Below are 57671 nucleotides of genomic sequence, written 5' to 3'. Positions count from 1 at the left end.
CTCGGAAGCGTTTTGGCGTGCAAGCAATTCGGTATTTTGTTGTCCGGTCACCTTAAATTGAGCCGTCTCGCCCGGTAGCACTTGTGGAACAAAATAAACCCGATTTTTGCCCTGCTTTGATAGCCTAACCACACCGCGTCCCTGATGGTCGAGCGCATCTGCAGTACCTGTTAATACATAATTCGATGTGGATTTTTTGCGGCCTTTGGGCTTAAAAAACTGCGCCATTGTTTAACTACTCGTTTCTAAAATCACTGTCGCGATAGCAAACCCACTATCATCACTAATGCTCAAGTGTGCATGGGCGATGCCGTATTGCTCGCACCATTGCAGAGCTCGCTGATAAAACACCCACTCGGGTCGCCCTAGCGCATCATTGCGGACTTCCATATGTTGAAATGAAAGCCCTTGCGCAATGCCCGTACCAAATGCTTTGGCACACGCCTCCTTTGCTGCAAATCGTTTGGCTAAGTAATCTGCTGGGGCACGGTGTTGCGACCAAATATCTTGTTCATATTCGGTTAATACGCGTTTTACCAGGCCATTGCCGCGCGCCAGCGATGTCTCCACTCGCGCAACAGCAATCATATCAGTGCCCATGCCAAATATCGCCATTAGCGAGCTCGCTCAAGAATTGCTTTCATGTCGCGTACAGCGCGATCTAGACCCACCAATACAGCGCGCGCAATAATTGAGTGGCCAATGTTTAACTCAACTACCTGCGGAATTTGCGCGATTTCAAGTGTATTGTGATAGTGCAGTCCATGACCCACATTGACCTGCAAGCCCTGTTTATCTGCATAAGTTGCGGCTTCTTTTAATAACTGAAACTCGTGTTCACGTTGCGCATGCGTTTCCGCCTCCGCGTATGCACCTGTATGTAGTTCAATAATAGGCGCACCACACGCTTTTGCTGCATCAATTTGCGCATGGTTAGGGTCGATAAATAACGAGACTAAAATGCCGGCATCGGCAAGCTGCTTAACAGCTGCGGCTATACGTTGTTGTTGGCCCACGACATCCAACCCGCCCTCGGTTGTGAGCTCTTCGCGTTTCTCTGGAACTAAACAACTGTAAGTCGGCTGTGTATCAATCGCGATACCGATCATTTCGTCGGTGCACGCCATCTCTAAGTTCATAGGAACATTAAGCGTCTGCCGTAACATGGCTACATCGCGATCGGTGATGTGACGACGATCTTCGCGCAGGTGTATGGTAATTCCGTCAGCCCCCGCTTGCTCGGCAATGGCTGCCGCAGTCACCGGATCGGGGTAACTAACACCACGCGCGTTACGTACGGTGGCGACGTGATCAATATTGACACCTAAACGGATATTTTTCATCGTTTCTCCTAACGTTTGAATAAGGCGCGCGCACGTAACGGTTTATCGCCGATAAATGGCGCTAACGCATGTCGCATAATACGTTTTAAATTGTATCGTTGCGACTCGGTGAGTGGATCATTGAGCCAATCGCTTTGCCCCAATGCAATGGCTTCATCGCGGCTGATAGTGACACAATCGCTATGGTGATAATCCACGCTAAATCCGCTGTAACTACGAAAATAGAGTGTTTCGGGGAGTTCATTACGTTGCTCCAGTTGCGGCCACTCAAATACACTGCCAAGTTCATCCAGCAGCTGCCATTCAAACCAACGTAATGTTGTTTCGATAGGTTGTTTGTCAGCGAGCCGCTGTAATAGTTGGGGGTAGCATTCGAATAGACTCGGTACCGCAACGTGCTGCGGTAGCACGCGCTGTAATAGTTCGTTGATATAAAAACCACTATAGAGAAAGTCACTACGGAGTTCGTAGTTGTGGGACATCGCCTCAGCGTGAGTCAGCGTTTTTAACTCACCGCGCCCACCCCATTGCACGTTAAGGGGAATAAAAGGTTGTAACACACCTTTCCAACTTGAGGTTTTACGCTTAGCACCTTTGGCCAACAAGCGAACACGACCATCCTCCAGACTAAAGCAGTCTACAAGGAGGCTGGTCTCTTGGTAATCCCAGCGATGTAACACAAACGCTGGTTGCATCGTTCGCTAGTCCTCTCGATAACCTAAACTCTTCAGCGCGCGCTCGTCATCTGACCAACCTGACTTCACTTTCACCCAGAGCTTCAATAACACTTTGTTATTCAATAAACGTTCGAGATCTTTACGTGCCTCGGTGCCAATTGTTTTTAACTTTTGGCCCTTCTCACCGATGACCATACGCTTTTGCGCCTCGCGTTCGACCAAGATCAGGGCATGGATATGATGTGTGCCGCGTTCCGACTGCCCGAACTGTTCTATTTCAACGGTCGTTTCGTAAGGCAACTCTTCACCCGTAAACCGCATCAATTTTTCGCGAATAATCTCGGCGGTCATAAAGCGTACAGAACGGTCTGTCACATAGTCTTCTGGATAAAAATGGTAGCCGCTTTGCAAAAAGCCTTTCACGATATCGCGCAAGGGTTCTAGGTTATCGCCGGTTTTTGCTGAGACGGGAATAATCTCTTTTACGCTGAGCTGTTGGCTCAACCATTGTAGGTGCGGTAGTAACTTATTCTTGTCTTTAATTTGATCGACTTTATTAACGACCAGTACAATCGGTGTTTCAGTCTTTTTCAGCTTTTCCAAAACCATGACATCATCGTCATTCCAGCGCGTGTTCTCAACGACAAACAAAATCAAGTCGACGTCTTTGAGCGCCGATGATGCGGTTTGATTCATTACACGGTTAATCGCCCGAGGTTCTTCGAGGTGCATCCCTGGCGTATCAACATAAACCGTTTGATAATCACCCTCGGTATCAACACCTAAAATACGGTGACGCGTTGTCTGTGGTTTGTTCGAGGTAATACTGACCTTTTGACCCAGTATACGGTTCAGCATGGTCGATTTACCGACATTGGGTCGACCAACAATGGCGACAAAGCCGCACTGTTTATTTTCATCAATTTGCCCAGCGCCACCTAAGGCATTGTTGAGCATATCATCTAAATTCATCAAGATACCTGTAACTGTTCTAATGCGGACGTCGCCGCGGCTTGCTCAGCTTTTCTACGGCTGGTTCCCGTGCCTAACAGAGGTTCTGGGAGTCCTTCAATGGTGCAGGTCACGGTAAACTGCTGATTATGCGCCTGACCCTGCGTTGCCACCACATCATACTCAGGCAAAGGACGTTGACGTGCCTGCAACCATTCCTGTAAGCGCGTTTTCGGATCTTTTTGGCTGGCACCTGGCTTGATAGTTTCTAATTGTTCCTCAAACCATCCCAACACCACTTGCTTGACCGTATCCATATCGCTATCAAGAAAAATCGCGCCAATAATGGCTTCCATCGCATCAGCTAAAATCGACTCACGCCGATAGCCACCACTTTTTAACTCGCCTTGACCAAGCGACAAATAGTCGCCTAAGCCCTTTTTCTTACCCAATCGCGCGAGCGACCGCCCACAAACAATAGCGGCACGCATACGACTCAAGTCGCCTTCTGCGACTTTCGGAAACCGACTAAATAACGCCTCGGCGATAACCACGCCAAGGATCGAGTCGCCTAAAAATTCAAGCCGCTCGTTATGATTTGCATGGGCGCTACGGTGTGTTAGCGCCTGCTTTAATAGACTTTGACGCTCAAATCGGTAGCCAATTATTTGTTCTAACTGAGTTAACGGTGGTTTTGGTAAACTCACTCAATACTCCCTAAACGCTCAAACCTTATTCCTGTGGGCACCCATTGCGGCAAAATACTCTCGCTGCTGCGATCCATTTCAAAACTCATCCACATAAATACCGCTTTACCTACTAAGTTCTCTTCGGGCACAAAGCCCCAATAGCGACTGTCCTCAGAGTTATCTCGATTGTCGCCCATAGCAAAGTAATGCCCCTCTGGCACCACGAACTCAGTAGGCTGTGTACCTGCTTGCTTAAAGTAATAAGGCACCCGCGGACTCACGCGTGAATCCAACAAGATCTGGTGCGTCACCGATCCCATATGTGCCTCATACGTTGTTAACGCGCTCCCTCCAGAATAATACACGGGCGCATCATCAACCATAACATTTTCTACACGAATGGCGTTGCAGTTTTCGTCGCCTTTGCACTTCGGCTCAATATAGAGGCTTTTATCACGATAAATAATGCGATCGCCGGGCAGGCCAATAATACGCTTTATATAATCAATACTCGGTTCAAGAGGATATTTGAACACCGCAATATCGCCGCGTTCGGGTTTACCCGTTTCGACGATTTCCTTTTGAAATAAGGGGTCATGCAAGCCATAGGCGTATTTCTCTACCAGAATGAAGTCACCTTTCAACAAGGTGGGCATCATCGAGCCGGAGGGTATTTGGAATGGTTCATACAAAAACGTACGCACCACTAAAATGATCGCGAGAATAGGAAAGACCGACTGGCCAAACTCAGTTACCGAATTCTGCGGCTCCCCTGCCGCCCGCTTCTTCTTCAACACCAGTGCATCAAATAACCACAAAGCACCGGCAATTAACGTCACCACGGTTAGGATAATCGAAAAATAGTTGGCCATCAGCCTGTTTCCCTTTTTGTTTTCTCTTTAGCGCTACTTGCCTACTTTTAAAACGGCTAAAAACGCTTCCTGCGGCACTTCTACGTTGCCGAGGTTCTTCATGCGCTTTTTGCCTTCTTTTTGTTTCTGTAATAATTTTTTCTTACGGCTAATATCACCGCCATAGCATTTTGCAGTTACGTTCTTACGCAACTGTTTAACCGTCGAACGTGCAATAACATGAGTCCCGATCGTAGCTTGGATGGCGATATCAAACTGCTGACGCGGAATCAATTCACGCATTTTATCCACTAGCAAACGGCCCCGTGATTCAGCATGATCACGATGTACTATCAACGCCAACGCATCGACACGGTCACCGTTAATCAGAATATCGACACGCACCATATCCGCTGCTTGGAACTTCTTGAAGTGATAATCCAATGACGCATAACCACGGCTGGTCGACTTGAGGCGATCGAAAAAGTCCATCACCACTTCTGCCATCGGCATTTCGTAGGTCACGGCGACCTGCTTGCCATGATAATTCATCGCCGTTTGCAAACCACGCTTTTCAACGCATAAAGTAATGACGTTACCGACAAACTCCTGCGGCACTAAAATATTGGCTTCGACAATCGGCTCAAAAATCGTCTCGATATCATTAACGGGCGGTAAGTTGACCGGGTTGTCGACTTTTACAATATCACCCGACTTGGTTTCTACTTCGTAAACAACAGTCGGTGCGGTCGTAATCAAATCGATATCGTATTCACGTTCGAGTCGTTCTTGGATAATTTCCATATGCAACATACCCAAGAAACCACAGCGAAAGCCAAATCCTAACGCGGCGGAGTTCTCTGGCTCGTAGAATAACGACGCGTCATTTAACGATAACTTACCCAGTGCATCGCGGAAGGCTTCATAATCATCGGAGCTGATTGGGAACATTCCAGCATAAACCTGTGGTTTCACTTTTTTAAAGCCCGGAACCGGTGATTTAGCTGGGTTACGCGTGGTGGTCAAGGTATCTCCAACAGGCGCGCCCAGAATATCTTTAATACCCGCAATCACGAATCCAACCTCACCGGTATGAAGCACTCCTGTTTCGTGCGGCTTAGGATTAAAAAAGCCAACTTTATCAATCTGATGCGACTGCCCCGTCGACATGACGGTCATCTTATCGCCAGCACGCAGAGTACCGTTTTTAACACGCACCAATGAGACAACGCCTTGATAGTTATCAAACCACGAGTCGATAATCAGAGCCTGTAGCGCTTCATCTTCATTGCCTTGGGGAGGAGGAATTTGTTTAACAATGCGCTCTAGCACTTCTTCAATGCCAATACCGGTTTTGGCCGAACATTGCACCGCATCGACGGCTTCGATGCCCACGATATCCTCAATCTCTTGCGCTACACCCATTGCATCGGCCTGTGGCAAGTCGATTTTGTTGAGTACAGGAACCACTTCGAGGTCCATATCAATAGCGGTATAGCAGTTCGCCAATGTTTGCGCCTCTACACCTTGCGCCGCGTCAACCACCAACAACGCACCCTCACACCCGGCCAACGAACGTGACACTTCATAAGAAAAGTCGACGTGCCCTGGCGTATCAATGAAGTTTAATTGATAGGTCTCACCATCTTTTGCCGTGTAATGCAAAGTAACACTTTGCGCTTTAATCGTAATACCACGCTCACGTTCCAAGTCCATCGAGTCAAGTACTTGTTCCGCCATTTCGCGATCAGTTAGACCACCACAGTGTTGTATGAGTCGATCGGATAATGTCGACTTACCATGGTCAATATGCGCAATAATAGAAAAGTTTCTGATATTACTTTGCTTAAACGCCTTGTCCGGCATTGATACACCTCTACAAAAATCAGCGAGCTACTGTGGCTCGAAGCGAATTCAAAACTCGCCTGATCATACCGATGTTAGCGGCAAGACTAAAGATATTTATCGGTTTTCACAGGCTAGGCTGCGCGGGTGTGCTCACGACGAGCAACTGATTTACGCGCACATCACGAAGGCGGAACCACAAACGTAAAGCTAAAAAGCTCAAAGCAAAACCTGCAAATGAGAGCAGAATCGTGTAGCCCTCAGAGATCGAGGTGAAGGATGTTAACACGCTGGCAAGCAACAATAAGGTGAGAACGGGCAATCCGTAAAGTAACAACGCGAAACGAGTCACTTGTTGTTCAGGAATCGACAACTCGACGTATTCACCTACCGTCACTGGAGACTGAGTTTTTACAACAAATGTTGAGTGTCGATCGGAGAACACTTTACTCAAAATACCTGCACCACACGTTGTATTCTGTTCGCACCCCGAACACGCACTCTTTAGCTGCGTCGAGACTGTTACTTTTTCACCATCAACCGCAACCACTTGCGCCAGTTCTTTCATTACTTATTGCACCTCTGCAACAATGCGTTTTGCTGTTTGAATGGGTATTTGCCCCACGACCGTAATTATCACATCATTGCGTGGCTCAGTATAGAGGTTTTGGCTTCCGACAACGCTCATAGCACCTGTTTGCTCGGCATCGCGAGGCGCAATATAAACCGAATACTCTGTCAGCCCATCGGTGAACAGATAATGATCGACAGGGGTATTATCAACAGCGAGTTGATGATGTTTCTGCTCGACAAGCTTAAATCCCTCTGGGTGCCATAATGGTCGAAGACTGCGCTGCATTTGTTGGCTATTTTTCGTTACTTGAATCAAAGGAGGCATCGACAACCGCTTCAACTCCTCAAGCAGAGGGCTAGGATCCTGTCGTAAAGCTAAGCTTGTCATCTGTACCTGCTCGACGGGAATACCGTCTTCGTTGATCATCATCACTTTAAGCGGCATGCCTGAGTCGCGATCCACCCAGACCGAGAAGCCAAAGCGATTATCATGTTTGCTGATCAGTCGAATGTGTTGCGCTTTTCTGTCGAGTACACGTGCGCCCCCCACAGCAACTACGCGATAATAACTCTGAATTTTTTCAAACTTTTCGCTAAAGGCAGGTGGGATCAGGTGATTAATTGAATTAGCGCGTAATGAGTAATCTCTCGCTGCTGGATGAAAATGAGAAACCTTATCGCCAATACGCAGCGCCCTAAAGCCAGGGCCGTTCATTTGTACGATCAGCTCCAACTGTTCACCATTCGGCTCAACGGCGTGTAGCCAATGATAAGGTTCGATACGCTCGCCTAGCACGTAAACCAAAGAGGCTTCAAAGTTTTGTTCATTAAGCGCTGTCGACATAAAGTCGTACCAACGCTCGCCATCGCTTTGTGCGACTTGTTCTGCCTCTTGTTGTGCAAACGCTGGCGAAGCTGAAAGCAACACCAGCGTCAACGATACAAGCCAAACACCCGGTTTCATATCCATTCCTCAATTACTGCGGAGATTGCGGGTCCTGTTGATTGTTTGTCTCAGTAGTCTCTTCATTGTTAGCCGCTTCACTACTCAACATCATCAACTGTTGTTGATGATCAATCATATAAGATTGCGCTTGCCGACGCATAGACTGTTCGATCGCCTTTTGCGCTGAAGCAGACGGTGCAGCATTTGGACTGAAGCTGACCGGCTCTCGTGCTCCCATCGGATTAGTCAGAATCGATGGTTGTTGACCACCCGACGCATCCATCGGCGCTTGATACGTTTGTACCGTTACTAGCGCGACCGCTGCCACACCCGCGGCTACCGCAACTTTCGCTAACGGATTAAACCAGCGCAATGCAGCTTTGCGCGCTGCCGCCGAACGCGACGAAGTGTGCGCTTGCACCACGTTGTCGGAGTCTACCGCATTATTAGCAGATGGCATTGCATCGACTTCTGCTGCTACGGCAGCACTGATATCCAACGGACCGTTGTGATTAAGCTCGCCTTTCATGGCGCTCCTAATTACACCGTACCGATACCATCTATCGCTTTGCTCTGCATCTTCCAACTGCGCATCAAAGTCAGCTTGATCAAGCACATCAAGCTCGCTATCAAACAATGACGACCATGACTCATGGCGGTCCATTGCTGACTCCGAATTGTCGTTGGACAAATGGGCTTTAGACATAAAGATTCCTCTATCAATTACCGTTCTAGCAACGGTCTTAATTGGCTGTCAATGGCCTCTCGCGCCCTGAAGATACGCGAGCGTACGGTACCTATCGGGCAGTCCATTTCGACAGCGATTTCCTCGTACCCTAAGCCTTCAATCTCTCGTAAAGTGATAGCCCGCTTAAGGTCTTCTGGTAATTCATCTATAGCACGCAACACAACGGTTTGAATTTCATCCGTTAATAACTGATGCTCAGGACTCCCGGCATCCTTTAGTGCTCCGCTTCCTTCATAATACTCAGCATCTTCTGCATCAACATCCGATGCAGGCGGCTTGCGCCCTTGTGAAACCAAATGATTTTTCGCCGTGTTCACCGCGATTCTATAAAGCCACGTGTAAAATGCGCTCTCACCTCTAAATTTAGGTAGTGCACGATAGGCCTTTATAAACGCTTCTTGCGCCACGTCAGCTACATCGCCTTGTTGTTTCACATAACGAGAGATCAAGCTCATGACTTTATGTTGGTATTTTTTTACCAACAAGTCGAATGCGCGGTTATCACCTTTTTGTACACGTTCGACCAGCTGTTGGTCCGTCATTTGTTCGCTCATCCGAGCCTTGTCTCCCTTGCTAATCACTACATAGCACTGGCGGCTCATGTACTCGTTAGGTCTGACCGCCGTGCTCGTAAAAAGTTCGCAAAAATTTTCAGTTTGCGTAAAATCGAGCAAAATCCTTAATGAGTACTTTATGGAACCTGCAGCAAATTATCAATCAGATGTTCTTGTCATTGGTTCAGGCGCCGCCGGTTTAACCACCGCTTTGCAGTTAGCAGACCACCATTCAGTGATTATTGTTAGTAAAGGACCACTGACCGAGGGCTCTACTTACTACGCTCAAGGAGGAATCGCGGCAGTGTTCGATGAATCCGATAGCATCGAAAGCCATGTCGAAGATACCCTCATTGCCGGCGCTGGTTTATGTGAGCGCGAAACCGTTGAGTTTACCACACGTCATGCGCGAGAAGCCTTACAATGGCTGATCGATGAGGGCGTGGGGTTTGATCAGGTCGAATCTAAAGCAGATGCGCCGACCTATCATCTTAACCAAGAGGGTGGTCATAGCCATCGACGTATACTGCATGCCGCCGATGCCACCGGCAAAGCCGTTCAGACAACGTTGCAAGGCAAGGTATTGGCACATCCCAACATCAAGGTATTAGAACGATTTAACGCCGTCGATTTGATAACGGGTCGGCGCTTACAGCGTGAGCTGGGTTGTTATGGGGCTTACTTATGGAATCGTAAGCTTGAGCGTGTTGAGACCGCCGCCGCGCGGTTTGTAGTGCTTGCTACAGGCGGTTCAAGCAAGGTGTATCAATACACCAGTAACCCTGATATCGCCAGTGGTGATGGCATTGCCATGGCATGGCGTGCAGGGTGCAGTGTAACTAACATGGAGTTCAATCAATTCCATCCGACCTGTCTTTATCATCCGAACGCGCAAAGCTTTTTATTAACCGAAGCGTTACGTGGCGAAGGCGCCGTGTTGCGACGCCCTGACGGCAGTCGATTTATGGATAGCTTTCACGAAAGTGCCGAATTAGCACCGCGTGATGTGGTTGCTCGAGCTATCGATTATGAGATGAAACGTTTAGGTGCTGACTGCATGTACCTGGATATCTCGCACAAAAGCGAAGCGTTTTTGCGTCAACATTTTCCAACGATCTTCGACAAGTGTCTTTCTCTTGGCATCGATATGAGTAAGCAGCCCATCCCGGTCGTGCCGGCTGCTCATTACACCTGTGGTGGTATTACGACTAACCTCAATGCGCAAACCGACCTCCCTCGACTGTACGCAGTAGGTGAAGTCGCCTACACAGGACTACATGGCGCAAATCGAATGGCGAGCAACTCACTATTAGAGTGTTTAGTTTTTGCCCGTGCTGCTGCGCGACATATTCTCGAACAAAGTCATGAAGCACCTATCATTGATCGGCTGCCGGCTTGGGACGAGAGTCAAGTCAGTGACTCCGATGAGGAGGTGGTGATACAACACAATTGGCACGAATTACGTTTGTTTATGTGGGACTATGTTGGCATCGTCAGGACCACTAAGCGACTAGAACGCGCCCTGCATCGGATACAGCTGCTACAGCAAGAAATACACGATTATTACAGTAACTTTAAGGTCAGTAATAATCTGTTAGAGTTGCGAAACTTAGTTCAAGTAGCCGAACTCATCGTGCACAGCGCACTTCAACGTAAAGAGAGTCGTGGGCTTCACTATACCTTAGACTACCCCGATCTTGATCCTCACGCTAAGCCAACTCGACTATTACCGCAACACCTATAGCTGGCAATTCAAACAACGCCGGAGCTGACACCACAGCGCCGGCGTTATCCGGCGACGATGGATACAAAAATAAAGACGTCGCCTTTTGCCAACGTTCGTATGAGGACGTAACTGAATAAGTAGCCAGCGATTTAAAACAAACCGCCATCTACATTTGCCCGCCCACAACTGACCATCGACCCACCATTGTAAGCTATCTTCGCTGACCGAAAGCAGCCTGTTTTCAGACTGCAGATGAAGCATAACCGTTAAACTTTTACGCGCGCCAACATCAGGTCGACCATGTGCTGAAGTTCAGCATCAGGACATTTTTTATGACCCATAAACCAAGCGAACAAGTCTGGGTCGTCACACGTTACAAGGCGGCGGAAAATCGCTTTGTCTTCCTCGCTTAAGTGGTCATACGCTTCATCGACAAAGGGTTCAAACAACACATCCAACTCGAGCATTCCGCGACGACAAGCCCATTTAAGCCGTCGTTTGTCTTTTAATGCTTCCTCAGATTGTTTTAGTGTGAACATTTTTACTCCCAACCTTGAATTCAATTTCAATAGCCTCATATTAGCATGACATGGCAATGAAAGGAGCCTTTTAAATGAGCAAAGTCATGTCAGAACTCACTTCTACTGACCAAACGTTACTGTGTCCGTTAGCGAGCTATGGACTCCTTTCGGTAACTGGAGACGATGCGCGCAGCTTTTTGCAGGGACAACTGACGGCTAACGTTAATGCACTCAAACCGGGTGATCTGTGTTATTCGGCCCACTGTGAACCGACCGGCAAAACGTTGAGCGTATTCTGGCTCTACTGCCACAGCGATAATGAGTTTTGGCTGATATTAAAACATTCAGCTATCGCACCCTCATTGGCACAGTTTGAAAAGTATGGCGTGTTTAATAAAGTCACTTTTGAAGATAAATCGTCAGACCTCAATTTGATCGGTTTAGTGGGTTCAAGCGAGACATTTGAACTTCCCAATGAGGCCGATCTTATTGCAAAACTTAAGGTTGGAAGCGAGCCAAATCAGTTCGTGCTAGTATATAAGTCAGAAATCGAATCAAATTCTGACGAAAAGTTATGGGATGCCCTTGAAATAGAGCGAGTGCGTCCTCAACTTATAAGTGAACTTACGCAACAATTCGTACCCCAGATGTTGAATGTACAAGCCTGGGACGGAATTGATTTTAAGAAAGGTTGTTATATCGGCCAAGAGACTGTTGCCCGAATGCGTTACTTGGGTAAACAAAAACGCGCACTATTTCGTGTAAGTGGTACTGCACACGTCCCCTTTGAGGTGGGCGCGCAGGTTGAGCGGAAAGTGGGCGAAAATTGGCGTCGAGGAGGTACGATAATTATGGCAGTGAATCGTACCGACACCCAAGTAGATGGTTTAGTGGTATTACCGATCGATATTGAGATCGATACCCCACTCCGTTTGCAAGGTGACGACGATGGTCTCTTGGAAATACACACACTGCCGTATCAATTAGGTTAACTATTATGAGCGAAGCAATTGCCCCGAATAAAGTGGTCGCCATCCATTACACTGTTAAGACAGCTGAAGGTCAAACATTGGATCAGTCTAAGGAAGGCAATCCACTGAGCTTTATCCATGGCCGAGGCATGCTGATCCCTGGTTTAGAAAATGCATTGGAAGGTAAAGAAGTCGGCGAGAAATTTACCGCCGAAATCGGTCCTGAAGAAGCATACGGCGAACGTCACGAAGGTTTGATCCAAACAGTTCCACGTAACTTGTTTGGCGAAAACGATGTTCAACCCGGTATGCAGTTCCGTGCAAGCACCGACCAAGGCGACCAATCAGTCATCATCGTCGAAGTTAATGACGACGAAGTGACTGTCGATGGTAACCACCCATTAGCAGGTGTAAACTTAAACTTTGACGTTGAAGTTGTCGAAGTACGTGACGCAACTGAGCAAGAGCTTGAACACGGTCACGTTCACGCAGATGGTGAAGACCACTAATCACTCAGTGATTAACGGTTAATGAATTGGGGGGCGACTATTCGCCCCTTAATTTTTGCTCTCGATTAATGAGTGCTCGCTTTCGATGCCCCCCCGCCGAAAAACCTTTTAGTTCACCTTTTATGCCTATCACACGGTGACAGGGAATGACGATAATAAATGGATTTCTCGCAACCGCATTAGCAACAGCGCGTACGCTTTTAGGTCGTCCAATACGCTCAGCAATACACTGATACGATAATGTGTCGCCTGGTTTTATTTGTGTAAGTGTCGAAAGCACTTGCTGTTGAAATTCTGTCGTTTTTACTCGTAAAGGCAGGCTAAATTTCTGACGCGCGCCAGCAAAGTACTCTTCAAGTTGCGCTTGTGTTTGCACCAACACAGGATGCTTATGGTTGACAACCGAATGGCTTAAGTCTGGCACATTTTTTTGATCTTTATAATAAAGACCCGTCAGATGTGCCTCATTCGCCATAGCCACCATGTGCCCAAGCGGTGTGTCAAACTCTAAGTGGTACATTCAATCTCCAAAGCATAATGTTTAATAAAATTGAATAGTAAAGAACGTTTCCTTGTCTCTTTTTTCTAATTTATTAAATGGTAGACCAAAAAAAAGCCACCCGGCAAGGGTGGCTGTTAGATTATTTTGGACTTAATCTGCTTTAGGACGCATATGAGGGAATAAGAGTACGTCTCGGATGGTCGATGAATCTGTCAACAACATCACCAAACGGTCAATACCGATACCCTCACCCGCGGTTGGCGGCATGCCGTGTTCAAGCGCTGTGACATAGTCTTCATCATAGAACATCGCTTCATCATCGCCCGCCTCTTTAGCTTCCACTTGATCGCGGAAGCGTTGCGCTTGGTCTTCTGCATCATTCAGCTCCGAGAAGCCATTGGCCAACTCGCGTCCACCCGCAAAAAACTCAAAGCGATCGGTCACAAATGGATTCTCGTCATTACGACGTGCCAAAGGTGACACCTCTGCTGGATACGCCGTGATGAATGTAGGCTGAATCAAACGATGTTCAGCAACGGTTTCGAAAATCTCAATCTGGATCTTTCCTAGACCCCAAGCCGAATTGACATCCACACCGACTTGCTCTGCGATAGCGGTCGCCTGTTCGCGGTCGTTGAGCTGCTCCTCGGTAACTTCAGGCATATATTTAATAATCGCCTCTAACACCGTCATGCGCTCGAAGCGCTGGCCGAAGTCATAAGTCACGCCACCACTTTCAAATGTGGTTGAACCCAATACATCTTGAGCGATACCCCGTAGCATATCTTCCGTCATATCCATCAAATCGAAATAATCTGCGTAGCCCCAGTAAAACTCCAACATGGTGAACTCAGGGTTGTGACGAGTCGATAATCCCTCATTACGGAAGTTGCGGTTTATTTCAAATACTTTTTCGAAACCACCGACGACGAGACGTTTGAGGTAAAGCTCTGGAGCGATTCTTAGGAATAGCTCCATATCTAACGCGTTATGATGAGTTGAAAATGGACGCGCAGCAGCTCCGCCTGGAATGGTTTGCATCATTGGCGTCTCAACTTCCAGGAATTGATGTTCGTTAAGGTAGCGACGAATGTAATCAATAACGCGCGAACGCACTAAAAACGTGTTACGAGACTCCTCATTGGTAATCAAGTCAAGGTAACGTTGACGATAACGTGTTTCTTGATCCGCCAAACCGTGAAACTTATCTGGCAGAGGACGCAGCGCCTTGGTCAATAAACGCACGTCGTCGACTAACACACTCAGTTCGCCTGTCCCGGTTTTGAACAATACGCCACTGGCGCCAATGATGTCGCCTAAGTCCCACTTTTTGAATTCGCTGTTATAAAAACCCTCTGGCAAGTTATCACGGGCTACGTATAGCTGAATTTTTCCCGACATATCTTGAATCGTCGCAAAACTCGCTTTACCCATGATACGACGGGTCATCATTCGACCCGCGACTTTAACGCGAACGCCCTGTTGCTCAAGCGACTCTTTGTCCGCCTCGTCATACTCAGCGTGAAGATCCTTTGCCAGTGAATCACGGCGAAAGTCATTTGGAAAGGCAACGCCCTTCTCGCGTAACGCCGCTAACTTCGCTTTTCGTTGCGCGATTTGTTCGTTTACATCAACTTCTGGCGTTTGCGACTTATCTGTCATAATCTTGCTTCCTCTTCGAATACGTTTCTATCGCGACTTAACTTGGCTACAGACCGCTTTTTAAGCTGGCCTCGATAAATGGATCGAGCGCACCATCTAACACCGCCTGTGTGTTTCTGTTCTCGATGCCGGTACGCAAATCTTTGATGCGCGCATCATCGAGCACATACGAACGAATTTGACTGCCCCAGCCGATATCCGCTTTTGAATCTTCCAGCGCCTGCTTATCTTCGTTCTGCTTTTGAATCTCTAACTCATACAATTTCGCTTTTAATTGCTTCATCGCAGAGTCTTTATTTTTATGTTGCGAGCGATCGCTTTGACATTGCACCACAATCCCTGTGGGTTCATGGGTTATTCGCACCGCGGAATCCGTCCGGTTAACGTGCTGTCCACCCGCACCAGAAGCGCGGTAGGTATCAATGCGTAAATCTGACGGATTAATTTCTATTTCAATATCATCGTCGACTTCAGGATAAATGAATACCGATGCAAATGATGTGTGGCGTCGGTTGCCGGAATCAAAGGGCGATTTACGCACTAAGCGGTGTACGCCTGTTTCGGTACGCAACCAACCGTAAGCATATTCGCCTGCAATACGCACTGTCGCCGATTTAATACCCGCAACCTCACCTTCAGAAAGCTCGGTAATTTCTGTTTTGAATTCATGCGCTTCAGCCCAGCGCAAATACATGCGTAATAGCATGTTTGCCCAGTCTTGGGCTTCCGTCCCCCCAGAGCCTGACTGAATATCCACGTAGCAATCTGATGAGTCATTGTCGCGTGAAAACATGCGACGAAATTCGAGCGCCTCTAGCTGAGTCAATAACTCTTTTAACTCTTGTTCAGCCTCATCAAAGGTGGTTTCATCCTCTGCTTCCACAGCTAAGTCGACTAAACCCTCGATATCCTCTAACCCTTGTTCTAAGTTATCGAGTGTTTCAATCACTTGCTCAAGTGCAGCGCGCTCTTTACCCAAACTTTGGGCTTTGGGCGGATCATCCCACACTTCAGGTTGTTCAAGTTCTCGGGTAACTTCTTCTAAACGCTCCTTTTTATGAGCGTAGTCAAAGATACCCCCTAAGTGCCTCACTACGTGAGCGCATCTCTTTAATGGCGTTGTAAGTGGCGTTTGTCTCAAACATCACATGACCCTTAGTTGTTTAATTGGCATAAACGGGTATTTTACCGCAAAGCGCGCAGTTGCTCCACCAACAACTGCACTGAAGTACGTCCGCGAAAATGATTCAGTTGTGGTTTATAGACAAGTTCGACCCACTGACACTGATGATTGGGCCACTGCTCAATATCGCAATAAAACGATATGGCATCGAAAATACCGCCTTCGGGGCTTTGAACGACGAGCTTGAGATGCTTTTCCCCCACAATACACTGCTGCAGTATCCGAAACTCGCCATCAAAAATAGGTTCTGGAAACTTTTGTCCCCAAGGTCCAAAACGTTCGAGTTGCTGAATAAATTCAACCGTTAATTGCTCATCGGATAACTGACCATCGGACCAGATAACGGGTTGTACAACCTCATCAGTCAGCCAATCAGCTGCCGCTTGCGACACTGCGCTTTGAAAGGTGTTTAGTTGTGCTTCGGCTAAAGACAGTCCAGCGGCCATCGCATGACCGCCAAAACGTTCAATTACATCGGGATATTGAGTGTCCACACGCTCAAGCAGGTCGCGAATATGTACACCATCAATTGAGCGCGCGGAGCCTTTTAAATGAGTATCACTTTCTTTAGCAAACACGATTACCGGACGATGGGTTCGCTCCTTTACACGCCCTGCGACGATACCAATTACCCCGCTATGCCATTGTTCGTTATAGAGCACAATGACATTCGGCAGCTGACCTTGATTATCGAGCTGAAGCTGACTCACAATGGACTCAGCCTCAGCTTTCATGTCCGCCTCAATTTCCCGTCGCTGTTTATTCAAGTCACATAATGTTTGAGCAAGCTGTTGCGCGCGCTCAGACGACGCCAGCAAACATTCGATACCCAGGCTGATATCATCAAGGCGCCCCGCGGCATTTATACGAGGCCCTATGGCAAATCCCAAGTCACTCGCTTGTAACTTTGCAATATCGCGACCACTTTGCTCAATTAATGCGCGTATGCCGGCGCGACACTGACCTGCTTTAATACGATTGAGGCCTTGCTGAACCAAAATGCGGTTGTTTTTATCGAGCGGCACCACGTCGGCAACGGTACCTAAGGCCACCAAGTCAAGAAAGTCTGCTAAATTGGGTGTCTGCTCACCCGTTTCGCGCAATCGTGCGCGTAATGCCGCCAATAGATAAAATGCAACGCCGACACCGGCTAACGCTTTGCTCGGAAACTCACAGCCGGGTTGATTAGGATTGACTATCGCAGCCGCTGGCGGTAATGACGCAGGGGCTAAATGATGATCGGTAATGACTAACTTGATTCCTAATTCGGCGGCGCGTATTGCCGCATCATGTGCGGCAATACCATTATCGACCGTGAGTATCAGCCCCACCTGTTGCTCCGCTAGCTGCTCAACAATCGCTGCTGAAAGGCCATACCCCTCAGTCATTCGGTTCGGCACGCGATAAGTGACTTTGGTGAAACCTAACTGCGGTAGAGCGGACATCAATAATGCGGTACTGGTTGCACCATCCGCGTCAAAGTCACCACAGATGACAATCGCTTCATTGTGTTCACGTGCCTCGAGCATCGCTTCACATGCCGCATCAATACCTCGCAACTGAGAAAAATGCGCCATACCCTGCAAACGAAGATCGAGTTGTTCGGGTCGAGTAACCCCTCGATGCGCTAAAATTTGTCGAATGGTCGCAGGCCAGTCCGCTGGTAGCTGTTCGGCGAAGTGATCCGGATAACGCTTAACTACTTTGAACGTCATAACTCGTTATCAGCTTTAATTTCATCAATGATTGCATCTGCTGTTCGCATTCCGGGCAACATACGACCGCTCGGTAAAACTACGGCGGGCGTTCCTGTTACACCCAGCATTTGTCCTAGCTGGTAGTGTTCAGCGACGGGATTATCGCATAAGGTAGTGGCGCGGATCGCTTGATCATTGAATAGTGATGACAACGCTTTGGCGCTATCTTTTGCACACCAAGCTTGCTGTAATTCCCGTCCGCCCTTCGAAGCTAGGCCACCCCGCGGAAATGCCAAATACTGAATAGTAATGCCTTTATCAAGATAACTTCCCAAGTTGTGATGCAATTTCCGACAATAGCCACAGGTTGTATCGGTAAAAATAGTAATGGCATACTGTTGCTTAGATGATGGATAAACAATCATTTCATCTTGGTGTTCAGCCACTTTTTCTTTTCGCAATGCCTTTAATGCCTGCTCAGTTTCATTCAAAGGTGCGCCCTCACCCAACTGATACAGGTTACCGACTAGCAAGTGTTCACCATCAGCGGTCATATAAACGATTCCCTGATTAGTGGACAGCTCATACAGACCATCAATGCCCGCTGGCTTTATAGTTGAGATCTCGACACCCAAACGTTCCAATTTACTCACGTCTGGCTGTTGCTCAGCCAGCGCATTGACTGACAAAAACAAGAACGACACCGCAACGGCGCTAAGACTAGGAAACAACTTCATATTGACCTCGATTATCCTCGTGGATGGAACGTTGCATGCATTTGCTGCAAGCGCTCTTTTGCTACTTGTGTATAAATTTGTGTTGTTGACAGATCGCTATGCCCTAGCAACATTTGCAGTACCCTCAAGTCAGCGCCATGATTAAGCAAGTGAGTAGCAAACGCATGACGCAGTGTATGAGGCGACAAATGGCTATTGATCTGGGCCTGTTCGGCATAGGTTCGGATCCGATACCAAAAAGCTTGCCGCGTTAACAACGTCCCTCGCTGAGTAATAAACACCCAACCCGACTGACGCTCGCTGAGGACTGGACGACCCGACTTCATATACCGCGATAGCCATTCGATAGCTTCCTCACCCAACGGCACTAACCGTTCTTTATCACCTTTACCGACAACGCGCACCAAGCCTTGTGCCAATGAGACTTGGTCATATTGTAACCGGACCAATTCCGTTACTCGCAAACCGGTTGCGTACAATACTTCGAGCATCGCTCTATCGCGCAAACCAATGGGCGTATCGACATCAGGTGCATCTAATAGGGACAACACATCGGATTCAGTCAGTGAGTGAGGTACTGCGGGGCTCATTTTAGGACGTTTAAGCTTAGCGATCGGATCGGTGACAAACCAGCCTGACTTTAGGGCGTATGGCGTCAGCTTTTTCATAGCACTCAAAAATCGTGATGTACTCCGCGGTGACAGACCCTGAGAGCGACGCCAAAACAAATAATCTTGCACGACCGTAGATGTTACCTGATGAAGACCCAACCTGTGTTGTGCCAAAAACTCGCAAAACTTCTTTAAGTCACTGCGGTAAGCTGCTTGCGTATTCTCACTCACACCGTGAGCAAGCCATAAATGCTCAACAAATTGCTCAATACGCTCTGCATCTTGTGGATGAATTTTCATGCCCATTCTTGTACTGACAACTGGAAAGATGTCAGCTTACATGAGAGGTTGCTGATCTTCTATACCCATTGACTGCAAAACATCGTACAAACGAGATGGGTTGGAGCGTCGCTGCGGCTGTTGCTTGACGAGCTTGCTACGTTGACGACGCTGTCTCGTTTGCCAATCCAAGTTTGCAATGAGTTCCAATGGCAGACGATTGGGCGACGCGTCTAAGACAAGAGGTTGCGGATTCAAGGCATCAACAAGGCGCTGCTGGGTCAGCTCAGAAGCATCGTTATAAACGCCAGCCGGCAATTTATAATGACCGCCAGCATCCAGTGGGCGTGGTCGTGCAGCACCAATCCTTCGTTGCCAGTTTGGCTCGGGTGGTGTCATCCCTTCAACGGCAGGCCTATCACTCAGCGCCGATACCCAGTAAGCAAAAGTCGCGGCAAAACCGTCATTGATTGCTTCGTTGGCAAACGACTCTGCTGTTTTAACAAAGGAATCCAATTGTGGTTCTCGTACCACTTGCATTGCTAACTCCGCTGACTGACATATCAGTCATATCGGCAAAGTACGAGAAACAATGAGTTTTTTTAGTTTACCCTTTACAACAGAGTTCAGGTTGCTATCATACGCGCTCTTCTGATGGAGGGGTTCCCGAGCGGTCAAAGGGATCAGACTGTAAATCTGACGGCTCAGCCTTCGCAGGTTCGAATCCTGCCCCCTCCACCACTTCTTCTTATTAAGCGTTCATATCCAATACTATTTTTCCAAACGTTCGATTTTCGCGCATGTAGTCCATCGCTTCATTCACATCCGTTGCTGGCACCACTTGATCAATCATTGGCATAACGCGACGCGCATTGAATGCGTCTCCAAATTCCGCCCACAATTCACTCAAAATGGCTCCCTTGCGTTCAGCGGAGAGTGCTCGGAGCGTTGAGCCGATGATACGTTGTCGCTTGATTAGCATTCGTCCAAAGTCGACCTGGCCCTCACGTCCCCCCATTAAACCGATTAGCACGATGCGACCTTCGGTATTTAAAAAGTGTTGGTCTCGGGCAATAGAGTCACCGCCGATGGGATTCAATATCACGTCAACACCTTCTTTCTCTATAGCGTTCCAGTCTCGCTCATGATGTCGATTTATCGACAAACTCGCGCCCAGCTTTTGACAAAAAGTTTGCTTTTCGTCAGTTCCTACCACCGCGACCGTACTAATTCCTTTCTCTTTGCATAATTGAAGCAGGGATGTGCCAACTCCTCCCGCTGCCGCATGCACCAGCACTCGGTCTGACGGTTTAACACGCGCCAATTGAAAGACATTGAGATATGCGGTCGCGAAAGTTTCCAACCAACCTGCTCCTTGCGCTTTCGACCACCCTTGAGGTAGCGGGAGTACTTGTTGTTGATCAACAATGACGTGCTGAGCATAGCCCCCAGCGGCAAGCAAAGCGCAGACATCGTCCCCCACTACAAAAGTATCCACTTGATCGCCAACAGCGACAATCTGACCACAACACTCGAGCCCGGGAATGTCTGACGCTCCCGGCGGAGGTGGATAGGCTCCTGCGACCTGCATTAGGTCAGCGCGATTGATACCCGCATGGCTAATTTCAATTTTTACTTGGTGAGCACTGAGTTCCTTTGATAGCTCCGCTTCATTCCACTCAATTTGCCCTTCTTTAATGGATGCTACTCTCATAATTTACTTATTTCCCTTTAAATTGCGCGTTAAACCGAGTAGAGACTTAACATAATTTATGTTTGACAGTATGCTGTCATTAATTCTTCTATTAGTGTCTACGGTATGAGCGAAGTACTGGATTTATCGGAAAAACGTGTCCTAATCATTGAGGATCAAAAAGCCTTTCAAGTCATGTTGAAGGGGCTTTTGATTAATCTCGGTGCAAAAGAAGTCGACGCTAAACGAACCGGTGAAGCGGGCATTGCAGCCTATGCACGCCGGCCCTACGACATTATGTTGGTCGACTACAATTTAGGCCGAGGAAAAAACGGTCGCCAAGTGCTCGAGGAGTTACGGCAGCGCGGTATGCTTAAGCCTGAAACGCTATTTTTTATCATCACTGGCGACAACACGCGACCGATGGTACTCAGTGCACTTGAGCTTCAGCCCGACGACTACCTGACAAAGCCGTTTTCACACCGCGTTCTACATGCGCGTTTATTAAGAGCTTATAAACGCAGAATGTGGCTAAGAGATGTATTCAAAACATTATTTAATAAAGACTATCAGCAGTGTATTACCGCTTGTCAAAAACATATCGACGCACAAAGTCGCTATGCCAACTACTGTCAAAAATTACAAATTGAACTGTTTAATAAAACAGGTCAACTTGAGGCCGCTGATGCCGCGATTGCCCGTTTATTGGAAGAAGGTGGTCAGAGTTGGGCAAGTTTAAAGCTGGCTGAAACGCGTTTACTTCAGCAACGTCCTGATGATGCTCTCGAACTGTTAAATATTGTTATTAAAAAAATGCCGAATGCGATTGAAGCGCACGATCTGAGAACGCGCTGTCACCTCAGCAAGGCGGCGCTCGATGATGCCCTCGATAGTGCCCGCATGGCCATTTCTATGGCGCCGTTCTCGATCGAGCGGCAGACCCTACTAGCACGCATCGCACGTGATTCAGAGAATTACGAAATAGCCAAGCAAGCGATGAACAATGTACTGCAAATCGCCCGTACTTCGGTTCATCGTAACGTGCAACATCTGTGTAATTACCTACGTTCCATCTTAGATGCCGCCGAGCATGCGGAAACGCGCCAGCAAGTAGCGAAATATCAAACTGAAGCGACCATGGAATTGCAGCGTGCGCGCTACGATGAAAACCTCGTTTATTCAGATATCGCTTTCGAAACGATCGAGTCCGTATTACTGTCACGCATCGACGCTTTCAACGGACGCTTACGCGAAGCTCAAGACAGACTTAACCAAATTTTTGGTGTTGATTTAGCAGCAGGCCACTCGTTGCCTGAGGAAGTAAGCTTCGATATCGTCGCTATTTTGATGGATTTAGGTGAATTTGAAAAAGCGGATGACATTATGAAGCAGTATCAACAGCTGTTCTCTGTTGATGAATACACTGACCGTCTGTTAAAAGATCGAGTAAAACGATCTGAACAACGTCGCAGTCAATTCCGACAGCTACATGAACGCGGCATCAAAGAATATGAAGAGCGCTTTTATAAGGAAGCACTCAACAGTTTCCGAGAAGCACTAAAAGTAGCTCCTCTCAACAGCGGCGCCGCTCTTAACTTTATACAGGCTGCTGTTCGATATTGTGCCGAAGCAAACTCGAATAAAGAAATTGGCTTCTTGAAAAAAGAATGCCTCTCGTGTTTACGTACGCTACAAGGTTTAACGTTAACCGATTCACATGCCGCTCGTTACGAGCAGCTGATTAAACAAACTGCTCGTTTTAACCTTAGCTAAGCCTCGGTCAGCCTTCCCTGTTGGTAATCACGAATAGCTTGCTCTATCTCCTGTGTCGTATTCATGACAAAGGGACCATATTGGCTGATAGGTTCACCTATTGCATCTCCCAACAACAACATAACGCCGGAGCCTTGCTCCCCATGAATAATACTGGTGTTCAATGGGCCGTCGAAGACCACAAGCTCGCCTCGTTCAACTTGCTCACCGTCAAGCGTAATCGAGCCTTGATACACATATAGCAATTGCGTTGTGTAGGCCATGATATCCAGTTTTTCGCTGCTGGCTTCAGAAAAACGTAAGTCAGCAACTAAAAAACGCTGTTCAGGTAAATTTACCGGTCCTTCTTGCTCGCCATAACGACCCGCGATCAATCGCAACATACTTTGCTGAAGATGAACTTCTGGAATGACATCTGCTTTGTAGTCGAACCATTCGGGCGCATCCATCTTAAATTTGGCAGGTAGGTTTATCCATAATTGAAACCCCCACATAAGACCTTCTGTTTGCTTGGGCATTTCAGCATGGATAATTCCTCGAGCCGCTTTCATCCACTGCACACCTCCCGCTCCAACAAGCCCTTTGTTGCCGACCGAGTCTTCATGAGCCATTTCACCCGCCAGCATATAAGTTAACGTACAAAAACCACGGTGAGGGTGTGGTGGAAAACCAGCAATATAATCATCGGGATCGTCTGAGCGAAATTCGTCCAGCATTAAAAACGGGTCCTGATGTTTAAAGCCAGGCTGATTGATAATGCGAGATAGCTTAACACCCGCTCCGTCTTGCGCCGCTATCCCCTTAACGCGTTTTAATACACCCATGACCCACTCCTTAGAATGATAACTCAGGACCCACTGGTATAATCTGAGTGGGATTAATCGTTTTATGGCTGCCATAATAATGGCGCTTAATATGATCCATTACCACCGTTTCTGAAACGCCCGGGTAGTGAAACAAACGGCTCAAATAGTCACGCATCCGTGGATAATCACTGATGCGGTATTTATTAGCTTTGAAGTGGCCAAAATAGACGGCATCAAAACGTACTAGCGTGGTAAACAATCGCCAATCTGCTTCGGTGAGTTGGTCGCCGACTAAGTAATCACGTCCGTCTAGGCGCTCTTCAACCCATTCTAAGGCGTCAAATAACGCTTTGAATGCCTCTTCATACGCACGCTGTTCGGTCGCAAAGCCACATTTATAAACACCGTTATTTATACCGTGATAAACGCGTTCATTGACTTCATCAATTTCCTGTTGCAGATGGTCGGGATAAAAATCGAGCTCATTTCCGGTTAAATCATTAAACGCGGAGTTAAAGATACGTATGATCTCTGCCGACTCATTATTTACGATAGTTTCCTGTTGCTTATCCCATAACACAGGCACAGTGACACGGCCGGAGTAGTTCGGATCAGCTTTCAGATATAATTGGTACAGAAAGTCCGACTGATAGAGCGGATCGTTAAGCGGAGCAGCTGAAAACTCCCACCCATTTTCTAGCATCAAAGGATGAACAACTGAGACATCAATATGTTGCTCAAGTCCTTTAAGTTTTCTAAAAATTAGAGCTCTATGAGCCCAAGGGCATGCGTAGGATACAAACAGATGATAGCGACCCGACTCTGGCAAGAAAGGGCCCCCCTGCTCGATACTGTTACGAAACTGTGACTCACTTCTAACGAAACGTCCGCCATGCTTTTTGGTGTCGTACCACTTATCATGCCACTCGCCATCAACTAACAAACCCATTATTGATCTCCTATTTATCAACTACAGTGATAATAGAACATATTTTTTAGGATTATTAGCGCAGATTTTCCGTGATTACATTCGATTTTCTAGAAGATCTGAAATCACATTCGCCGCCACATCGCTCGCTGACTGATCGAGTTGTTGATGGATACGGTCAAACTCGGCGACTAGCGCTTGGTTGTTTTCATCGATTAACTGTTCCATGTGTGCGACGATCCGTTCAACCGTTGCATCACTTTGCGCCAACTCTGGAACGATAGCCCGATTCGCAAGTAGGTTGGGTAAAGAGAAGAAAGGCGCATGAAAAAGCCGTTTAATAATTTGATAAGAAAGCCAAGCAAAACGATAAGCAACGACCATCGGACGCTTGATTAATAACGCCTCTAGCGCCACCGTTCCTGATGTGAGCAGTAGGTAATCGCACGCCCCCATTACTTCTCTACTATGTCCGAGACACACTTCGACATCGGTCTGCATGTCATTATCTTCTAGCAGAGCAGTAAACTCATCCGCACGCGCCTGATTGACCATTGGAGCAATAAACTTTAACTCGGGATGGGTCTTTTTTAGTGCCTTACAGACCTGTAAAAATGTCGGCGCCATACGCGCTAACTCGCCTTTGCGACTCCCCGGTAGTAAGCCCACATATTGACCTAACTCGGGGTACCCCAGTTGTCGTCTTGCGGCGGCTTTATTCGTTTCTCGGGGAATAGCATCAGCCAACGGATGTCCAACAAAGGTCGCGGACAATCCATGCTCATCATAGAACTGCTTTTCAAACGGAAGCAGGCACAACACGTGATCAACAGCCTTTTTAATCCCTTTAATCCGACCTTCTCGCCACGCCCAAACCGATGGACTGACATAATGAACGGTTTTAATACCTACGTCTTTGAGTCTTTTTTCAATCGTAAGGTTAAAATCTGGGGAATCAATTCCAATAAAAATATCTGGCTGTTGCTGACGTAAAAACGTGACGAGTTGCTTACGATGCTTTAATAACTTAGGTAAGTGCCGAAGGACTTCAGCCACGCCCATGATAGATAGGTCCTCCATGGGAAAAAAAGAGCGAAGCCCCTCACTTTCCATAAGAGGCCCCCCAACACCCACGAATTCAATATTTGCATAGCGTGATTTTAACGCCGCCATGAGGCCCGCACCCAAAATATCTCCTGAGTGCTCACCTGCGACCAAAGCAACTTTCACGGACATCACTGGTTTATCCATTAGGGGCGAATAATGCCTCTTTGAGAGCGCTTAACGAATTCAATAAACTCGTCGAGTTTCGGCTCTTCAAGTGCACTAATTTGCTCTAACGCCTCGTCTACCGTTAAACTCGAGCGATATAACAATTTATAAGCGCGACGAATATTACGGATTTCATGCTCACTAAATTGCCGGCGCTTTAATCCCTCTGAATTAATTGTACGAGGACGCGCATTATGTCCTTGTGCCATAATAAAGGGTGGAATATCTTGTACAACGATTGAGTTAACGGCTGCAAACGCGTGCGAGCCAATATGGCAAAACTGGTGTACCCCTGTTAAGCCACCCAGAATGACTTGATCGCCAACGTGAACGTGACCTGCTAACGTCACTAAATTGGCAAAAATGTTGTCATTACCAATGATGCAGTCGTGCGCCACATGGACATACGCCATAAACAGGTTTCGATCACCAATACGGGTGATACCCTCATCTTGAACTGTGCCACGATGAATTGTCACTGATTCTCGGATAACGTTATCGTCGCCAATCACTAGTTGTGTCGGCTCGCCAGCGTATTTTTTATCTTGGCAGTCCTCACCCACGCTGGCAAACTGATAAATCGTATTTCGTGCACCAATTTTCGTAGGGCCTTTAATCACCACATGCGATCGAATGTCGCAATCATCACCTATTTCTACGTCAGGACCAATGAATGTCCACGGCCCGACAGAGACATTAGCGCCGAGTTTAGCAGACGAATCTATAATTGCCGTTTCGTGGATCACTAGACTTCCCTTCTCGCGCAAATGATGTCTGCACACGCGGCCAATTCACCTTCAACTTCAGCGCGGCCTGAAAACTTCCAAATACCACGACGCTCTTTTTCAAACGTTACGTGAAAGTGAATCGTATCGCCGGGAATAACTTGCCGTTTAAAACGCGCATTATCGATACCAGCAAACAAGTATAAATCGTTTGCAGTCGATTTTTGCTCAGTGATGCGGAATCCTAGCAGTCCCGCTGCTTGCGCTAAGCCTTCAAGTAATAAGACCCCTGGAAAAATTGGATTACCCGGAAAATGGCCGTTAAACATCGGCTCATTGAAACTCACATTTTTAATTGCATGAATCTCTTTCTCGCAATCACAAGAAATTACACGATCAATCAATAAAAATGGATAGCGGTGTGGCAGTAAGTCGAGTACACCTTGAATATCAAATCCAGAGTCAGTGGCTTTCAACATCCTCTCCCTTTACTTAATTTTTTGCAGTTCTTGCTCGATACCTTTTACACGTTTGAAAAGGTCATCTAACTGACGATAACGCGCCCCGTTTCTGCGCCACTCGCGATGACTGGCTGCGGGGATACCCGAAGCATAAACGCCAGGTTCATTGATTTCTTTAATGACCATGGCAAAACCCATAATTTGCACATCATCACAAATACTGATGTGACCATTAATGGCTGATGCACCGCCGATCATACAACGTTTACCAATACGACAGCTTCCCGCCAATACGGTACAACCCGCGATGGCCGTATTTTCATCAATAAATACGTTGTGTGCAATTTGGCACTGGTTGTCAATAATACAGCCGTTACTTATCACTGTATCGTCTAACGCGCCTCTATCGACTGTGGTACTTGCCCCAATTTCTACATCGTTGCCGATGATCACACGGCCAATTTGAGGTATTTTTAGCCATTGACCATTTTCAGGTGCCCAACCAAATCCGTCTGCGCCAATCACTGCCCCCGAATGGACATTACATTGAGCGCCGATAACACAACGGTGGTAAATGTGCACACCTGACCAAATTCGAGTATTTTCCCCGATACTCACTTCAGGTCCGATGTGAGCATGCGACCCTATCGCCACATTATCACCAATCACTGCGCCCGCCTCAATCACAACGTACTCGCCTAAAGCAACATTGCTACCAAGCTTAGCTGTGGGATGTACGCGCGCAGTCTCGGCGACGCCCTCGGCTGGTGCCGGGGTAGTATCGAGGCGTTGAGCAATTTTGGCAAAAGCGGCATAGGGATTGTTGACTACGATGGCATTTATCGCAGGCGTGTCTTCTACATCTTTCGGTGAGAGTATAACTGCGCCCGCATGACTTGATTCAAGCTGGCTTTTGTAGCGACTGTTGGCCAAAAAAGCTATTTGCGTCGCAGACGCAGACTGCAACGTTCCTATGCCAGTAACAACAAGGTTCGCGTCGCCGCGAACCTCACCATCAACATACTCTGCTAACTGCTTTAAAGAGTATTCTGTCATTGATTAGTTACCTGAATTGCCGCTCATACGCTCAACAACTTTTGAAGACAAATCATTATCAGACTTCATGAACGCAACTGCGTTACTTTGCAATACCAAATCATAATCACCGGCTTCAGCAACGGCATTAATGGCATTCTGTACCTTGCCTAATAACTCATCCCGCTCTTCCGCTTGACGACGACGCGTATCTTCTTGTAACGCCTTGCTTTTTAACTGTGCCTCAGCAACGAGTTGCTCGAGTTCACGATTCAATTGCGTCTTTTCTTCCGCAGACATGACAGATGCGTCACGTTCTTGCTTCTGACGAAGCTCTTGGATTTTTTGCTCTAACTGACGCATTTCTTCAAAACGGTCCTGAAACTCAGTTTGCAATTGCTGTGAGATTTGCTCACGTTGTGGCAATTGTTGAAACACTTGCATCATGTCAACAACGCCAATTTTCTGTTGTGCGCTCGCCGCACCCGCAAACATTGCACTAGAAACAGCCAGCGCTGCAACGGTTGTTTTCACTAACTTTTTCAAAATTAACTCCTCAAAAAATTTGTTGTTCTTTTATTGCGAACCTATCGCCTTGAACGGTCTACATCGATACTTTATCAGAATGTCGTACCGATGTTGAACGAGAATATCTGAGTTTCGTCGCCTTCCACTTCTTTAAGCGCTCTACCTAGAGAGAAAGTGAGCGGTCCCATCGGCGAAATCCATTGCACAGATACACCGGCTGAAACACGGAAGTCACCTGGATCGCTGTAGTCGCTGAGTGGCTGACTCTGACCTATTAAATCTAAGCCTTTATACTTCTCATAGTCAAACTCAGTATCCCAAACGGTACCGACATCAACGAAAATACTTGTACGCACAGTGTTACGCATACTTTCATCAATAAACGGCGTTGGCACAATAAGTTCAACCCCTCCCACAACTTTGGCATTACCACCAACGGCATAACGACTCACGGTGATGGATTCAGCATCTGAACCTGCCGGATAACCGCCCGGCAAACCTGTCCAGTCTGGCGGCGTTGCGACTTGATCCGCATAACTATAAATAGCACGAGGACCTACCGTATTCGGCTCAAAGCCTCGCAAGTCGCCCTGTCCACCAACGCGGAAAGATTCCCAGAACGGCAGTAAGTAATCGTTGCCGGCGTCATCGGCACCATAACCATTACCATAACCGAGATTAAAACGTGTCAATAATGTCCATTGTTGATCATCAGATAATGGCCAATAATATTTAAAGTCATAGCCCACCCGGAAATATTGAATATCACTAAAGGGCGCAGACACTTCAAAAGATGCACGTTGAGATGAACCTGATGTAGGGAATGTACCGCGGTTAAGGGTGACTCGAGACCAGCCAACATTGAAGTCGTAGATATCAAAGCCAACGCCTGAATCAGGGCTCTCAGGGTTTAAAAACGCTTGATAAAACTTACGTATTTGCTCGTAACCATCGACGTTCGTCACCTCTTGGCGCTTGTAGCCAACACCAAAACTAAAGCTGTTGATTTCGTCAACCGGGAAACCAATCGTACTACCGACACCATAGGTGCGCTGATTGTACCGAATTAAGTTTTCTGCTCGTCCCGCATCGAATTCACTTAAAAACACCTGGCCCGACAAAGACACACCGTTGGTAGTAAAGTAAGGGTCGGTATACGAAACGCTGAAGTTCTTCTGGAAACGACTGGTCGATACATTGATACCTGCGCGATTACCCGTACCCAAAAAGTTACTTTGCTGAATACCGGCGTTGAGTTGCAGGCCTGAATAGTCACCGTAACCAATACCCGCCGTAAATGAACCTGAAGGTTGCTCTTTTACCTTATACGTGACATCCACTTGATCAGGTTGTCCTTCCACTTTTTCCGTCGAAGTCTCAACCGTTTCGAAAAAGCCGAGTCGCTCTAGGCGCACTTTACCTTGCTCGACCTTGTTATCTGATAGCCATGCACCTTCAAGCTGACGCATTTCACGACGCAAGACTTGGTCTTCGGTCGTTGAATTACCCTCAAACGCAATGCGACGAACGTAAACGCGATTACCTGGATTGACTGAGAACGTCAGTTTAACGGTTTTGTCTTCGTCATTACGCTCAGGAATCGCCTTTACTTCTGGGTAGGCATACCCATAGCCACCGAAGAAACGACCAACGAGGTCTTCAATATAAGTGACTTGAGCCGCATTATATAGCGTCCCCTCTTTAATCGTAGTTAAGCGATTAACGATGTCCTCATGACCTTTCAAATCACCAATTACATCAGTTTCGCTTACGTAATATTTCTCGCCCTCATTCACATTGACCGTGATGTAGACACCCGACTTATCAGGCGTGACAGAAACCTGTACCGATTCAACTTGGAACTGAAGATAGCCGCGATCGCGATAATAAGATTCGAGTGTTTCTAAGTCGCCACTTAATTGCTCTTTCTGGTAGCGTTTTTCGCCGATGATATTCCACCACGGTAATTTATCGCGCAACTCAAAAGTATCTAAAAGCAGTTCGTCTGGAAATGCCTTGTTACCGACAATGTTGATTTGTGCAATTTCAGCGGCATCGCCTTCTTCAAAGTTCATGCGAAGCTCGACACGATTACGCGGTAATTCAACCACCTCAAGGTCAACCTGAGCGTTATACTTACCGACACTTTGATAAAAGTCTTCTAACCCTTTCTCGATACCTGAGATCGTCGTTCGATCAAGCGGCTCTCCTTGAATAATGTTGTTATCTTGGAGGCTCTGCTCTAACTGCTCGTCCTTAATATCATTATTACCCTCGAAGGTAATTTCAGCAATTGTTGGACGCTCACTGACACGGAAAATCAACGTGTCATTGTCACGTACTGCTTCGATGTAATCGAAGTGAGTAGACGAATAGAGTGATTTGATCGCACTGCGAATTTGCAGCTCTGACACTTCATCACCCACTCGAACAGGAATATATGTCAACGCAGCACCGAGTGCCACACGTTGTAAACCTTTAACTTCGATATCTTGGACAACAAATTCATCTTGTGCTTGCGCTGCGGGCGAAACAGCCGCCGCAACCATGGCACTCACTAACAGCTTTTTAAACGTCATTATAACTAGCTACTTATTGTTGACTTTGAATTAGAATGCGAAGCGCATGATGTCATTACTTATGGCGATTATCATCAATGCAAAGACTAACGCACCACCAATCCGGTAACAGATGTCTTGAACTTTTTCTGACACCGGCTTCCCTCTCACCCATTCAGCAACGAAAAATGCTAAATGTCCCCCGTCAAGCATGGGTAAAGGCACCAGATTGATTATCCCTAAATTTACACTTAATAGCGCGAGAAAGCTGAGAAAATAAACAAATCCACTACTCGCGCTAACGCCAGCGCCTTCAGCAATACTCAAAGGGCCAGCGAGATTTTTTACGGACACATCGCCCGTGATTAGCTTTCCAATCATTTTGACGCTTACAACCATGAGTTCCCATGTCTGCTCAGCGCCTTTCATTAAACCACCGACAATACCATATTGATGGTTGAACACATAGCCCTCGGGCAACTCTCCTACCTCAGGGGCGATGCCTAGGTAACCTATGACATCAGAACCTCGTTCGCGTTCACCAGGAATAACAGTTATTTTTTGTTCGGCTCCTTGGCGCTCGATAGTCAAGGTCAAGGCAACTCCTGCGGACTCGGCGATAGTTCCAGTCAATTGTTGCCAGCTTTCTAGCGGCTGACCATTGAGCTCGGTCACTTTATCGCCCGCTTCTAGACCCGCTTGTTGCGCCGGAGAGTCATCAACAACCTGCGCTAATGTAGTGGAAACATTAGGTCGGTAAACTTGAATCCCCAAGCTACCAAAGGTTGTTTCCGTTTCAGGATCAAACTGCCACTGCGAAATATTTAAGGTTTTTTTCTGTATCGTGCCGTCGGGGCTACTTACGGTAATTGAGAGTTCATCGTTACCAATGGCACTCATCAAACCGAGTTGTACCTGCTGCCAATCGTATGCTTCTACGTTGTCGACTTTTACAATCTCACTGCCCTCTACAAAGTCTGCTTGTGCTGCAATAGACCCGGGCGCAACATCGCCTATAATGGGCTTAACCGTAGGGACCCCAATACCAAACATAAGCCATAGTACAGCGACGGCGAGAATGAAATTAGCAATCGGTCCAGCCGCCACAATGGCAAAGCGCTTATACACTGACTGGGCATTAAAGGATACATGTTTGTCTTGCTCACTGACCTCATCAACACGTTCATCGAGCATACGAACATAGCCACCTAGCGGAATAATACCGACTTGATAGCGCGTACCATCGCGTGCCACCCGTGACCATATCGCTTTACCGAACCCCACCGAATAGGTCAGTACCTTGACGCCACAGCGTCGAGCCACCCAAAAATGTCCGAACTCATGAAAAGCGACCAAAATACCTAAGGTCACTACAAACGAACCGGCGTACCATAACCAATCAAGCATAAACAACTTGCTCCACACGTCGTGATGCTGCACGTCGCGCTTGTGCATCAATAGCCATAAGTGCGTCTACCGAATCCACGTGCGCTGACACCAAGTTTTGCAATGCTGAGTCACACACTTCAGCAATATCAGTGAAGCGAATTTGTCCTTTCAAAAACGCTGCAACCGCCACCTCATTGGCAGCGTTTAAAGTGGTCGTTGCCGACTGTCCATGCCAACAACTATCTATCGCCAGTTTCAGACAAGGATAACGTGCAAAATCCACTGGCATAAAACTGAGTTCACCAAGCGTCATGAAATCGAGTCCCTTCACACCACTGCAAATTCGCTCAGGGAAACCTAATACATGAGCAATAGGCGTGCGCATGTCAGGCTCTCCCATCTGCGCCATCACTGAACCATCAACATATTGTACCATTGAGTGAATAACGCTCTGCGGATGTATTACAATATCAAGCTGTTCCCGACGACAATTGAATAGCCACCGTGCCTCAATGTATTCCAGACCCTTATTGAGCATGGTTGCAGAATCGACAGAAATTTTCTGTCCCATTGACCAATTGGGGTGATTGCAGGCCTGTTGAGGTGTTTGGTTAACAAGCTCATCGATAGGAGTATGACGAAAGGGCCCGCCCGACCCCGTTAGCAGCAGTTTATCAATGCCATGATTATTCAGTTGCATGTAGCCGACTTGCTGTTGTGCGCTATCCGGTAAACATTGAAATATTGCATTATGCTCTGAATCAACAGGAAGAATTTGAGCGCCACTTTCACGCGCGGCATTAATAAATAACTCACCGCTCACCACTAACGCTTCTTTATTAGCGAGCAAAACACGTTTACCGCAATTGATAGCCGCTAGTGTCGGTGCCAGGCCAGCAGCACCTACTATCGCGGCCATAATGACATCGACTTCTGCACACGCACTCACGTCGGATAATGCACTCGCACCACCCAATACTTCGGTCCGCGTATCCATCGGCAATTGTGCACGCAGTTGTGATGCTGCGTGTTCGTCCACCATCACGGCATACTGAGGTTGATAACGGCACACGATATCGAGCATGGCACTCACGTTACCATGAGCTGTGACGGCAAATAGTGAATAAGTATCAGGGTGACGAGCAACGACATCTAACGTATTCTGACCAATAGAACCCGTCGCGCCTAAGATGGTAATCGATTGACTCATACTTAACGTAAAAACTCCAAGTAAGCCAATGTAAACACAGGCACTGCCGCGGTTAGACTATCTATGCGATCTAATATGCCGCCATGTCCTGGCAGAATTGAGCCGCTATCTTTTACGCCGGCACTGCGTTTAAACATACTCTCATTCAAGTCACCAAACACAGACGCCACGACAGTAAATAATCCTGTCAAATAGTAGCCGGTAAATTGGTCAGCCGGTATTTGAGTCCAGTGTGAAACCACCATCATGACGATAAATGCCAGCGTTAATCCACCGCAGAGACCTTCCATTGTCTTACCCGGGCTTACCGCAGGCATCATTTTATTACGTCCGTAACGGACACCGGCAAAGTAGGCGCCAACATCCGCGGCCCATACTAACAATAGAATAAACAATACCACCCATCCGCCAAAATAGGGTTGTATATCAATATTGATTGAACGCACGGTGACCAAGGCTGCCCAAGTTGGAACAAAAATCAACATGCCAAAAATACCAACGATCGAACGTGTCCGGGACCACATACGTCGACTCGACGGATAGTTGACCACCAACGCTAATGCACAGACCCACCAAATACCGCCGGCAGCGATCGTGGCATAAATAATTTGATTAAGCGTGCCTGCTTTCCACAAGTGTTCAAATGGCACAGCAAGGCTTAATGCGCCAATTATTATTCCAATGCCGAGTGTATACGCAATACGTGAACGGACTTTGGTGAGCCCCATGAGCGGTGCCCATTCCCACGCGCCTAACATCAATACAGCTTGGATAAATAAGGAAAAGCCCCACAGCGGCAGTAAAAAGACCGCATAGAGGGCGACGGGTATCAAAATGACAGCTGTCAAAATTCGTTGTTTAAGCAAAAATTCAGTCCTCTACACGCGCATTCATTGTTTCAAAGAGCTCAGTGATTTGCTCACTGGTAAGCCCATAACGGCGTTCCCGTTGCGCGAATTCTGCAACAGCACTTGCGAATGCTTGATCGTCAAAGTCAGGCCATAGTATCGGGCTGAAGTAAAATTCTGCATACGCTATTTGCCATAGCAAGAAATTACTCACCCTCTGTTCGCCACCCGTACGAATGAGCAAGTCAGGTTTTGCCTGATCAGCTAAACATAAATAGCGCTCAAAAGTACGTTCAGTAATGTCTGATGCCGCTAATTCATTATTGGCCACCGCGGTTGCCACTTTACGCGTCGCCTGGGTAATATCCCACTGACCACCGTAATTTGCGGCGATATTAAGTGTCATACCGCGACACTCGGCAGTCATCTCTTCAGTCTGTTCAATATGCTTTCGTAAGCGACTTGAAAACTGTGTCTTATCACCAATAACTTGAAGCTTGATATCATTTTGTTTGAGTTTATCCGCTTCCTTTTTAAGTACATTGATGAATAACTCCATCAGTAGCGATACTTCCGCGGCCGGTCTATTCCAATTTTCACTACTAAAGGCAAATAGCGTAAGCGACTGGATCCCGTTTCGACGTGCAAAGCTAACCGCTCTCCTAACCGCCTCGGCTCCCTTTTTGTGACCAAACGTTCTTCGTTTGCCTTGTTGCTTAGCCCAACGCCCATTCCCATCCATGATAATAGCGACATGCTTGGGCATCACTTGCTGTATTGTTGGAGATTGCTTCATGCTGTCCGCCAATAATTAAAACGCCGCATAGAGACTACACGGCGCCGTCTAGAGCACGGAATGGAATTAAACTTCCATTAAATCCTGTTCTTTAGCTTTCAATGACTCGTCGATTTTTTTGACGTACGTGTCGGTTAGCTTTTGGACATCGTCCTCTGCCGAGTGTTCCTCATCCTCAGTGATTTCCTTTTCCTTTAACAACTCTTTTAAATCGTTATTCGCATCACGACGAATGTTACGCACCGCTACACGCGCTTGTTCGGCTTCTGCACGAACAATTTTTACCAAGTCACGGCGGCGTTCTTCGGTCAACGGTGGTAGAGGAATACGAATGACTGCACCTGCAGATGCTGGGTTTAAACCCAAATCAGAGGTTAAAATAGCCTTCTCGACAGCTTGAGCGGACGATTTGTCAAATACGGTCAATGCCAATGTACGAGAATCTTCTGTAGTAATGTTAGCGAGCTGCTTAAGTGGTGTATCAACCCCATAGTAGTTCACCATCACACTATCAAGAATACTCGGATGCGCGCGTCCTGTACGCACTTTTGACATTTGACTACGGAGCGACTCTACGCTCTTTTCCATGCGCTCTTTTGCGTCTTTAATAATATCGTTAATCACTGTTTTTACCTTCTCGATTTCGTTTATTCAGCGTCTTTACTGATTAGTGTACCTTCTTCTTCGCCCAGAATCACGGATCGTAACGCACCTGGCTTATTCATATTGAATACACGAATCGGTAATTCATGATCGCGAGCCAGTGTAAAGGCGGCTAAATCCATCACTTTCAGCTGTTGTTGAAGTACATCTTGATAATTGATATGGCGATATAGTGTGGCGTCTGGATTACTAACAGGATCGTCTGAATACACGCCATCGACTTTGGTGCCTTTTAGCACTATGTCTGCTTCGATTTCGATGCCACGCAAACACGCAGCTGAGTCTGTCGTAAAAAATGGGTTGCCGGTTCCGGCTGAGAAAATAACGACACGCCCAGACTTAAGTAGGCTGATTGCTTCTGCCCAGTTATAACTGTCACAGACACCTGTCAACTCGATAGCAGACATTAAGCGGGCATTCACGAATGCGCGATGCAACGCATCTCGCATTGCTAACCCATTCATAACCGTTGCAAGCATCCCCATGTGGTCACCGACTACACGATTCATTCCGGCTTTTGCCAGGCCTTCGCCACGGAATAAATTACCACCACCGATGACAAGTCCAACCTGGACCCCGAGCTCAACCAGCTCTTTGATCTCTTGAGCCATGCGATCCAGCACTTTTGCGTCGATGCCAAAAGGCTCATCGCCCATTAATGCTTCACCGCTAAGTTTTAAAAGAATACGTCGATATGTTGGTTTTGGGTGGGTACTCATGCTTGCCTCTCAATATCCATTTTTCTAAAAAAAACCGCGTCCTGAACGCTCAAGACGCGGTTTCTATTACTCACATTGGGGTTGTGGACCCTGGCACAAAGAATTAACCTTTGCTTGCCGCCGCCACTTGAGCTTGTACTTCAGAAGCAAAATCTTCTTCTTTACGCTCAATACCTTCGCCCACTTCAAAGCGTACGAATGTAACTACGTCTGCACCCGCTTGCTTAAGCAATTCGCCAACAGTCATAGAAGGGTCTTTTACGAACGGCTGACCAGTTAAGCTGATCTCGCCAGTAAATTTACGCATACGACCTTCGACCATTTTCTCAGCGATTTCTTTTGGTTTACCGCTTTGCATTGCGATATCAACCTGAATAGCACGTTCTTTTTCAACGACTTCAGCGTCAACATCTTCGGGCTTAACAAACTGAGGACTGCTCGCAGCAACATGCATACACAAGTCGCGCGCTAAGTCTTCATCACCACCATTTAATGCAACAGCTACACCAATCCGTGCACCGTGAGTGTATGTAGCAACAGTGTTGCCTTCTTCAATCGTCTTAACACGACGTACGTTCATGTTTTCGCCGATTTTAGCAACAAGGTCTTCACGGGTTTTTTCAACAGTTTCGCCGCCGATGTCAGTTGCTTTCAATTGTTCAACATCGTTTTCTTTGCTAGCGAACGCTGCGTTGATAACTTTCTCGCCAAATGCCAAGAAGCTATCATCGCGTGCAACGAAGTCAGTTTCGCAGTTAAGCTCAACGAGTGTCGCTTGGTTGCCTTCAGACTTAACCAAGATAACGCCTTCAGCCGCAACACGACCGGCTTTCTTAGCCGCTTTTGCTTGACCGCTTTTACGCATTAGCTCGATTGCAGCTTCCATGTCGCCGTCAACTTCTTGCAATGCTTTCTTGCAGTCCATCATACCAGCGCCTGTGCGCTCGCGAAGTTCTTTTACCTGAGCAGCAGTAATTGCCATGGTTAGATCCTCAATTATTCGGTAGCTTCAACAAAATCGTCAGCGTCTTTTGCTTCTACTGGCGCTGATTTAGCTTCTTTGATCGCGTCTGCTGCAGCATTCAAATACAATTGTACTGCGCGGATTGCGTCGTCGTTACCTGGGATAACGTAGTCAACGCCATCTGGATCTGAGTTGGTATCAACAACAGAAACAACTGGAATACCTAAGTTGTTGGCTTCTTTAATCGCAATGTGCTCGTGATCAGCGTCGATTACGAACAATACGTCAGGCAAGCCGCCCATGTTTTTGATACCGCCAAGGCCTTTTTCAAGCTTTTCCATTTCGCGGGTGTTAACCAACGCTTCTTTCTTGGTCAGCTTGTCGAAAGTACCGTCTTGGCTCATGGTTTCAAGATCTTTCAAACGCTTGATTGATTGACGAACGGTTTTCCAGTTAGTCAACATACCACCTAACCAGCGGTGGTTTACGTAGTACTGACCACAGTTCAACGCTGCTTCCTTGACAGGCTCAGCGGCTGCGCGCTTAGTACCTACGAACAAGATTTTACCTTTATTTGAAGCAACGTGCTGCATGTAGCTCAACGCGTCGTTGAACATAGGCACAGTTTTTTCAAGGTTAATGATGTGGATCTTGTTGCGAGCGCCAAAAATGAACGGCTTCATTTTTGGGTTCCAGAAGCGGGTTTGGTGACCGAAGTGGACACCTGCTTTCAGCATGTCACGCATTGACACGTTTGCCATAATACTTTTCCTTTTGTAGGGGTTAAGCCTCCATATACCCCATAGCACGACCCGATTGGGCACCCCGTGGTATGTGTCGATATATGTGTGGTTTAAATTTAAAGTGAATTTTCGCTTTTAAAAAGCGCGCATTTTATACCATATCCACTGTTGTCCTGCAATCATAAAGCGACAAAAATGCCGCCGTCGATCCTCATCCGAGCATGGCTAAGCGGGGTTTAAATTGGTAGACTGCATGTACAAGCAAAAAAGTAGCCCAATTTAAGAGACCGTATTTAATGAGTATATCGATCAAAACGCCTGAAGAAATCGAAAAAATGCGCGCTGCGGGTCGCTTAGCGGCCAGTGTTTTAGAGATGATTGGTGAGCACGTCAAACCTGGTGTGACCACCGAAGAGTTAGACAAAATCTGTCACGATTATATCGTTGATCACGGCGCATACCCTGCTCCGCTCAATTACCATGGTTTTCCAAAATCGATTTGTACATCGGTAAATCACTGCGTATGTCACGGCATTCCTGGACCTAAAAAGTTGAAAGAGGGTGATATCATGAACATTGATGTCACCGTCAAGTTAGACGGCTATCATGGCGACACTTCAAAAATGTTCGTCGTCGGTAAACCTTCTATCCTCGCCGAGCGCTTAATAAGAACCACGCAAGAATCGCTCTATAAAGCGATAAAAATGGTGAAGCCAGGTATTCGCTTAGGTGATTTCGCAGAGGTCATCCAAAAATTTGCTGAACAACATAATTATTCGATTGTTCGCGAATACTGCGGTCACGGAATTGGTGCGGTATTCCATGAGGAACCACAAGTGCTCCACTATGGTAAGGCCGGTACGGGTGAAGTGTTAGAGCCGGGTATGTGCTTCACGATTGAGCCGATGCTCAATGCAGGTAAACGCCACACTAAGTTGATGAAAGACGGTTGGACCGTACTTACAAAAGACCGCAGCCTGAGCGCACAGTGGGAGCACACCTTATTGGTCACCGACAACGGTGTTGAGGTACTCACACTGCGAGAGGAAGAAACTGACCTGCCCCGTGTTATTCAGCATAGCGAATAACACGATGGATACCGAGCAAGCAGATTTTTATGCACATTGGCCCGCCTCAAACCTTGCGCTTGAGGCCGGAGCCTACCGCGAACTCATTGCTCATTATCATCGTTGGTCAGAAGGCCACTTTGTCACTGCCGATATTGACGAGCTCATTCACCATAGGGCTCAATTTTTCGATCAATTGTTAACAGAACTCTGGCATCGCTTTGACTTTTCCAATGAACCTATGGCGTTGATTGCGGTAGGCGGCTATGGTCGTCATACCTTACATCCCGGATCCGATATAGATCTACTCATTTTAGTTGATTGCGAGGATACATTATCACGTTGTGCAGTGTCAGAATTTGTCACTTTTCTATGGGACTTGCACCTCGATGTAGGTCACTCGGTACGCACAGTTTCCCAATGCTTAAGTGCCGCTTCTGAAGATATCACCACGGCAACCAACCTAATTGAGAGCCGACCCGTGGTGGGTGATGAAACGCTCATTCGCGACTATGAGCAGCGATTATTATCCGACTTCCCCTGGTCAAGCCGAGACTTCTATCAAGCGAAGCTTGACGAACAAAGGCAACGACATCAGCAATATCACGGTACATCGTATAACCTTGAACCTAATATTAAATCCAGCCCTGGCGGACTTCGCGATATTCAAACCATTGGTTGGATTGCCAAACGTCATTTCCAAACCCACTCGGACGAAAGCCTAGTCGAGTTCGGTTACATGACGGCCGATGAATTTGTTGAACTACGTGAATGTATGAACTGGCTCTGGCGTATTCGTTTCGCACTTCACCTTGAAGTAGGCAAACGCGAGGATAGATTACTATTCGATTTTCAACCCGGCGTTGCAGTGCGTCTTGGTTACGGGAATGAAGGGAAGCAATCAGTAGAGCTGATGATGAAAGACTACTTTAAGGTCGTACTTCGTGTCAGTGAGCTGAATCAGATGCTTCTGCAGTTTTTTCAGCAAGCTATCCTTAACCCGCAAGACCTGCATCATACCGTTGATATCGATGAACACTTTGCGATCAATCAACACCTGCTCAGTGCACGCCACGATGAAGTATTCGAAGACCATAGCCAACTAATCCGAGCATTTGTAATTATTGCTGAACACCCAGAAATTGAAGGCATCCATTCACACACGATTCGTCAATTACGTAACGCGCGTGCTCAGCTCAACGAACCATTAAGCTATGATCCCAACTGTCGTTTCTGGTTTAAGCGACTTATCGAACATCCATCAGGCTGTGGTCGTGCTTTTGCCTTAATGCATCATCATGGCGTCATAGCAAGCTACTTGCCCCAATGGCAGCAGATTGTAGGTCAAATGCAGTTTGACCTCTTCCACGCCTACACGGTCGATGAACACACCTTTCGTTTAGTACGCAACCTTTATCGTTTTTCAGATCCAGAGTATGTCGGGCAATTTCCTTTATGTGAAGAACGCGTAGCTCAAATGACGCGTCGACATTGCCTCTACTTGGCGGGCATTTTCCACGATATCGCCAAAGGTCGTGGAGGAGACCACTCTGAACTCGGTGCGATGGATGCCAGCAATTTTTGCCTGCAGCATCGCTACAGTCAATCGGATAGCGATTTAATTAGTTGGCTAGTCGAGCACCATTTAACCATGTCGGTCACTGCACAAAAACGCGATATTCACGATCCAGAAGTAATTCAGGAATTCGCCAATATTGTTGATACGGTCGAACGACTCGACTTTCTTTATTGTCTCACCGTAGCGGATATTCGCGCGACTAACCATTCGCTGTGGAATAACTGGAAAGCAACCTTACTCGAGGAGCTGTATAACGCGACTCGTTATTTATTAGAACAAAACAGTAGTAAACCAACGCTCGACGTGCGTGATAAAATCCAGCAAAATAAAGCCAACGCAATGGCTTTGTTACTGAGTGGCGGTTATGAAAAAGAGGCCATTCTTGCGCTTTGGGGGCGCTTTACAGCGGACTACTTTTTTCGTCACACGGCGGAGCAGATTAGTTGGCACTCCCAGCATATTTTGCAACTTAAAGATGATGAACTTCCATTAATTTTAATTGGTGATGAAAACAACTACGGTACAACCGAGCTGTTCGTCTATCACCACGACGAGGGGCATCTTTTTGCTGCCGTGGCGGGCGTGCTTGACAGCCAACAGTTGAATATCTTAGACGCGCAAATCCTGGCAACTCGAGATGGTTTTGTGATGGATACTTTCGTGTTGTTGCAGCGAAATGGTAAACCCTTGACCGAGGCACGTCGCATTGAAGAGGTCAAACAACACTTACTCGACGTGTTACACAAGCGCCGTAAAGTACCTAAAAATAATCGGCCGCTATCACGTCGGTTGAAGAATTTTAGCGTTAAGACTCAAGTGAATTTCTTGCCTGCGAAACACCGTGGGCGCACCACTTTCGAATTGGTGGCGCTGGATAGACCGGGGTTAGTTGCTCGCTTGGCTGCTATTTTACAGCGTTTAGATGTTAGTTTATTGGCTGCCAAAATCACGACTATCGGTGAACAAGCAGAAGATTTATTTATTGTTTCTTCGAATCGTGGAGAGGCGCTTTCAGACGAGCAGAAATTGACGCTTAAACAACAAATTATTAAAGATTTAGATGGATAACGAGGCAAACATGTCGTTCGAAAAGTATAAAAAGCTAATTAATGATGCCTTTGAGCAGCGTGACCAAATTTCTCCCCGTACCGACGATGATGAACTGCGCGAAGTCGTTCGCTACATCATTGATGAAATCGATCGCGGTGAATTGCGTGTAGCAGAAAAAGTAGCCGGCGAATGGATCGTCCACCAATGGCTAAAAAAGGCGGTGTTGTTATCATTCAGACTGAACGACAACGATCTTATCGAAGGCGGCGAAACCCGTTTTTGGGATAAAGTCCCCGCTAAATTTGCCGACTATGACAGTGCTCGTTTTCGTGCGGAGGGCATGCGTGTCGTTCCGCCTGCGATGGTTCGCAAAGGCGCCTTCATTGGTCGTAATGTAGTGGTCATGCCGAGCTATGTAAACATCGGCGCATACGTTGGCGATGGAAGTATGGTGGATACCTGGGCGACCGTCGGTTCGTGTGCACAAATTGGTAAAAATGTTCACCTGTCTGGTGGCGTGGGTATTGGCGGAGTTCTCGAACCATTACAAGCCAATCCAACGATTATTGAAGATAACTGCTTTATTGGCGCACGTTCTGAAATCGTCGAGGGAGTGATCGTTGAAGAAGGCGCAGTCATTTCAATGGGCGTCTATATAGGCCAAAGCACACGCATTTACGATCGTGAAAACGACAAAATTATTTACGGACGTGTGCCTGCAGGCGCTGTTGTTGTACCTGGCGCACTCCCCTCTGCCGATGGTACGCACAGCCTTTATGCCGCGATTATTGTGAAACGTGTCGATGCTAAAACACGCGCAAAGGTTGGTATTAATGCACTCTTGCGCAGCGCAGAATAACATCTATTTGTACTAACTAAGCGCCCGTTACTGATGAAACGGGCGTTTTAGTATGTCTGGAATCTCAATCTCAATACTCAGCTGTTCGGCTGTCACTGGGTGTCGAAATTCGATTGCGGTGGCTGCCAATAATAAGCGATGACAATCAAAATGCTCACGGAAAAAACGATTGTGTCGCCCTTCCCCATGCCGTGTATCGCCAATAATTGGATGTCTAATGTGCGACATATGCCGACGTAACTGATGTTTACGCCCTGTTTTAGGCATGAGCTTCACCAACGAGTAGCGGCTCGTATCATGTTTTTTACTGACCTTGAAAGGAAGCTCTACGCGGTCAATACACGTGTATTCTGTGACAGCATCCTGAGCTGGCTTATCGGCTTGTGCCTGTTTATCAGCAATTTTATCGTGCTCTTCTTTTAGCGCATAATCAATAATGCCAGCATCATCCACATAACCCCGTACAACGGCGTGATAGGTTTTTTTAATATCACGCTCGGCAAACTGTTCGTTAAGCGCACGTGCTATCTCCGAAGACAGCGCGAACACCAATACCCCAGATGTAGGTCGGTCAAGTCGGTGAACAGGAAAAACATGTTGCCCGAGTTGGTCTCGGAGCATTTGCATAGCGAACTGTTTTGCGTCCGAGGCGATCCAACTACGATGCACCAATAAACCGCTGGGCTTGTCGATTACCACGAGGTATTCGTCTTGATAGACGATAGTTAATAGCTCGGAGTCAGACATCGTCTTGCAACGGATCAGAGCCACTTAATAAGACATCAAACTCACGGATTAACTCAATCAGTTGTTCGTGTTGCTCAATCGCATTTCGATAGGAATGCGCTGCCATCGGACTGACGGCGATTGAATCGGGAAGAGGCTGTTTCGCATCGATCAATGACCACATTCGCGGTATCATTATGAACTGTAGCCATTGATGAAACTCGAGGGTATCCATAGCGAATGGCTGTTGGCTATCCAACGCTTCAACAGGCGGTTGATGAGATTGCCAGAGGCCCAAGCTATTTAACTCTCGTTCGATACGATCGAGTAGCCGGGCCGCTTTTTGATACTGCTCCATCGGAGACTCCATTACCACTTTAGGTTTGATAACCGATATAATGGCGACAATACTGATTGAAAACCGAATTAAATTCAAGCTTGGAGACGTTGAGTGACTGATAAGATAGCAACCATTGGCGAGTTTTTGGCAGCAGGCAACACTGAATTTCAGGTATTTGATTTGGGTCGGCGGCTCAGTCAAATTTCAGTAGAGACCTTTGCCGCTATTGAACACCAGCAGCAACCTCATCCGTTTCCGCTTGCTCATCACGCGCACCTGGCCATTCTATTTCGCCACAAGAGTAGTCCGCAACAGGATTATCTGTGGTTCTTAAAATTTCCTCTGGACGAACGGGGACTTCTGAATGTTGCTGCGCGTGACCAATATCTTGAGTATGTTGTATCCGCATTAGGCCAGCAACTCACTGATGCCCTGACTAAAGAACAAGAAGAGCAGCTCAAGCATAATCCGTATTTATTTACTCCGAGCGAAACCCAGCGTGCCGCACTACATGCACATATTTCAACTCAGCGTCAAGCTGCACCGAGCCAGTACTTTGATACTACGTTTGACTACTTGATGGGCAAACACGACGATTGGCAACATATCGGCGTACAGGGCTTACATGATTGTGCTGCTCGTTTAATGAATCTGCCCGAATTGGCAACCTCGATTACTGAGCATTACACAAACTATGCGCCCACGGTACAACGTTATTTAGCGGAGGCGCTAGAACAACACTCAATACCCGCAAAGTTGCGCGACTTCTATCTGAACGAGTTGACCGAAGCGAATGAGACACGTGCGTTATACGCTCTGCGGGCGTTAGCGAGCATGAGCAATGATAAACGTGTGCAAAAAGCAGTAATGACCCTATTAAAGCAGCCAATCGACGCCAATATATTAACGGTCGTGGGCGCTCGTTTATGGCCCACACTACAAAATGAAGAGCTACTCCGATTGTACCTTGAGCGCATTGCTGAGCTTCAACAGACATGGTTTCAGGCGTTATTCGAGGACGCTGTTTCACTGCCAGAATTGCGCCCTTTGGTACTGCGTAAAATAGCCCAAAATGATATTTCTATCGAGGTCAAGCAGCAGCTCCTAAAACTTAAGACGCAACAAGCCTCATGATCACTCTATTTGATGTACTATTATTCTTACTATTGTTGTGTGTAATTTGGTTGTTCTGGCAACACCGACGTCAAACGGAGCATGCCTACCAACACGCGCTTTGGTATTGCAAGCAACAGAGACTGCAAATGCTAGATTTAGAGAAAGTCAGCACGCGTTGGTCTTTTAAAGGTCGTCATCCGGGCTGGCGAAGCCGCTTTGTGATGGGCTTTAGTAGTGACGGCACTTCACGTTATGAAGGCACGTTAACCTTGCATAATAGTCAGTTAATTGCCGTCGATCTCCCGCCTTTTCGTGAACCCAACTAATCGACGTTCAGAGTGAGCAGTGCGCCGGGTACGTCATGAACGTCAACAGCGTGCTGCTGCGTAAAGCCACAACGGTTGAAAAACGTTTGTTGTTGCTGATCAGAAGTAAATACCGCCAACTGTTTAACGCCACCGCGTTCAACACTCTCCTGTAACGCTGCTTGGCACAGTAACTGCCCAATACCTTGGTGTTGATACTGTTCGGCGACACCAATGAAAGAAATCAGATAGCAGGGTTGATCTTTGAGTAATGACTTTATTTGGCGCTCTTTATCAAGTACGTAACGCGTACTTACCCAACCTGCTGTCAATAACATCGAAATGTACCAGTTCCATCGGCTGGTAGGTCCGAATTGATGTTCAACCTTTGATAGACATACGACACCTAACAGCGCTTCATCATGCATCGCCGCGATAATGGGTTGCCCATTGTCCCACTGAGCAATCAATTCCTCGCGTATCGCTGCGCGTAAACGCTTTTCATAGTCCGCTTTGTCGGCTTGAAAGATACGCTGCATCAGCGCATCATTTTGGTAGGTTTGAAACAATAAGGACGCTACGCTATTGAGCTGACATACGTCCAGCTCTACAAGCTCAACGTCCTGTGTTGATACGGCAACTTCGGTTGGCATAGCAACTCTCCTATTACATAGTACGCTATCACCAACCTACTCTGATTACATCACCTTGTCGAGTGCCAATTGACCGGTCCCAATCATTGACCCATTCTTAAATACAATCGGGGTACACTCATCTTTAGTGGTCATACCGTCTGCGTGAACACGTTGCGTCCGGTAAAAAAGAACTTGATACTGGTCGCCATCCTCGGTCCATCGTTCAGTAAAATCAGGGGTGCCGAGCTTATTACGGACAGACTCAAAATCAGCATTTAAATTTAATTGAGCAATTGTCTGACGATTGCCCCGCTCGTCGTGAATTTGATCATACTGTGGATCGTCTTTATCCCAGCTAGGATCACTCACAACAATACATCCCGACAGTGAGAGCGTCATCATTCCCGCAAGTCCAGTCAATGCAAGCTTTCTGAATTCCATCTTCAATCTCCGATTTTTAGTTATTTTAAGAATTGTGCTCATTTCGCGCACTCACGACAAATTAAGCAAAAATCGCACCAAAATAATAACCCGTTGTTTTTAATGCATTTAATGATGTCTCACTTTACTTTAAGCTCGCATTGCTTAGTCATTTTCACCACTATGTGGCTGACATTGCAATAACAATGTAGCGAGATCGACCGCTAAGGTTTGGTGCTGTAGCTTCCCTAACCACTCAAGTGCGACCTCTCCTGTGGAGTTATCTATCGAGACCAAGCAATCATCATGTTCATGTAAAATACCGATAAAAATCGTGACAGGCTGCTTCAACTTGCGCTTCATCAAAATGTGCCCCGTCAGATTTTGCAGCAGCCGTTCAGCATCCTCTTGGCATTGCGGCATCAACAATTCAAAGCCCATTGACGGGGTTGTCTCACCAGTTGCAAAAGCGAGACTGAGATCACCGCTGAACCAATCGCCAAATAATCGTTTTACACTGTCATGAAATCGCATGTCTAATGCTGACTCTAACGTACTGAAGTCTTGCACTTCATCACGCTTTACAGGCCGCCAAATAACCTGCTCTTCACCTATTCGTTGCTGATATATCTTAGCATCCCACTCTTCAACCCATTCGGTTTTGGGTTCAGGGATCACTTCGAGGTAGCGCTCTAACAAAACGCTAACGGCGTGTTCAGTTGATACGGGGTTCATCTGGTGCATTTCCTTTTAACAGCGTAAAATAGATTTAACTAATTTAGTTTACCATGGAGCGCATCAATGCAAAAAAACGACCCACTCGCTCACCTAAACTTGGGTAAAGCCACTGATTACCCAACCACATACGACCCGAGCCAGTTGCATGCTGTAGCTCGCGAACTTAATCGCACACCCATTGGGATAACTCAAAAACTACCGTTTGATGGTCAAGACGACTGGACGGGATATGAAGTCTCATGGCTGAATAATAGAGGCTTACCGCAAGTGGCTATTGCTGAATTTTCTGTGCCCTGTGATAGCCCTCATTTAATTGAATCAAAGTCATTTAAACTCTATTTAAATAGCTTTAACGAGAGTCGGTTCGAAGACTGGCAAACCGTTGCGGATATCATGCAGCACGATTTGTCGACCTGCGCCGGTGCTAATGTCTTAGTCAGCTTAAGTTCTTTAGATGAATTAAGTGGCACGCCGATAAGTGGCTTACCAGGGGCGTGTATTGACGAACAAGATATTGAAGTAAGCACCTACGATTACCAACCAGACCTATTAACAGTCGATACCTCGATCATTGAATCAATTTCAGTGCATAGCCACTTACTTAAATCAAACTGCCTAATTACTAATCAACCTGATTGGGGATCAGTTTACATACATGGCGTTGGACCACGTCTCGATCGCGCAAGCTTACTACGCTATCTGATTAGTTTTCGACGACACAACGAATTTCACGAACAGTGTGTGGAACGTATTTTTATCGACCTGCAGCGCTTGGGCTTCACGCAACTGACTGTCTACGCCCGTTACACGCGTCGAGGTGGATTAGATATCAATCCGTTTCGTTCGAACTTTGAAAAGGCGCCACCGAGTGGGCAGCGCCTTGCACGGCAGTAGGATTAACTCGCATTCGGGTGAGGAATTTGTAACCATTGTAAGAAGCGTGCCTTCTGTTTAGCAGAAGGTGCTTCTATCGGCTCAATTTTCGCACCTGTATGTTGCTCTTCGCCCAGTACTAGTTCAGCAGTATGAAGTTGGTCACGACGGAAGAATGTGACTTCAACCGTATCACCGACTTCACGCTCTTGCAGAGCTTCTTCGAAACGTCCATCGGCCGCACGCTGCCCATCATAAGCAACAATCACGTCGCCTGGAGTAAAACCGGCGTCCCAAGCAGGTGAGCCTCGCTCTACCTGAACCAATTCAACACCCTCAGCGGCTGCTTTACCACGCCAACCGGCCCAAGGTTTTTGCTCATCAGCTGAAGCAAATGTCAGCTTCATACCAACGGTATTCAGCAACTCATCAAAATTGATCTCAGCGACGGGCGCATTAACATGCTCATCCCACCACTGCTGCCACGACTGACCTGTCAGCTCATCTAAGATAGCGACGACATCATCACTATTAAAGCCTTCCTCATCGGCATCAAAACGCTGATAAAGTGCATTATGAACATCGCGATAAGTCACCTCGCCATCAGTGCGCTCAATTAACGCTAGATCTAACAACCATGAAACCATCGCACCTTCTGAGTAGATATTAACTGAGAAGTTGTGAGCGCGATCGCCATACTGGTCACTCCAAGCTTCAAACGATGCTTCTGACACAGACATGATTTCACGCCCCGGTTTGCCGTAAAAACTCTCGATCCCAGAAGCAACGCGTTCGAAATACTCATCAGTCGTCATGATATCTGCTTGCATCAGCAAATGATTTTGGAAATAACTTGTTGAGCCCTCAGCTAACCAGAATAGGTCAGTGTAATTTTCCTTCTGATAATCGTATGGCACTAAGGCTTCCGGACGATAGGCTTTTACGTTCCAAGTATGAATCAGTTCGTGAGAAGCTGTTGATAAAAAGCTTAGATAGTCGTCTCTGCTTGCGTAGCTATAGCGTGGACGCTGAATGATCGTCGAGTTGCGATGTTCGGTTGCGCCACCTGCTCCCGAAGTCGCATGGATCATAAATACATAACGTTCATAGGGATGACCTTGCCAAATATTCTGCGACTGCTGAACAAGCTTTTCTAAGTCCTTAACGGTTTGTTCTGCATCGTAATTGCCTTCACCCCAAAAAACCACTTCGTAGTCACGATCGTCAACACTGAATTTATACAGTTCGTTGATACCTGTCTCAATGGGTGAGTCAACTAAGATATCCCAATTATCCGCCACAAACGTATGCTCTGCCTCTTTCTCCATGCCTGATACGCTGCGCCAATTGTCTTGCACATCAAGGCTGACCGTCACTGGCTCTGAGCGGTACTCGTCGGCATACATAAACACTGCTGACGCGTCTAAATAGGCGTGAGAGTCATCAATGTGGCGACTACGTCGTCCGAGTTGATTCGCATAAATTTGATAGTTGACCTTAACGTCATCACCTTGCGCTGACTTCGGTAAGTGAATGCGCCATGTGCTTTTATCAATTTTTTCCCAAGTCAGTGACTCACCATCTTCTGACGTTGCTTTAAATTCACGTACGCCATTGGCAAGATTTAAAATACGATAATAACCGGTTCGCCACGCTGGCATTTTGACGTCTATATAATCGTTTTCAACGTCAGGGAACACAATATCAACTTGGCCAGTGTGATGGGTCGGCTTCGTTAAATTAAGGTGGTAATCAACATCGGCCCAAGCGGGCGTTGATGCAGCGACTGCAAGTGCTAATAAAGATTTCTTAAACACGTTAACTCCTTGTGATGAGCTCGCTGGTTTTAATTTTTATAAGTAAGTATGCCGACGTAGAGTAGCATGATGAAACAAAGAGCGGGAGTCTGTGCGATTAGACGCATATTTTTACCGTCTAATGAGCGGGTTTCAGGCAAATTTTTACGTGCTTTCATCGAACATTTATAATTGAATGGTATACACTATGAGCATGAACATAAGAAAACGCGGTGAGACTGAGTTTTGAATCAATCGAATTCGACCGAAGAAAAACTAGCTATATTAGAAAAGCGACTCAACCAAACGATTCAGTCGCGAAAACAGCTCGAGGACGAATACCAACACGACTGGACTCATTTTTCCAACATGCTAACGCAGCTTTCATATGCTTGCGGAGGCTTAGACCAAAACCTTGATAACGCGTTAACCAAGCTGCGCGGTTTATTACAAAGAAACAGTGGAATGGAACTTTTGAAACCTGTTATGACAGAGTCAGAAGCTCATATCCAATCTGTTGCCAACCAAGTTCAGCGCAACCTAAAAGATGCTCACGAAGTCACCTTTGCAACACTCAACTGGTTACTCAAGCAACCCAACCTATCAAAGAGCGCGCGTTCGGAGTTACAACGCATCATTGAATTGAGTCAATCACAACACGTCTCAATCATGCATTATATGCCGTTGATGATTACACTGCTCAACTATTGTCAGCGGCTTGGCAGTGACATCGTAAGTGCACCAGAACAGCAAAGCCAAGCGCATCAAAAAATAGTGCTTAAGCTTATCACGCAATTGGAGTTTAATGGCTCGACAGAGCAACAGCTCAACTTAATCGCGAGAAAACTTAAAGGGAAACTCGACAACACCGAATTACTCTCAGTGTTAGTCAATTTACTAGAAACCATCATTGATGGCGTCAGTCTCGAGCGCCAATCGGCGCAGAATTTTCTGTTAGAGATTTCGCAAACCCTAGGTGTTGTTCAAGGCACACTCAGTCAAAGTGTAAATGAGCGAGGTCATTATGAGAGTGAAAATTCAAGCCTCAATGAACAACTCCAATCTAACGTTGATCGATTAAATGCATCGGTGCAGAATGCACAACATTTAGAGACACTTAAGCAAGAAGTAGCAAGCCACCTGTGTCAGTTAAATGAAACATTGAAAGAAAAATTGGCACTAGAAGAGCATGAGCGACAGCACTTCGAGCGTACCACGGCAAAACTGAGCAGCAAACTGACACATTTTGAACAACAGGTGCATCATTACAAACAAAAGTTGGCTGAGCAAAAATTTAAAAGCTTACAAGACAGTCTAACGAAACTACCTAACCGTGCCGCACTCGAAGAACGTATGCGGGTCGAAGAACAACGCTTCAAACGAACGAAAGAACCTGTCAGCATCGCCGTCTTAGATATCGACTTTTTTAAGCGTATCAACGACAATTTCGGTCACAGCGCGGGCGATAAAACGTTACAAGTCATTGCAAGTATGTTAAGAAAGGCAGTTAATGAATCAGATTTTGTCTGTCGATATGGTGGAGAGGAGTTTGTCGTACTGTTCCCCAACACACCGATCGCAGATGCTCAAGCACGCTTAGAAAAGGCGTGTGAACGTATCCGTAATATCCCATTCAAATTTAGATCAGAAGATATTAGGATTACCGTATCGGTTGGTATTGCTGAGTTACAGCAGGTCAACCAATCGTTAACCTCACTATTCGAAACAGCTGATAACGCACTGTACGAAGCCAAGAAGACAGGCAGAAATAAAATTGTATTAGCAAGCGCTGTATCGAATTGAGGAACACTGTTTAGGAGTAAGAAATAAGTAATGAAAGCAAGTATTTCACCTCAGGGAAGCATGTCCCTGCTATCACAATTAGAAATCGAACGGTTAAAAGCATCATCAAATAGTCAACTTTATAAGCTCTTTCGTAACTGCTGCTTAGCAGTTCTTAACGCAGGTAGCCACACCGATAGCTCAGCGGATATCTACGACAGTTATAAAGACTTTGAAGTCAATATCATTCGCCGTGAGCGCGGGATCAAACTCGAGCTTATCGAACCACCAGAAGAAGCCTTCGTAGATGGTGAGGTTATTGTCGGCATCCGAGAGCTACTTGAATCGGTCTTGCGTGACATCTTGTTTACGGGTGAGCGTTATTCAGAAACTGACTTAGAGCACGCTGACAGCGCCACCTTGACTCACGTTGTTTTTGATATTTTACGAAATGCACGTACATTACGTCCTCAAGAAGAGCCCAATATGGTGGTTTGTTGGGGCGGACACTCAATTAATGAGATTGAGTATAAATACACGAAAGATGTCGGCTATCATGTCGGTTTGCGTGGACTCAATATCTGCACTGGCTGTGGGCCAGGAGCCATGAAAGGTCCGATGAAAGGCGCAACAATTGGTCATGCAAAACAGCGTGTTGAAGGTGGTCGCTATTTGGGCTTAACAGAGCCAGGCATTATTGCTGCTGAGCCACCTAATCCAATTGTCAACGAGTTGGTGATTTTACCTGACATTGAAAAACGTCTTGAGGCGTTTGTGCGGTGCGCACACGGAATTGTCATATTCCCAGGTGGTGCAGGAACTGCTGAGGAGCTACTTTATTTATTGGGAATTTTGATGCACCCTGATAATCAGCGCCAAAGCTTACCTGTCATTTTAACCGGTCCTGCATCATCGCGTGACTATTTTGAAGCTTTAGATGAATTCATTGGCGCGACTATCGGTGATGAAGCCCGCCAGTTATACAAAATAATCATTGATGATCCGGCAGCCGTAGCTCAACACATGCATGCGGGTATGGCAGCGGTGAAACAATATCGACGTGACTCAGGTGATGCTTACTACTTCAACTGGACATTAAAGATTAATGAAGAGTTCCAGCGTCCCTTCAGTCCAACCCATGAAAATGTAGCTGCGCTCAACCTTCATCCAGATCAACCCAAAGAACGTTTAGCCGCGGACTTACGTCGCGCATTCTCAGCAATCGTGGCAGGTAATGTGAAAGATGAAGGTATTCGTCAGATACGCAAAAATGGTGTATTTACAATTCATGGTGAGCAAAGTCTAATGAAGCGACTTGATGAGCTATTACGAGCGTTTGTTGAACAAGGCCGCATGAAGCTGCCGGGTTCAGTATACAACCCGTGCTACAAAGTCATTACGGACTAATCGAATGCGCAAGCTTGGCTTAGTATTGTTTGTAGGTATTGTCGGCTACATCGCCATTCTAGGACTGGTAAAAGTATTTTACCAAGCAGATCCAGCGGATATGAAGTGGCAGGAGCGCGAAACCTACAACGCAATGCAAATCGGTCAGCTCGAACTCGGTATGTCAAAGGATCAGGTGATCCGTATGCTCGGATCGCCTGATATAAATGAAGCAAAGGAAACCTCACGCGGTGATCTCCACGTGCTATTTTATCGCACACACCATGTGACTTCCGACGGTATCACAACCAAGGACGAGTGTACTGCGTTATTATTTGAAAATAACCAACTAACGGCTTGGGGGAGTGGCGCATACGATAGCTATAAAGGCACTCAATGAATCGTTTAGATGAATTTTTAACGTCGTTTCGCTCTGCACTAGTACACTCCACTGCCGTTGAAATATACGCACAAACCAAGAAGCTTGAATACGAGATAAGTGAATATCAGTGGCCTGACTATTTTGCTCACTGGGCACTGGGTCATCGAGCGCAAAACCTGCCACACACGCTTGCGCTTCAAAGCGCAATCAATGTATTCAAGTTGAGTTATGAGCTAGGTTTAGCTACACCTTTCCGAAGACTATTAATGACTGCAGTATTAATTCGTACTTTGCCGACCCACTTAAGCAATACGAATCGTCTAAAATCTGAAGTTTTACATGCATGTCTTCATAAAAAAGAACGCCGTCACCACTATGCGTACTATTTAGTCGATTGGTCGTTGCACCTGGCGCGATACCAACTCGCCTTAGACGGCAAAGGAACCCTAAACCAACTTTTAATCGGCGAACATCACCTAGAGTATTGGCCCTACGCTGAACTAAGTCGACCGTACAGGGTAGAAAAGCTAACCAACGAACACCTCGAACCGGCTTTACAGCACAAGAGAGCGACGCCAGCGTATCTGAATAACTCAGTCAAACCGCCCAAGACACTGCTTAAAGCAATCAAGCGATTTGCGGATGGAACAGATTCATTAATTCCAATCATCGCAGCAATTGAACAACAGCCGGGTCTTAGAAAGGCGCTCCATCAAGCTGCGCGTGAGCATGCGCAGGTAGCCCCTTTTAAATCAACAAAACACGCGTACCTCTATCTTGGCGCGCAACGGGCGTCTCGTGTGCTGGCGTCCGCCAGTTTGCAGCAACACCTTGACCGCCATCGTATTCCGCTCCATGAAAGCCTGATGCAGCGACTGTCCTTACTTATTGAACTCTGGCGGCAACTTAATCAAACTGCTCAAATTAAATGGCCTGTACGAGAGAAGCTAATCGCGCAGATTATTGCAACTGACCTAATACATCATCCTACGCTTGCCAGTGCCATTCGATGGCCCACTGTACCCGATGATACACCGCTCAGTATATTCTCTATTATCGGCGCAGTTGTAGAAATTGAAAGGCAAAAATATAGCTCCATTCTAATTCATCGCTGGCGGCTACCTGAACAAGTAAATCAACTAATCAGGGTTCAACATGAAGTGACGAATAAACAACAAACAGTTTTCTTGCTCGGCTGCATCCTTTTACAACAGCTTTATGCAGGAGAAAAACAAACGCCTAAACGCTGGCTCGCGTTATTGCCCAAACTTTGCGAACGCCTCAATTTAGATGCGACGCAGTTATTGCGTATCAAAAGCGATGCCATATCGTTTTGTCATAGTTATACGCCATTAAACACACACATTTGCGCAGTGAATGATTACAATCACCCAAGCGAATAATATCCACGCTAGTCCATCGGCGGTTGTAGTGCTAGACTTTCGGAATCCGCAAACTCCTAATTTAATGTAGTAGCTAGGCATAAGGAACGAATATGAGCAGAAAAATCACAGTGATCCCAGGCGATGGTATTGGTCCCGATATCGTCAAATCGGCCCTCGCTATTCTAGAAAAAGCGGGCTGTGAATTCGACTACGAATTTGTCGACGCAGGTCTCACAGCGCTCGAGAAAACGGGTGAGTTGTTGCCACAAGCTACATTGGACGCCATAGCTAAGAACGGCGTTACCTTAAAAGGCCCATTAACAACTCCGGTTGGAGAAGGCTTTACTTCAATTAACGTCAGTTTGCGTAAACGCTTTGGTCTGTACGCGAATTTACGCCCAGTGAAGTCATTCAAAGGTACTCAAGCACGTTATGACAATATTGATATTATAACGGTGCGAGAGAATACCGAGGGTATGTACTCAGGTCTGGGTCAGAAAGTCAGTGAAGATGGTTCAGAAGCGGAAGCAATGAGCAAAATCACACGCGCTGGCGCTGAACGTATCGTGCGTTTTGCCTATGACCTTGCTCGCCGCGAAGGCCGTAAGAAAGTGACAGCGGTACACAAGGCAAATATCCTTAAATCAACCTCTGGACTGTTCCTAAAAGTCGCCCGCGAAATCGCTGATGAATACCCCGACATTGAATCAGCCGAGATGATTGTTGATGCAGCATGCATGCGCTTGGTGATGAACCCAGAAGACTTCGACGTATTAGTCACCACCAACTTATTCGGCGATATTCTATCTGACCTTTGTGCAGGCCTGGTTGGCGGTCTTGGTATGGCGCCTGGTGCAAACATAGGCAAAGATTGTGCAATTTTCGAGGCTGTGCACGGTTCAGCACCGGATATCGCAGGTAAAAATTTAGCCAACCCAAGCTCGGTCATTTTAGCCGCTGTGCAAATGCTTGAGTATTTAGAAATGCCTGAGCCAGCAGAGAAAATTACTCGCGCTTTAGCTGAGGTTATCGAATCAGGTGATCGTACAACGCGCGACTTAGGTGGTAGTCATGGCACTACTGACTTTACAGACGCCATCATTGAGCGTTTATAAACAGAGCTAATTTTCATTGTCTAACTTAGAATTGAAAAAATACATTCCATCTTTATAAGTCGATAGCTGAGAAAGGCTTCGTGTAAATAGCAGAACATTACGCCCAAGCCAAAGCTCAAAAGGGTTTACGAGAATAAGCGAAACGTCATAGGGCTTATTTAGAGATGGACTGGAGTCCGGAGCAGGTATCGGTTGTCTATACGCGACTAGATTATCCAATCAGTCACGAGTGGATTTACAGTTACGTTCTCACTAATTTTTACGGTGGCGATGGTGTATTTACTCACCCTCGCCACCAATTATTGATGCCCTGACCCTGCACCGTCTCATCTGAATATTGATCTGCTACTTGCTTTGATATGAGAATAAACAAAGCCCCGCGAGGGCGAGGCTTTGGATTCAAATAGACACGCTAGAATTAATTTTCCTTTTCTAACTTACAGTTGCAAGAGTAGCATTCCGCCTTTGGAAGTCGATAACTAAGAAATGAGCGAATTACTTGGTTTTTCTGACAGCTAGGACAAACATAATTTATTGACTTAACGATCAGTGTTATTGCAAATACAAAGCTCAATATGTAAAAGGGATTGAAATAGAACTCCCCCCCGATTTTTACAAAGTTAAAGCCAATAATACAGATTATTAAAGCTATCAAAGTCGCTTTAAATTGATTGTGTCTTGCCATGGTATCACCTAATTAAATCTTCTATTTTTGACTTTACTTCCTGAGCCGCCTGTTTGACATCATTTCCTGTTAAAGTAAAAGATTTACTGACGGTGGCATCAGCACCAAGTGAGGGGCCAATTTCTACAGTAGCACTAGATTCGGAACTAGACGCATCCCCAATACTGACTGTCCCTACGCCAACTCCCGCATCAATAGAGGCTGACGGATCATCGAAGTTCTGATCGGTATGACTTCCGGCTCCCATGCCAAATGTCAATCCAACAATCGCCCCTTTCTGCTTTATAACGCCTGTAGTGACATCTGAACCGACATTTGAAACACTAGTACTAAATCGCACAAACACCCCAGAAGTAGTATTTCCTTGGCCGCTAGCATTAGGTTTAAAACTTACAGTTCCAACATCTACTGCTCCCACGAATGGCACCTTTAGCGACAAGAAAGTTTCTTCGTAGTCTCGTCCATCTGGATCAACATATTTATAAGGATTGTTAGCCGCGTATACATATCTATTGAACCCTTGAATTTTACCTTCAGAAAGGAAAGATGCTGTACCCTTAGGATCATTCGAATAAAATCGCCCAATCACTGAATCATAGTATCGTGCCTGCATATACATTAATCGACACTACGAGCCATAGTACATTGTTGTTACCAACGGAGTAAAATTGATCCACTGACAACGGTTTAAAAGTGATCCACCTGAGGCATCATAGCCGCACTTTTCAATAAGACAAGGCGGCCTA

General features: G+C 46.6%; 60 protein-coding genes and 1 tRNA gene (1 of these 61 running past the window's edge). 17 read left to right on the top strand and 44 right to left on the bottom strand.

Features of this window, described 5'->3' with window-relative positions; genetic code table 11:
* The 12 genes from rlmD to rpoE form a co-directional block, all read right to left on the bottom strand.
* Positions 1–228, bottom strand: partial view of a 23S rRNA (uracil(1939)-C(5))-methyltransferase RlmD gene (rlmD, locus tag AWU56_RS03780; RefSeq protein ID WP_286681792.1) — the 5' end (the start) only. Its footprint begins 1113 nt before the window's first position; the window shows 228 of its 1341 coding nt (coding positions 1–228); it begins with the start codon at positions 226–228; its stop codon lies beyond the left edge, outside the window.
* A 3-nt stretch (positions 229–231) separates the two neighbouring features.
* On the bottom strand, positions 232–615 hold the full coding sequence (acpS, locus tag AWU56_RS03775) for a holo-ACP synthase (protein WP_006956070.1): 384 nt from the start codon (positions 613–615) through the stop codon (positions 232–234).
* Positions 615–1343 (bottom strand): pyridoxine 5'-phosphate synthase, encoded by a 729-nt coding sequence (gene pdxJ / locus AWU56_RS03770; RefSeq protein WP_286681791.1) that lies wholly within the window; start codon positions 1341–1343, stop codon positions 615–617. Before pdxJ ends, acpS begins: the two co-directional genes overlap by 1 nt.
* Positions 1344–1351: 8 nt before the next feature.
* Positions 1352–2038 (bottom strand): DNA repair protein RecO, encoded by a 687-nt coding sequence (recO, locus tag AWU56_RS03765; RefSeq protein WP_286681790.1) that lies wholly within the window; start codon positions 2036–2038, stop codon positions 1352–1354.
* A 6-nt stretch (positions 2039–2044) separates the two neighbouring features.
* The gene (gene era / locus AWU56_RS03760; protein WP_416361496.1) at positions 2045–2992 is read right to left on the bottom strand and encodes a GTPase Era; all 948 of its coding nucleotides are present in this window, start codon (positions 2990–2992) and stop codon (positions 2045–2047) included.
* Complete coding sequence (gene rnc, locus AWU56_RS03755; protein WP_006956074.1) at positions 2992–3678, bottom strand: ribonuclease III; 687 nt, start codon at positions 3676–3678, stop codon at positions 2992–2994. Before rnc ends, era begins: the two co-directional genes overlap by 1 nt.
* Complete coding sequence (gene lepB, locus AWU56_RS03750) at positions 3675–4532, bottom strand: signal peptidase I (protein ID WP_006956075.1); 858 nt, start codon at positions 4530–4532, stop codon at positions 3675–3677. The genes rnc and lepB overlap by 4 nt, the downstream gene beginning before the upstream one ends.
* A gap of 33 nt (positions 4533–4565) precedes the next feature.
* Positions 4566–6377, bottom strand: coding sequence for a translation elongation factor 4 (lepA, locus tag AWU56_RS03745; protein ID WP_286681789.1), 1812 nt, complete (start codon positions 6375–6377; stop codon positions 4566–4568).
* Positions 6378–6483: 106 nt separating this feature from the next.
* Positions 6484–6924 (bottom strand): SoxR reducing system RseC family protein, encoded by a 441-nt coding sequence (locus tag AWU56_RS03740; protein WP_006956077.1) that lies wholly within the window; start codon positions 6922–6924, stop codon positions 6484–6486.
* A gap of 3 nt (positions 6925–6927) precedes the next feature.
* Positions 6928–7893: a MucB/RseB C-terminal domain-containing protein gene (locus AWU56_RS03735; protein WP_286681788.1), complete on the bottom strand. Its 966-nt coding sequence runs from the start codon at positions 7891–7893 to the stop codon at positions 6928–6930.
* Positions 7894–7906: 13 nt separating this feature from the next.
* On the bottom strand, positions 7907–8581 hold the full coding sequence (locus AWU56_RS03730) for a sigma-E factor negative regulatory protein (protein WP_286681787.1): 675 nt from the start codon (positions 8579–8581) through the stop codon (positions 7907–7909).
* 17 nt (positions 8582–8598) lie between these two features.
* A complete protein-coding gene (gene rpoE / locus AWU56_RS03725; RefSeq protein WP_006956080.1) occupies positions 8599–9177 on the bottom strand; it encodes an RNA polymerase sigma factor RpoE in 579 nt (192 codons plus the stop codon).
* Between the two features lie 139 nt (positions 9178–9316).
* Here rpoE and nadB point away from each other — a divergent pair, with 139 nt between their 5' ends.
* On the top strand, positions 9317–10921 hold the full coding sequence (gene nadB, locus AWU56_RS03720; protein WP_286681786.1) for an L-aspartate oxidase: 1605 nt from the start codon (positions 9317–9319) through the stop codon (positions 10919–10921).
* A 248-nt stretch (positions 10922–11169) separates the two neighbouring features.
* Here the strand turns inward: nadB and AWU56_RS03715 are convergent, their stop codons facing one another.
* Positions 11170–11442 carry an FAD assembly factor SdhE gene (locus AWU56_RS03715; protein ID WP_006956082.1) on the bottom strand — a complete coding sequence of 91 codons (273 nt, stop codon included), beginning with the start codon at positions 11440–11442 and terminating at the stop codon, positions 11170–11172.
* Positions 11443–11516: 74 nt separating this feature from the next.
* Here AWU56_RS03715 and ygfZ point away from each other — a divergent pair, with 74 nt between their 5' ends.
* Both ygfZ and AWU56_RS03705 read left to right on the top strand, forming a co-directional pair.
* Complete coding sequence (ygfZ, locus tag AWU56_RS03710; protein ID WP_006956083.1) at positions 11517–12416, top strand: CAF17-like 4Fe-4S cluster assembly/insertion protein YgfZ; 900 nt, start codon at positions 11517–11519, stop codon at positions 12414–12416.
* 5 nt (positions 12417–12421) lie between these two features.
* Positions 12422–12904 (top strand): FKBP-type peptidyl-prolyl cis-trans isomerase, encoded by a 483-nt coding sequence (locus AWU56_RS03705; RefSeq protein WP_006956084.1) that lies wholly within the window; start codon positions 12422–12424, stop codon positions 12902–12904.
* A 37-nt stretch (positions 12905–12941) separates the two neighbouring features.
* Here the strand turns inward: AWU56_RS03705 and AWU56_RS03700 are convergent, their stop codons facing one another.
* From AWU56_RS03700 to AWU56_RS03670, 7 genes are all read right to left on the bottom strand, one after another.
* Positions 12942–13424 carry a methylated-DNA--[protein]-cysteine S-methyltransferase gene (locus AWU56_RS03700; protein WP_286681785.1) on the bottom strand — a complete coding sequence of 161 codons (483 nt, stop codon included), beginning with the start codon at positions 13422–13424 and terminating at the stop codon, positions 12942–12944.
* A gap of 132 nt (positions 13425–13556) precedes the next feature.
* Complete coding sequence (lysS, locus tag AWU56_RS03695) at positions 13557–15068, bottom strand: lysine--tRNA ligase (RefSeq protein WP_006956086.1); 1512 nt, start codon at positions 15066–15068, stop codon at positions 13557–13559.
* 46 nt (positions 15069–15114) lie between these two features.
* Positions 15115–16213, bottom strand: a protein-coding gene (gene prfB, locus AWU56_RS03690) for a peptide chain release factor 2 (RefSeq protein ID WP_116287553.1) whose coding sequence is annotated in 2 segments (ribosomal slippage) — positions 15115–16137 and positions 16139–16213 — 1098 coding nt in all. Because the reading frame shifts where the segments join, the coding sequence is not laid out codon by codon here.
* Between the two features lie 40 nt (positions 16214–16253).
* Entirely contained in the window at positions 16254–17966 is a 1713-nt protein-coding gene (gene recJ / locus AWU56_RS03685; protein WP_286681784.1) for a single-stranded-DNA-specific exonuclease RecJ, read from the bottom strand.
* Positions 17963–18685, bottom strand: coding sequence for a thioredoxin fold domain-containing protein (locus AWU56_RS03680; RefSeq protein WP_272977445.1), 723 nt, complete (start codon positions 18683–18685; stop codon positions 17963–17965). Before AWU56_RS03680 ends, recJ begins: the two co-directional genes overlap by 4 nt.
* Before the next feature lie 11 nt (positions 18686–18696).
* A complete protein-coding gene (gene xerD, locus AWU56_RS03675; protein WP_416361495.1) occupies positions 18697–19602 on the bottom strand; it encodes a site-specific tyrosine recombinase XerD in 906 nt (301 codons plus the stop codon).
* A gap of 30 nt (positions 19603–19632) precedes the next feature.
* Positions 19633–20115, bottom strand: a complete 483-nt coding sequence (locus AWU56_RS03670; RefSeq protein ID WP_006956091.1) for a VC2046/SO_2500 family protein — start codon at positions 20113–20115, stop codon at positions 19633–19635.
* 116 nt (positions 20116–20231) lie between these two features.
* Here AWU56_RS03670 and AWU56_RS03665 point away from each other — a divergent pair.
* A tRNA-Tyr gene (locus tag AWU56_RS03665) sits at positions 20232–20316 on the top strand.
* Positions 20317–20326: 10 nt separating this feature from the next.
* On the opposite strand, the gene AWU56_RS03660 is transcribed toward AWU56_RS03665, so the two are convergent.
* On the bottom strand, positions 20327–21289 hold the full coding sequence (locus tag AWU56_RS03660) for an NAD(P)H-quinone oxidoreductase (protein ID WP_286681782.1): 963 nt from the start codon (positions 21287–21289) through the stop codon (positions 20327–20329).
* Between the two features lie 105 nt (positions 21290–21394).
* Here AWU56_RS03660 and AWU56_RS03655 point away from each other — a divergent pair, with 105 nt between their 5' ends.
* Positions 21395–23041, top strand: a complete 1647-nt coding sequence (locus AWU56_RS03655; protein ID WP_006956093.1) for a response regulator — start codon at positions 21395–21397, stop codon at positions 23039–23041.
* Here the strand turns inward: AWU56_RS03655 and AWU56_RS03650 are convergent.
* From AWU56_RS03650 to rpsB, 16 genes are all read right to left on the bottom strand, one after another.
* Positions 23038–23865: a pirin family protein gene (locus AWU56_RS03650; protein WP_006956094.1), complete on the bottom strand. Its 828-nt coding sequence runs from the start codon at positions 23863–23865 to the stop codon at positions 23038–23040. The two genes, AWU56_RS03655 and AWU56_RS03650, sit on opposite strands and share 4 nt — an antisense overlap.
* Before the next feature lie 10 nt (positions 23866–23875).
* Positions 23876–24796 (bottom strand): glutathione S-transferase family protein, encoded by a 921-nt coding sequence (locus AWU56_RS03645; RefSeq protein WP_272977449.1) that lies wholly within the window; start codon positions 24794–24796, stop codon positions 23876–23878.
* Positions 24797–24871: 75 nt separating this feature from the next.
* Entirely contained in the window at positions 24872–26026 is a 1155-nt protein-coding gene (gene lpxB / locus AWU56_RS03640; protein WP_272977450.1) for a lipid-A-disaccharide synthase, read from the bottom strand.
* The gene (gene lpxA / locus AWU56_RS03635) at positions 26026–26793 is read right to left on the bottom strand and encodes an acyl-ACP--UDP-N-acetylglucosamine O-acyltransferase (RefSeq protein WP_006956097.1); all 768 of its coding nucleotides are present in this window, start codon (positions 26791–26793) and stop codon (positions 26026–26028) included. The genes lpxB and lpxA overlap by 1 nt, the downstream gene beginning before the upstream one ends.
* Positions 26793–27251, bottom strand: coding sequence for a 3-hydroxyacyl-ACP dehydratase FabZ (gene fabZ, locus AWU56_RS03630; protein WP_006956098.1), 459 nt, complete (start codon positions 27249–27251; stop codon positions 26793–26795). The genes lpxA and fabZ overlap by 1 nt, the downstream gene beginning before the upstream one ends.
* Positions 27252–27260: 9 nt before the next feature.
* Complete coding sequence (gene lpxD / locus AWU56_RS03625; RefSeq protein ID WP_272977451.1) at positions 27261–28289, bottom strand: UDP-3-O-(3-hydroxymyristoyl)glucosamine N-acyltransferase; 1029 nt, start codon at positions 28287–28289, stop codon at positions 27261–27263.
* Positions 28290–28292: 3 nt separating this feature from the next.
* On the bottom strand, positions 28293–28814 hold the full coding sequence (locus AWU56_RS03620) for an OmpH/Skp family outer membrane protein (protein WP_272977452.1): 522 nt from the start codon (positions 28812–28814) through the stop codon (positions 28293–28295).
* A gap of 74 nt (positions 28815–28888) precedes the next feature.
* Entirely contained in the window at positions 28889–31375 is a 2487-nt protein-coding gene (gene bamA / locus AWU56_RS03615; RefSeq protein ID WP_286681781.1) for an outer membrane protein assembly factor BamA, read from the bottom strand.
* 30 nt (positions 31376–31405) lie between these two features.
* A complete protein-coding gene (gene rseP / locus AWU56_RS03610) occupies positions 31406–32761 on the bottom strand; it encodes a sigma E protease regulator RseP (protein ID WP_006955313.1) in 1356 nt (451 codons plus the stop codon).
* A complete protein-coding gene (gene ispC / locus AWU56_RS03605; protein WP_006955312.1) occupies positions 32754–33953 on the bottom strand; it encodes a 1-deoxy-D-xylulose-5-phosphate reductoisomerase in 1200 nt (399 codons plus the stop codon). The genes rseP and ispC overlap by 8 nt, the downstream gene beginning before the upstream one ends.
* Before the next feature lie 2 nt (positions 33954–33955).
* Positions 33956–34819: a phosphatidate cytidylyltransferase gene (locus AWU56_RS03600; protein WP_006955311.1), complete on the bottom strand. Its 864-nt coding sequence runs from the start codon at positions 34817–34819 to the stop codon at positions 33956–33958.
* Positions 34820–34823: 4 nt separating this feature from the next.
* Positions 34824–35597, bottom strand: a complete 774-nt coding sequence (gene uppS / locus AWU56_RS03595; protein ID WP_006955310.1) for a polyprenyl diphosphate synthase — start codon at positions 35595–35597, stop codon at positions 34824–34826.
* 66 nt (positions 35598–35663) lie between these two features.
* A complete protein-coding gene (frr, locus tag AWU56_RS03590) occupies positions 35664–36185 on the bottom strand; it encodes a ribosome recycling factor (RefSeq protein WP_370215255.1) in 522 nt (173 codons plus the stop codon).
* 59 nt (positions 36186–36244) lie between these two features.
* Positions 36245–36979 (bottom strand): UMP kinase, encoded by a 735-nt coding sequence (gene pyrH, locus AWU56_RS03585; protein ID WP_006955308.1) that lies wholly within the window; start codon positions 36977–36979, stop codon positions 36245–36247.
* A 103-nt stretch (positions 36980–37082) separates the two neighbouring features.
* Entirely contained in the window at positions 37083–37961 is an 879-nt protein-coding gene (tsf, locus tag AWU56_RS03580; RefSeq protein WP_006955307.1) for a translation elongation factor Ts, read from the bottom strand.
* 14 nt (positions 37962–37975) lie between these two features.
* The gene (rpsB, locus tag AWU56_RS03575) at positions 37976–38704 is read right to left on the bottom strand and encodes a 30S ribosomal protein S2 (protein ID WP_006955306.1); all 729 of its coding nucleotides are present in this window, start codon (positions 38702–38704) and stop codon (positions 37976–37978) included.
* Positions 38705–38982: 278 nt separating this feature from the next.
* On the opposite strand from rpsB, the gene map reads away from it, so the two are divergent.
* From map to dapD, 3 genes are read left to right on the top strand one after another with little or no spacing between them, the layout of a single operon-like run.
* The gene (map, locus tag AWU56_RS03570; RefSeq protein WP_006955305.1) at positions 38983–39774 is read left to right on the top strand and encodes a type I methionyl aminopeptidase; all 792 of its coding nucleotides are present in this window, start codon (positions 38983–38985) and stop codon (positions 39772–39774) included.
* 4 nt (positions 39775–39778) lie between these two features.
* On the top strand, positions 39779–42400 hold the full coding sequence (gene glnD, locus AWU56_RS03565; protein WP_333809756.1) for a [protein-PII] uridylyltransferase: 2622 nt from the start codon (positions 39779–39781) through the stop codon (positions 42398–42400).
* Positions 42401–42410: 10 nt separating this feature from the next.
* Positions 42411–43241: a 2,3,4,5-tetrahydropyridine-2,6-dicarboxylate N-succinyltransferase gene (gene dapD / locus AWU56_RS03560; protein WP_286681780.1), complete on the top strand. Its 831-nt coding sequence runs from the start codon at positions 42411–42413 to the stop codon at positions 43239–43241.
* A gap of 27 nt (positions 43242–43268) precedes the next feature.
* On the opposite strand, the gene truC is transcribed toward dapD, so the two are convergent.
* Positions 43269–43988 carry a tRNA pseudouridine(65) synthase TruC gene (gene truC, locus AWU56_RS03555; protein ID WP_286681779.1) on the bottom strand — a complete coding sequence of 240 codons (720 nt, stop codon included), beginning with the start codon at positions 43986–43988 and terminating at the stop codon, positions 43269–43271.
* Positions 43981–44325, bottom strand: a complete 345-nt coding sequence (locus tag AWU56_RS03550) for a YqcC family protein (protein WP_006955300.1) — start codon at positions 44323–44325, stop codon at positions 43981–43983. Before AWU56_RS03550 ends, truC begins: the two co-directional genes overlap by 8 nt.
* 93 nt (positions 44326–44418) lie before the next feature.
* On the opposite strand from AWU56_RS03550, the gene AWU56_RS03545 reads away from it, so the two are divergent.
* Both AWU56_RS03545 and AWU56_RS03540 read left to right on the top strand, forming a co-directional pair.
* Entirely contained in the window at positions 44419–45441 is a 1023-nt protein-coding gene (locus AWU56_RS03545; RefSeq protein WP_286681778.1) for a DUF3549 family protein, read from the top strand.
* Entirely contained in the window at positions 45438–45749 is a 312-nt protein-coding gene (locus tag AWU56_RS03540) for a DUF3301 domain-containing protein (protein ID WP_006955298.1), read from the top strand. The genes AWU56_RS03545 and AWU56_RS03540 overlap by 4 nt, the downstream gene beginning before the upstream one ends.
* Here AWU56_RS03540 and AWU56_RS03535 read toward each other — a convergent pair.
* From AWU56_RS03535 to AWU56_RS03525, 3 genes are all read right to left on the bottom strand, one after another.
* Positions 45746–46381 carry a GNAT family N-acetyltransferase gene (locus tag AWU56_RS03535; protein ID WP_006955297.1) on the bottom strand — a complete coding sequence of 212 codons (636 nt, stop codon included), beginning with the start codon at positions 46379–46381 and terminating at the stop codon, positions 45746–45748. The two genes, AWU56_RS03540 and AWU56_RS03535, sit on opposite strands and share 4 nt — an antisense overlap.
* 45 nt (positions 46382–46426) lie before the next feature.
* Positions 46427–46804: a DUF3192 domain-containing protein gene (locus tag AWU56_RS03530; protein WP_286681777.1), complete on the bottom strand. Its 378-nt coding sequence runs from the start codon at positions 46802–46804 to the stop codon at positions 46427–46429.
* Between the two features lie 144 nt (positions 46805–46948).
* Positions 46949–47518 carry a SecY-interacting protein Syd gene (locus tag AWU56_RS03525; RefSeq protein WP_286681776.1) on the bottom strand — a complete coding sequence of 190 codons (570 nt, stop codon included), beginning with the start codon at positions 47516–47518 and terminating at the stop codon, positions 46949–46951.
* Between the two features lie 66 nt (positions 47519–47584).
* Between AWU56_RS03525 and queF the strand changes: the two genes are divergently transcribed.
* On the top strand, positions 47585–48415 hold the full coding sequence (gene queF / locus AWU56_RS03520; protein WP_006955294.1) for an NADPH-dependent 7-cyano-7-deazaguanine reductase QueF: 831 nt from the start codon (positions 47585–47587) through the stop codon (positions 48413–48415).
* A 2-nt stretch (positions 48416–48417) separates the two neighbouring features.
* On the opposite strand, the gene AWU56_RS03515 is transcribed toward queF, so the two are convergent.
* The gene (locus AWU56_RS03515; RefSeq protein ID WP_286681775.1) at positions 48418–50211 is read right to left on the bottom strand and encodes a M61 family metallopeptidase; all 1794 of its coding nucleotides are present in this window, start codon (positions 50209–50211) and stop codon (positions 48418–48420) included.
* Positions 50212–50436: 225 nt separating this feature from the next.
* Here AWU56_RS03515 and AWU56_RS03510 point away from each other — a divergent pair, with 225 nt between their 5' ends.
* The 6 genes from AWU56_RS03510 to AWU56_RS03485 all read left to right on the top strand — a co-directional run bounded on the left by AWU56_RS03510 (position 50437) and on the right by AWU56_RS03485 (position 56554).
* Positions 50437–51993 carry a GGDEF domain-containing protein gene (locus tag AWU56_RS03510; protein ID WP_286681774.1) on the top strand — a complete coding sequence of 519 codons (1557 nt, stop codon included), beginning with the start codon at positions 50437–50439 and terminating at the stop codon, positions 51991–51993.
* Positions 51994–52023: 30 nt separating this feature from the next.
* Complete coding sequence (gene ppnN / locus AWU56_RS03505) at positions 52024–53379, top strand: nucleotide 5'-monophosphate nucleosidase PpnN (RefSeq protein WP_286681773.1); 1356 nt, start codon at positions 52024–52026, stop codon at positions 53377–53379.
* 4 nt (positions 53380–53383) lie between these two features.
* Positions 53384–53758 carry a DUF3192 domain-containing protein gene (locus AWU56_RS03500; RefSeq protein ID WP_272977916.1) on the top strand — a complete coding sequence of 125 codons (375 nt, stop codon included), beginning with the start codon at positions 53384–53386 and terminating at the stop codon, positions 53756–53758.
* Positions 53755–55143: a hypothetical protein gene (locus tag AWU56_RS03495; protein ID WP_286681772.1), complete on the top strand. Its 1389-nt coding sequence runs from the start codon at positions 53755–53757 to the stop codon at positions 55141–55143. Before AWU56_RS03500 ends, AWU56_RS03495 begins: the two co-directional genes overlap by 4 nt.
* Positions 55144–55235: 92 nt before the next feature.
* Positions 55236–56240 carry an isocitrate dehydrogenase gene (locus AWU56_RS03490; protein WP_006955288.1) on the top strand — a complete coding sequence of 335 codons (1005 nt, stop codon included), beginning with the start codon at positions 55236–55238 and terminating at the stop codon, positions 56238–56240.
* Between the two features lie 164 nt (positions 56241–56404).
* On the top strand, positions 56405–56554 hold the full coding sequence (locus tag AWU56_RS03485; RefSeq protein WP_286681771.1) for a hypothetical protein: 150 nt from the start codon (positions 56405–56407) through the stop codon (positions 56552–56554).
* 375 nt (positions 56555–56929) lie between these two features.
* On the opposite strand, the gene AWU56_RS03480 is transcribed toward AWU56_RS03485, so the two are convergent.
* A complete protein-coding gene (locus tag AWU56_RS03480; protein ID WP_286681770.1) occupies positions 56930–57544 on the bottom strand; it encodes an RHS repeat-associated core domain-containing protein in 615 nt (204 codons plus the stop codon).
* Between the last annotated feature and the right edge of the window lie 127 nt (positions 57545–57671).

Origin of the sequence: Idiomarina sp. T82-3, assembly GCF_001577655.1 — a bacterium.
Lineage (GTDB): Bacteria > Pseudomonadota > Gammaproteobacteria > Enterobacterales > Alteromonadaceae > Idiomarina > Idiomarina baltica.
This window is presented reverse-complemented; position numbering and strand designations above follow the sequence as displayed.

Excerpts from the sequence above, each read along its gene's own strand:
- acpS (WP_006956070.1), bottom strand. The coding sequence starts at position 615 with ATGGCGATATTTGGCATGGGCACTGATATGATTGCTGTTGCGCGAGTG.
- pdxJ (WP_286681791.1), bottom strand. The coding sequence starts at position 1,343 with ATGAAAAATATCCGTTTAGGTGTCAATATTGATCACGTCGCCACCGTA.
- recO (WP_286681790.1), bottom strand. The coding sequence starts at position 2,038 with ATGCAACCAGCGTTTGTGTTACATCGCTGGGATTACCAAGAGACCAGC.
- era (WP_416361496.1), bottom strand. The coding sequence starts at position 2,992 with ATGAATTTAGATGATATGCTCAACAATGCCTTAGGTGGCGCTGGGCAA.
- lepB (WP_006956075.1), bottom strand. The coding sequence starts at position 4,532 with ATGGCCAACTATTTTTCGATTATCCTAACCGTGGTGACGTTAATTGCC.
- lepA (WP_286681789.1), bottom strand. The coding sequence starts at position 6,377 with ATGCCGGACAAGGCGTTTAAGCAAAGTAATATCAGAAACTTTTCTATT.
- AWU56_RS03740 (WP_006956077.1), bottom strand. The coding sequence starts at position 6,924 with ATGAAAGAACTGGCGCAAGTGGTTGCGGTTGATGGTGAAAAAGTAACA.
- AWU56_RS03735 (WP_286681788.1), bottom strand. The coding sequence starts at position 7,893 with ATGAAACCGGGTGTTTGGCTTGTATCGTTGACGCTGGTGTTGCTTTCA.
- AWU56_RS03730 (WP_286681787.1), bottom strand. The coding sequence starts at position 8,581 with ATGTCTAAAGCCCATTTGTCCAACGACAATTCGGAGTCAGCAATGGAC.
- rpoE (WP_006956080.1), bottom strand. The coding sequence starts at position 9,177 with ATGAGCGAACAAATGACGGACCAACAGCTGGTCGAACGTGTACAAAAA.
- nadB (WP_286681786.1), top strand. The coding sequence starts at position 9,317 with ATGGAACCTGCAGCAAATTATCAATCAGATGTTCTTGTCATTGGTTCA.
- AWU56_RS03715 (WP_006956082.1), bottom strand. The coding sequence starts at position 11,442 with ATGTTCACACTAAAACAATCTGAGGAAGCATTAAAAGACAAACGACGG.
- ygfZ (WP_006956083.1), top strand. The coding sequence starts at position 11,517 with ATGAGCAAAGTCATGTCAGAACTCACTTCTACTGACCAAACGTTACTG.
- AWU56_RS03705 (WP_006956084.1), top strand. The coding sequence starts at position 12,422 with ATGAGCGAAGCAATTGCCCCGAATAAAGTGGTCGCCATCCATTACACT.
- AWU56_RS03700 (WP_286681785.1), bottom strand. The coding sequence starts at position 13,424 with ATGTACCACTTAGAGTTTGACACACCGCTTGGGCACATGGTGGCTATG.
- lysS (WP_006956086.1), bottom strand. The coding sequence starts at position 15,068 with ATGACAGATAAGTCGCAAACGCCAGAAGTTGATGTAAACGAACAAATC.
- recJ (WP_286681784.1), bottom strand. The coding sequence starts at position 17,966 with ATGACGTTCAAAGTAGTTAAGCGTTATCCGGATCACTTCGCCGAACAG.
- AWU56_RS03680 (WP_272977445.1), bottom strand. The coding sequence starts at position 18,685 with ATGAAGTTGTTTCCTAGTCTTAGCGCCGTTGCGGTGTCGTTCTTGTTT.
- xerD (WP_416361495.1), bottom strand. The coding sequence starts at position 19,602 with ATGGGCATGAAAATTCATCCACAAGATGCAGAGCGTATTGAGCAATTT.
- AWU56_RS03670 (WP_006956091.1), bottom strand. The coding sequence starts at position 20,115 with ATGCAAGTGGTACGAGAACCACAATTGGATTCCTTTGTTAAAACAGCA.
- AWU56_RS03660 (WP_286681782.1), bottom strand. The coding sequence starts at position 21,289 with ATGAGAGTAGCATCCATTAAAGAAGGGCAAATTGAGTGGAATGAAGCG.
- AWU56_RS03655 (WP_006956093.1), top strand. The coding sequence starts at position 21,395 with ATGAGCGAAGTACTGGATTTATCGGAAAAACGTGTCCTAATCATTGAG.
- AWU56_RS03650 (WP_006956094.1), bottom strand. The coding sequence starts at position 23,865 with ATGGGTGTATTAAAACGCGTTAAGGGGATAGCGGCGCAAGACGGAGCG.
- AWU56_RS03645 (WP_272977449.1), bottom strand. The coding sequence starts at position 24,796 with ATGGGTTTGTTAGTTGATGGCGAGTGGCATGATAAGTGGTACGACACC.
- lpxB (WP_272977450.1), bottom strand. The coding sequence starts at position 26,026 with ATGGATAAACCAGTGATGTCCGTGAAAGTTGCTTTGGTCGCAGGTGAG.
- fabZ (WP_006956098.1), bottom strand. The coding sequence starts at position 27,251 with ATGTTGAAAGCCACTGACTCTGGATTTGATATTCAAGGTGTACTCGAC.
- lpxD (WP_272977451.1), bottom strand. The coding sequence starts at position 28,289 with ATGACAGAATACTCTTTAAAGCAGTTAGCAGAGTATGTTGATGGTGAG.
- bamA (WP_286681781.1), bottom strand. The coding sequence starts at position 31,375 with ATGACGTTTAAAAAGCTGTTAGTGAGTGCCATGGTTGCGGCGGCTGTT.
- rseP (WP_006955313.1), bottom strand. The coding sequence starts at position 32,761 with ATGCTTGATTGGTTATGGTACGCCGGTTCGTTTGTAGTGACCTTAGGT.
- ispC (WP_006955312.1), bottom strand. The coding sequence starts at position 33,953 with ATGAGTCAATCGATTACCATCTTAGGCGCGACGGGTTCTATTGGTCAG.
- uppS (WP_006955310.1), bottom strand. The coding sequence starts at position 35,597 with ATGAAGCAATCTCCAACAATACAGCAAGTGATGCCCAAGCATGTCGCT.
- frr (WP_370215255.1), bottom strand. The coding sequence starts at position 36,185 with ATGGAAAAGAGCGTAGAGTCGCTCCGTAGTCAAATGTCAAAAGTGCGT.
- pyrH (WP_006955308.1), bottom strand. The coding sequence starts at position 36,979 with ATGAGTACCCACCCAAAACCAACATATCGACGTATTCTTTTAAAACTT.
- tsf (WP_006955307.1), bottom strand. The coding sequence starts at position 37,961 with ATGGCAATTACTGCTGCTCAGGTAAAAGAACTTCGCGAGCGCACAGGC.
- rpsB (WP_006955306.1), bottom strand. The coding sequence starts at position 38,704 with ATGGCAAACGTGTCAATGCGTGACATGCTGAAAGCAGGTGTCCACTTC.
- map (WP_006955305.1), top strand. The coding sequence starts at position 38,983 with ATGAGTATATCGATCAAAACGCCTGAAGAAATCGAAAAAATGCGCGCT.
- glnD (WP_333809756.1), top strand. The coding sequence starts at position 39,779 with ATGGATACCGAGCAAGCAGATTTTTATGCACATTGGCCCGCCTCAAAC.
- dapD (WP_286681780.1), top strand. The coding sequence starts at position 42,411 with ATGTCGTTCGAAAAGTATAAAAAGCTAATTAATGATGCCTTTGAGCAG.
- truC (WP_286681779.1), bottom strand. The coding sequence starts at position 43,988 with ATGTCTGACTCCGAGCTATTAACTATCGTCTATCAAGACGAATACCTC.
- AWU56_RS03550 (WP_006955300.1), bottom strand. The coding sequence starts at position 44,325 with ATGGAGCAGTATCAAAAAGCGGCCCGGCTACTCGATCGTATCGAACGA.
- AWU56_RS03540 (WP_006955298.1), top strand. The coding sequence starts at position 45,438 with ATGATCACTCTATTTGATGTACTATTATTCTTACTATTGTTGTGTGTA.
- AWU56_RS03535 (WP_006955297.1), bottom strand. The coding sequence starts at position 46,381 with ATGCCAACCGAAGTTGCCGTATCAACACAGGACGTTGAGCTTGTAGAG.
- AWU56_RS03530 (WP_286681777.1), bottom strand. The coding sequence starts at position 46,804 with ATGGAATTCAGAAAGCTTGCATTGACTGGACTTGCGGGAATGATGACG.
- AWU56_RS03525 (WP_286681776.1), bottom strand. The coding sequence starts at position 47,518 with ATGAACCCCGTATCAACTGAACACGCCGTTAGCGTTTTGTTAGAGCGC.
- queF (WP_006955294.1), top strand. The coding sequence starts at position 47,585 with ATGCAAAAAAACGACCCACTCGCTCACCTAAACTTGGGTAAAGCCACT.
- ppnN (WP_286681773.1), top strand. The coding sequence starts at position 52,024 with ATGAAAGCAAGTATTTCACCTCAGGGAAGCATGTCCCTGCTATCACAA.
- AWU56_RS03500 (WP_272977916.1), top strand. The coding sequence starts at position 53,384 with ATGCGCAAGCTTGGCTTAGTATTGTTTGTAGGTATTGTCGGCTACATC.
- AWU56_RS03495 (WP_286681772.1), top strand. The coding sequence starts at position 53,755 with ATGAATCGTTTAGATGAATTTTTAACGTCGTTTCGCTCTGCACTAGTA.
- AWU56_RS03490 (WP_006955288.1), top strand. The coding sequence starts at position 55,236 with ATGAGCAGAAAAATCACAGTGATCCCAGGCGATGGTATTGGTCCCGAT.
- AWU56_RS03485 (WP_286681771.1), top strand. The coding sequence starts at position 56,405 with ATGGACTGGAGTCCGGAGCAGGTATCGGTTGTCTATACGCGACTAGAT.
- AWU56_RS03480 (WP_286681770.1), bottom strand. The coding sequence starts at position 57,544 with ATGTATATGCAGGCACGATACTATGATTCAGTGATTGGGCGATTTTAT.